Here is a 51,092-nt window from a genome sequence, read left to right on the forward strand (position 1 = left end):
GACAAAATGCGCGGCGTTCAAAAGCTCCTGAGCCAGCAATTTCTCAAACATTTCGAATTCGAACCAGCAACGATTCGCATTTTTATAAAAGGGATTCAATAAAATAGAAAACTGCCTTTCCACTTTAGGGGAGGCAGTTTTTAAATTTACGTATTATTTCTTGTTCCCGATAGCAACAACTTTTTTCCCGACGGATACATACAACATTCCCGATTCTCCAATTGTGATGTCTCCAATTCGGTCTTTTAAATTCATTTTCCAATTCTGTTTTCCGTATGGGTCATAAGAATAGAGAAGTCCATCCTCTGTTCCAACAAAAACGGTTCCATTTTGACCAACCACAATGGTATTTACCCATGAACCTGTTTCACGAACCCAATTTTGTTTATTATTCAAACTTACTAAATCGTCCATATGATAATAATGATAGTCTAGTACCCAATCAAGAACATCCGCTTCTTCGTCATAAGTTTGGCGCATTTTTTCATTAATAGGTGCATTAGTAAGATCCGTTAAACGAATAGAGTATAATCGTCCATTTTCATCGCCTGTATAGATCTGTTGATTACGAGTAAGAGCTGCAGTAGTCGAAACGCGTGCCCCGTAAGTATAAGTAGTACCATCAGACTTATTATCAGTTCGGTCTAATCGTATCTCCCATTTTGCTGTGCCATCTGGGTTCATAGCGACAAAACCACCTGTATATGAGCCGAAATATAAGGTTTCATCAGGGCCCACAACAGGAGAAGAAAATTCGGTCATCAGCTCGCCCATATAGTCCTTTATAAATTCACGATGCTTAAAATAATTGTTTTGTGCAAACAGATAGCCGCTTTTCGTGATAGCTGGAGCTGTTTGAAAACCATACATCTTGTTTTTATGGCTCCAAATGATTTTTCCTTTCGAATTGACAGCATATAGTCCACCATCTAAAGTATAATAATTTCCTGTACCAATATAAATGTTCCCATCTTTATCTAAAATAGGAGTCCCATTCACTATTTCTGAAAAAGTAACTTTCCACTTAAGCTTACCGTTCGGATTAAATGCTAATAAACCACCTAAACATTGATTGAGTTTACAAACTTTATTATCTTTACTAGCGAATTGTGTACTAGCCCCGATATAAATTGTTCCATCTTTTCCGATGACAGGAGTAGATCGAGCTTCAACTCCTTGTCCAAGAGAATATTGCCATTTCACTTTCCCTTTTGAAGAAATAGCATAGATTCCGTCAAGAAAACCGGAATAAATCGTTCCATCTTTGCCAATGACTAGCCCTGTTGTAATCCAATTTTTGGTACTAAACTGCCATTTGATTTCTGGTTTCGTTGGGCCATTAAAACGAGAATGCTTTGACCAGTTCTCGGAAGTTGGCTGGATCGCATTTAAGTCATATGCACCTTTCTCATAACCATCTCCTTGGTTAAATGGAGTTGCTGCATGTGACATTTGTGTGGTGAAGATTGTACCGAATACAGCTAACAATAAGATGACTAAAGTTTTAATATTCTTCAAAAATTCCCCTTCTTTCTATTTAAATATAAATATAAAGTACCATATATTCTATCTATTGGGATATAGTGGGGGAGTAAGAAAAATAAAAAAGGTGACTACAAATTTCTATTTGCGTCACCTTTACGATTTTATTTTCTACTAAATTGTGGTTGTCTCTTTTCAACAAATGCGCGGACACCTTCAGGAAAGTCATTCGGATCAACAAATGGTGTGGAAGATTGCCATAAAACCGGTGCTGAATCTAAACACTCTTTTACAGAACGCTTTACAGCAAGTAATGAAGCAGGGGACATCCCAGCAACTAATTTTCCCATACGAATGGCAAATTTATTTAAATCTTTCTCCGCAACTAAATAATTTAGCATACCTGCTTTAAATGCTTCTTCCGCTTTATATAAACGACCTGTAAAAACAAAGTCCTTTGTTGCAGAAGGACCTACTAAGTCAACAAGGCGTTTTGCAAATTTATTATTTAATGTGATGCCGAGTTTTCCAACAGGTATTCCCATGCGAGCTTTATCAGAACCAATTCGGATATCACAAGCTAAGGCTAACTCAAGACCCGCACCCATTGCTGGACCATTAATCACCCCAATAACAGGTAGTGGCAAGTTTTCGATAGTTGAAATTGTTTTTTCCATATGAACAAATGCTTCTTCTGCTTTTTCTAATGAAACAGAATTAAACTCTTTTATATCAGAGCCGGCCGTGAAATTTTCCCCAGACCCACGTAACAATAACACTTTATTTTTTGGATTATCAAGAGTTTGTAAAGCAATTTTAGCTAATTGATCCCACATATTTGCCGTTAATGCGTTTTTTGCTTGTGGTCGATGAATTGTTATTATTGCTAAGCCAGCAGTTTCTTGATAAATAATTTTTGCATCTTCTTCTTCTAGGCGAGTAGTACGAACTTGCATGCAAAACATCCCCCTTAGTTTGTTTCCCACAGTATATACTACAATAATTTTTACTCCTACTATTTTGTGAATATTCAAGAAAATTATGACAAAGGTTAGACAAATTGGACAACTTTTATAAAACCAACATATTATCCGACACTTAAATTTATTGGGAATAAAATAAAGTCTGGCAATTAACTAAAAATTAGGGAGGTAAATTTTTGCACATTATCCGACACTTTTATATAATGGAATTAATTACTAACACGAACAACAACAACGAGAAAACAAGAAAATTCACGCCATTCTAATAAGGAAGTGAGGAATTGACCTTGATCAATTTTTACCAAGCTTATCTTGAATCACTAAACAAATCACCACATACAATCAAACAGTATTGTATTGATAGTGAGCAATTTTTAAAATTCTTGGAAGAAAATAAAGTATCGTTGGATTCGGACATAACAAAGGTAGTCAAAAATTATATCACTTATTTACTTGATAAATATGACTCAATCACATCGGTCAATCGCAAAATCTCTTCATTAAAAAACTTCCTAAATTTTTTGCACATGCGTAATCTGATACAACTTGTACCAGTTGATGAGCTTAAACCACTGAGGGATCATGAAAAGAAAATTAACATGCTACCATCGAATGAGTTGAAAAAAGTATTGCGCGTATGGTTTGATGTTTACTCAGGCACTGAAGATGAGGAATTCAAATGGATTGCATTAAGGAATTTTTGTATTGTAAGGTTAATGGCAGAACTTAGTTTAAAGCCAGCAGAAGTTGTGAAAATGAAATGGACGCATATCCAAAACAATACCATCTCCATACGAACACGGAAGAGAGCTAGAAAATTGGATGTTTCAAGGAGTATGTTAAATTGGTTAGCAATTTTTAAGAAAGAAAAAGAAAACTTATTCCCCGAAAGTATTAGTGTAGACTATATTTGGTTAGGCGTTGGAAATAGAAGAAATCACCCGATCACTGAAAAAACAATTGAACGGATTTTTCATTTCATTTCAAAACAACTAGAATTGAAAGTGACCGCGATGACGATACGTTATTCAACTATTCGCGAAGAAGTTTTAAAAACAACTGATTCAGAAGTTTACAAACAGTTTGGATACGCAAGAAATAGTGTATTACAGGAACGATTAAGAAGATTTTCGTAAAAAATTTAACAGGGGAGATTATGAGTAACTTGAGTCCAAATAATTGTAGTTTAATATTAGAAGGCGGCACTTTCCGTACAATTTATACAGCCGGAATTTTAGATTCTTTTTTAGACCATAAGCTAATGATGCCTTATATAGTCGGGATTTCTGCTGGCGCGATTAATGCTTGTTCTTATGTTTCGAGACAAAAAGAACGTACATTTCGCGTGCTAGCGGATTATCGCCATGATAAACGTTATATGGGGTTTCGTAATTTCCTGAAAGAAAAAAGTTTATTTGGCTTAGACTTTGCCTATGATGTCGTACCTAACCAACTCGATTTGTTTGATTGGGATACGTATAAAAAACATGATGGCACCGTGTTATTTGGTGTGACAAACGCATTAACCGGCAACATTGAATATATGAATGCATTGGAAATGGATAAAAAATGTACGATGTTAAGAGCAACATGTGCAATCCCAATGCTATTTCCAGAAATAAAAATTAATGAAACTCCTTACTTCGATGGGGGACTAGCTGATCCCATTCCAATTCGAAAAGCGTTGGAGGATGGCTATGATAAGCATGTCATTATTTTAACGAGACCTCAAGGATATCGAAAGCAAATGGACCGCCAAAGTAAATGGGTGATGCGTCTATTACGTAAAAAATACCCGAAACTTGTTGAACAGATGGCCGTTAGAGTGGATAAGTACAATCAAACGGTAGAATTTTGTGAGAAGTTAGAGCAAGAGGGGAAAGCCATAATTTTCAGACCTGAATTCGCATTAAACAGTATGGAAAAAAATGTGTTAAACATGCGTCAAGGATATGAAATGGGCTATAAACTCGGCAACGAACGACTTTCCCAATTACAACAGTTTTTTAACAAATAACATACAGAAGGAGCAGCGAATGATGCTAAAAGAAACAGTTTTTGAACAATTAAAGAAAGCAATGAAAGAAAAGGATGCACTAGCGAAAGGAGTGCTTACTTTATTAAAATCAGCTTTAGATAAAGAAGAGAAAGAAAAGGGAGCACAACTAACTTCAGAAGAGGAAATTGCGATCGTAAACCGTGAAATCAAACAAACAAACCAAGCATTAGACGGTGCAAAACAAGCAAATCGTGAAGACCTAATTGAAAAAGAAGAAAGCAAACTGACAATTTTAAAAAGTTTCCTTCCAAAACAATTAACAGAAGAAGAGATAGTTTCGGTTTTAACAGAAGCTGGTGTAGCAAAAGGCATGAACATGGGAGAAGCCATGAAAATAGCAAAACCACTATTAACGGGTAAGGCAGATGGTGCTACAATCTCCAAAGTAGTGAAGTCTTTAATTTCATAATAAAGCTTTTGGCGAGTAGATGAGACAAATTGTCATGCATCTACTCGTATTTTTTTGCACAACTGATTAAAGCAGACTTCATGGCAGTGGTGAACGAAAATATCCCGAGTTGAAAAAATAATTGTAGTGACGTTCATTTCCCCCGGATAAACGACAAATCACCATGGAAAAGTGAACAATAGAGGGATCTTTCCCAATGCATGACCACGCAAAACGATAAAAACTGCTCAAGGCCATGTATCCAATGAAATAGAAAAATTTTAATCTTTCTTTTTTTCAGAAAAGTCATTGACAAGAAAAAAAGTCTGTACTATATTAAAAACATAAAACAACAACTGTTATAGTACAACTAACTAAAGGAGAGATGATTTATGTCAATGTATCGAGAAGGTTATGAATATTATGTTTCTAAATGTGAGGATTTCGGTCTTGAACCAATCAATTTTTATTATTACGTACAACAATTATCCCAAGAGCAACTTGACGCGTACAATCAGCAAGCACAAGAAATGAAAGGAAGTATGTAAGATGGTTGATTATAGAATCGGTTATGAATATTACAAACAAGCTTGCCAACAACACGGCTTAGAACCAGTAAATTTTAATTACTTTATTCTTAATTTATCCCAAGAACAGCTAGATGCATATAATGAGCGAGCCGAACAGAAAAGAGGTCGAGAATTTGAAAAGTAATCTTAAAAAATGTCAATCTTAGCAACCTAACTTGTCTCGTAAACAAGTAGGTTGTTTTTTTTTTAACAAAACATTAATAATTTAATCACAACATGCTTCTGATTTAGTGATACAATAGCAATAACGATAAAATTCGACAAACGATAGACATTTTTCAACAATAAACTACTATTTTTTATTCGTTATTAGTATTATAATAGCAAAATAAACTCTAGATATTTTGAGATATTGTAATCGATGAGTGGAGGTAAAATATGAATAATGGCATTCATTCAACAAAGACAGCACTAATGGAACATTCATATGATGAATTAAAGGATATAAAGGCAGCGCTAGATAAATCATCCATTTTAGCTGTTACCGATCCACAAGGAAATATTACTGCAGTAAATGACTTATTTTGTGATGTCTCAAAATATTCTAGAGAAGAGCTAATTGGTCAAAATCACCGTATTTTAAATTCTGGTTTCCATCCTCCATCCTTTTTTAAAGAAATGTGGAAAACAATTGGAAGCGGAAAAACGTGGCATGGTGAAATTTGTAATAAAGCAAAAGATGGAACTCTCTATTGGGTACAGACTACGATTGTGCCTTTTTTAAATGAAAAGGGAAAACCTTATCAATATATTTCAATTCGTTCAGATATAACTGCACAAAAAAATATTAACATTTTGAGTCATTTTGCAAACCATGATGACTTAACAGGGTTGCCTAACCGACGAAATCTTTCGAGAAGGTTAAATCAACAGATTGACAAAAGTGTTCGCAACGATTCAAAATTCGCTCTGTTTTTCATCGATGTTAACAGATTCCGCAACATTAATGATGCACTTGGCCATAATGTAGGCGATATGTTTTTAGTGGAAGTGGCAGAGCGCTTAAAATCTCTAGATACAACAGGTAACTCTTTTTATCGATTAAATGGAGACGAATTTGTTTTTTTATTAGAGGACACAAACCAGGTTCATTATATTGCAGAAAAATTTATGCAAAAGTTTAATAAACCGTTTAACTTCAACAATTATGAATTTTACTCAAGTATTTGTATTGGCATTAGCATATATCCCGAGCATGGGAAAACGGTGGATGATTTATTAGTTAGTGCAGATATGGCTATGTATGCAGCAAAAAATAAACGTGGAAACCAATACCAGGTATTTAAAGAAAATATGAATGGTATGAATGACCGCGCATTAATGTTCGAATCTAAGCTTCATCATGCCATTAAAAACGATATTTTAGAATTATATTATCAGCCAAAAATAGATGTAAAAACAGAAGAGATGATTGGCATGGAGGCGCTTCTTAGATGGAAGGACTCCGAATTGGGGAATATTCCGCCAAATCAATTTATTCCTTTTGCAGAAGATTGTGGTTTAATTTGCGACATTGGTGAATGGGTTCTACGAAAAGCTTCTTTGCAAATTAACCAGTGGAAAGAACAATACAATTCGGACTTAAAAGTAGCAGTAAATATTTCTCCAATTCATTTCCAAGAAGCAAATTTCACAGCACGACTTATGGAAATACTTGAAGAAACCAAAGTAGATCCACATAACTTAGAATTAGAAATTACTGAAATGAGTATGATGGATTATAATAATGATTTAATCGAAAAAATAAAAGAGATTAAAGAATTAGGATTAACTGTTGCCATTGACGACTTTGGTACAGGGTATAGTTCTTTAGGCTATCTAAAGGAATTTCCAATCGATGTATTAAAAATTGACCGCTCGTTCATCGTAAAAATGAATGAAGGGGAGTCAGGAATTGCAATGGTTGCCGCAATTATTTCTCTTGCCCATGCGTTGAATTTAGCCGTAGTAGCTGAAGGCGTTGAAACAGCTACAGAACTTGAAATTTTAAGAAAATACAATTGTGAATATGTACAAGGCTATTACTTCAGCAAGCCATTAAGCGTAGAAGACTTTAATGCAAAATTAATAAATTAAGACAAAACAGGAACATTTGTGAAAAGTGTTCCTGTTTTTTTGATTTTAGGAAGTGGTATTTACAAGTAAACGATAAGATAGAACAGGGGAATTGGTTTATGGAAAACGGTTGGAAATCCGAAAAACCTGTCTTCATCCCACCCCTGAATCCAAAAGAGTCTGCGTGATTTTGGAAAAAACTGTATTAATCATTTTTATGAAGACAAAAATCAGCAGGGATATTAGTGAAATCTATCTTCATAGCGCCAATGAATCCAAAAAGAGCAGAAAAACCTCCTTCATCCCAGAGTTCATCTAATTTAGACAAACAAAAAACCGGACGTAGGTTGTCCGGCTTTCAGGTATACTATTCACTTAATAAATTTTGCAGTTTCTCATATTCTTCATTTCCGATAGCGTCATAATATTGATAAAGTAAGTCGGAATCTACTTTAATCGTATCTTTATGATTCAAATACAGTTGCTCCGTTAGATGGCGAATGATGATCGGGACGGGTTTGTTGTGGTTGAACTGATTCATATGCTTTTCAATAAACGTTTCTGATAGCTCGCACCACAAATTGTTACCTAGTGACTCAAAATCAACATATTGTAAATGAGCATTTAAAAAATCCTCAGTTAAATGTTCGTTATATTGACAGACGATGTTCCAATCCAGTTGATCACGGTAACGGTGTAGCCAGTGGGGTTCAAAGATTGCACTAATCAGTTGTACTTGCTTATCCGAATAGCCTTTGAAAATCGCATCCATCTCTTTATTGGAATGCTTTTTATAACCCATTTCGTCATAAATTTGGCTAGCTAAAGAGGGTATCCCTTTCACCATATGTTCACTGCCAGGCCACTTGTATTGACCACGATCATACTCGAAAAATTGGTATTCTAAAATTTCTTCTTCTTCCTCAATTTCGTCATCATCTAATAAATGGATGGTGCTATACTCACTAAAATACGTATCGTCTTCAATAAACAAATCAATTTCATCTTCAAAATGTTTATTCATTTTCACTTTTTGTCTGCGTAATTCATCGATAATATATTTTTTAAAGGATGCTGAAAGTCGAGATAAAACTGGATAATTGTATTGCAATGAAGAAACATCTAATTGATCTAAATGATCGATTAAATAGTTTTCAGTCAGCAAATCACAAGCGTAACAAACATAAGAAAAATCTACATAATCCAAATATGCCTCGAATTCATTTGGATGCAATTTGACTAAGTTGTAACGCCAAAAACAATAATCATGAATAAATTTTTTCGAAAAATTTGGGTTTGCCTCAAGTAATTGATTCATATCAAGGTCGTCAATAATCGGTCCTACATAGGAAGGAATCGATTTCACATCAAAATCTTTAGGAAAGTTTAATTTCTCAAGGGATTGCTTTGGTTTAAACTTTCTTCTACGATTTGGATGAGTTTTAAAACTATACGTACCGATTGAACCTCTTTCATCCAGTAAAATATAAGCAAGTTCTTGCTTTTGATCACGAGTTAATTTAACGTTTTTCGGAAATTTAACTGAGGCATAATATGTAATATTAGCCATATCATAAAAAAATTTATAATCACCCTCAGCAGTAAATTCGGAGCGAGACGAATTCTTTTTCCAATAAAGAAGCGCTCCGTTTATAGGAGGGTAATTAGAAAATTGGATATTGGCAATTGAAAAAATGTTATGAGATAGCGACTCATCATAAACGGTTTTAATAAATTCGATATTTTTAATTTTCAGCATCGTATACCTCCATTAAATCTATTATAAACGTTCAAATGAAATAGCAAAATAAAAAAGCATTAGAATATTAAGCGAAAAAAGAGAAAGAATGGTCCACTTTAATATATTATTTAAAAATAAAGACTAATAGAACTAGATATAATGAAAAATATTAAATTTAAAGGGAGGTCAAAATTGATCTCCCTTATTCTTCATTATTTTTTTGTTTGTTAGGCTTTTGTTCGTTCTTATTTTGAGGTTGTTTCGAGTTCTCATTTACTTTTTTCTCTTTTTCAACATGCTGCTGCTTTGCTTTTTCTTGCCCAGAAGGTGTTTGTTTTTCTTTAATATTATTATTTTGAGGTTTTTGCTGTTCTTTTGGTGGTACAGTTTTTTTATTTTCAGTGCTTGTTTTTGGTACAGACTTTTCATTATTTGGAGTTATCTCGTTTTTCGGTTGTTTCTCAATCATGTTTGTCTTATTTCGCTCTTGAGCAGGCTTTGTGTTTTGTTGTTTCTTTTCAACTTGTTTTACCGCTTTCTCAATTTTCTCATTTAACTTTGAATCTTTTTGTTTATCATATTTTGTTGTTATTTGAATTTCTCCATTTGGCGATATTTCAGCAATTGCACTTGGAATTACTTCATCTACCGGTTTCCCTTCAAAATGACTTAACTTAATGTCTTCATCATTGAGAGAACGTACTGAAACAACATGCCCCTTCTTATCTACACTTAATTCGATTGATTTTTCACCATCTAATTGAATGGTTGCATAGACATTATTTGATTGAAATAATGACGAGGTTAGGATCAACATAATTAAAGCAGCGACAAGTGCTGGTGCTAAATACTTAAATGTAAAACGGCGAGGGGAGGTAGTCATTAGTCGAAACTCTACTTCATCCCCAATATCAGCGTTTGCACGTAAAGGAATGCCACGAAGAAATTCACCTTGGCCTGTCATGAAAATCATATCATGTTTATTTTTTTCGCAAACAATTCCTTTGTACGTCCGCATTATATGATTTCTCCTTTTACATAATCTTTTAAATAAGTAAGGTCGCTGTTTAACAATAGTACAACCGCAATAATGTATTTTCGATGCCGTTCAATCGTTTTTCGTGATACTTCCACAAGCGACTCAATTTGTTTTATTGGTAATTTTTTAGTTTCTATTAAATAAGTATAAAGTTCATCGCTCTCTGCAATGATTTGTGCGATGTAAAAAGCAGTTTTCCTTGCATCAATATGTTTTGGAGAACTTTTTGTCAGCTCTTCAAAGGATAAGTTGAATTGAGCAAGAGTTTCTTTATAGACCACTAATTCCTGTTTTCTAGCTTCTTTTTGTTGAGTTTCTGTATATGTATAAATTGATTGATGATCTAAAATCGTATGTGATGATTCATCCTCATAAAGTAATTTTTCATTTCGAGCATTTTCTTTTCGAATGTAATCGACTAATCTGCGTTTAATGATTAGATGGGCAAAAGTAAGAAATGAAGCTCCTTTTGATGGTTCGAAAGTGACAATCGCATCGTGAAATGCACTCATGGCAATACTAAATTCTTCATCATGTTCATCAATGGATTTTTTACAAACAAATGATGCTGTTTTTTTCATAAATGAGGTATGGGCAATAAGGAGGTCATGTACAACCTCCTCGTTCCCTGCTTTTGCTAATTGAGCAAGCTCATTCATATTTTGTTTTTTATTAAATAGCCCATGTATTATAGACAAAAGCATACATACCCTCCGTTCAATCAGCGAATGCCTTGATTGTATATGGCTTTCACGGAAATGAAAAGCGGTTTTTATATATTGAAATAATATTTTAATATTATTGGATGATTTTACTCTTTATTTTTACCAGCATGTTTTTCAGCTTTATGCTCAGCTTTTAACGCTTTTGATTCTGCCTTATGTTTTTCTTTCAGTTCTTTTTTCTCTTGTTTGTGTTCTTCTTTAAGAGCTTTTTCTTGAGCTTTTGTTGATTGTTTTGTTGTTTCCTTAACTACTGGTTCTGTAGCAGTAGTAGTAGTAGTTGTTGTTACAGTTTCTTGTTTTTTAGCTTGCTTTGCTTCAAATTTCTCAATTGCTCTTTCTGCATTACGTAAAATGGCAGCTTTTGCTTTTTCGTTACCAGCATTTTCATATGCTTTCTTTAATGCCACTAAGTTGCCAGCAGTGTAACCAGCAGGAATTGCAGGGAACTCTGAAATTTGGTTGTTATCTTCAGTTGTTGTCACATCATCAGTTTGATTAGTTTCTGTATTGCTTTCAATCGTACCATCTTCTGTTGTTCCAGTTACCTCTGATTCGTTGCTTTCATCGGCTTCTTTAATAATTTCGCTTACATCAATTACTTCTGTTTCGTTTTGTTCAGTTGTTACATTTTCTTCAGCTACAACATCAGTAGAAGTGTTTGTTGTTGCATCACTTTCTGTTGTAGTTACTTCAGTAGTTGTTTCCTCATCAGCACTGAATAGGGTTTCGTCTGCTAGTGCAAAGCTTGAACCCGCGATCGTTAATGATGCTACGATAATTGCCACGCCTGTTTTTTTGAATTTCATAATAAGTCACCTCTAGTTTGTATTTGTCCAATTTATCCTCGGACACTTATTTATTCGTAGAGTGATAGAAAGTTTATGGGGGTCGGGTGAAAAAATTTTTTTAAAAATAATTTCAAACTTATGACCGAGGGAAATCAAATAATTAATATGTTATAGTATAAATGTAGTTTTAATACTTTTTATGGTGGTCAAAGGAAAAACACCGCTCTTTTTTATGTACATTAAAGTATTATTCAAAGAAACTATCAGGTTATATCCTGCAAATATACATGATAGGTGGAATAAAAAATGAATTACCAAGTTTTACTTTATTATCATTATACAAATATAGAAGATCCGGCTGCTTTTTCTGCGGAACATTTACAAGAATGTAAAGCATTAAACTTAAAAGGCAGAATTCTAGTCGCTAAAGAAGGAATTAACGGCACAGTGTCAGGTACAATTGATGACACAAATGCTTATATGGAAATGATGAAAACGAACCCATTATTTGAAGGGATTGTTTTTAAAATTGATGAAGCAGAAGGTCATGCGTTTAAGAAAATGCATGTTCGTCCACGTCCAGAGCTAGTTAATTTGAGTCTTGAAGATGAAGTCAATCCTAAAGAAATTACAGGTCGATACCTTTCTCCTGAACAATTCTTTGAAGAAATGCAACGTGAAGATACAGTTGTGCTTGACGTGCGTAACACTTACGAATATGAAGTGGGGCATTTCCGTGGGGCAATTCGTCCAGAAGTCGAAACGTTCCGTGATACACCAGATTGGGTACGTGAAAATCGTGAACTATTTGAAGGAAAACGCGTATTAACATATTGTACTGGTGGCATTCGTTGTGAAAAATTCTCAGGCTGGTTAAAACGTGAAGGCATTGGGGAAGATGTTGGACAACTTCATGGCGGTATTGCAACATACGGGAAAGACCCGGTCGCAAAAGGTCAACTTTGGGATGGTCAAATGTATGTATTTGACGAAAGATTAACTGTTCCGATTAACCAAGTGGAGCATGTTGTCGTTGGGAAAGACCATTTTGACGGAACTCCTTGTGAGCGTTATGTAAATTGTGCCAACCCAGAGTGTAATAAACAAATTTTATGTTCTGAGGAAAATGAGCACAAACATTTAGGCGGCTGTACAATTGAGTGCTCTAAACATGAACGAAATCGTTACATTGTAAAACATAATTTATCGGAAGAATTTGTACAACAACAAATCAAATGGCTAGAGGAAACACTAGTCTAATATGATGGAAGGGACTTATGAAAATAGGTTCCTTCTTTTTTAATTTTTCTTTTAATTTAAAATACTTTCTTTCTACAAAATTTATGTTAATCTAATAATGAGATAGGTTTTATCTAGAAATTAGATTAATTATAATGGTCAAAAAAGGGAGAATCATATTATGGGTGCAACTGAATTTCGTATTGAAAAGGATTTTCTAGGGGAAAAACAACTTCCGATTAATGCTTATTATGGTGTTCAAACAATGAGAGCAGTTGAAAACTTTCCAATTACGGGTTATCGAATTCATCCTGAACTAATTAAGTCTTTAGGGATAGTAAAAAAAGCTGCAGCACTTGCAAATATTGAAGTGGGCATGTTAGATAAAAAAATTGGTCAATTTATTCTACAAGCATGTGATGAAGTCATTGCAGGAAAATGGAATGATCAATTTATAGTGGACCCGATTCAAGGGGGAGCAGGAACTTCCGTCAACATGAACGCAAATGAAGTGATTGCAAACCGCGCTCTTGAACTGATGGGCGAAGAAAAAGGGAACTACAAAATCATTAGTCCAAATACGCATATCAATATGTCTCAATCAACAAACGATGCATTCCCAACAGCAACACATATTGCTATTTTAAGTTTATTGAACGAACTAATTGAATCAACAAAAACAATGCATAGTGCGTTTGTTACAAAATCAAAAGAATTCGCAGGCATTATTAAAATGGGCCGTACTCACTTACAAGATGCTGTGCCAATTTTATTAGGTCAAGAATTTGAAGCATATAGCCGTGTAGTTGGTCGTGACATTGACCGCATTTCGCTATCAAGACAACATTTATATGAAGTAAATATGGGCGCAACTGCAGTTGGTACAGGATTAAATGCAGACCCAACTTATATTGATGCAGTCGTTCGAAACTTAAGTGAATTAAGCGGTTTACCATTAAATCGTGCAGAACATTTAGTCGATGCAACACAAAATACAGATTGCTATACAGAAGTTTCTGCTGCGTTAAAAGTATGCATGATCAATATGTCTAAAATCGCAAATGACCTACGTTTAATGGCATCAGGTCCGCGCGATGGATTATTTGAAATTATTCTTCCTGCACGCCAACCTGGTTCATCGATTATGCCAGGTAAAGTGAACCCTGTTATGGCGGAAGTGGTAAACCAAGTTGCATTCCAAGTGATGGGGAACGATTTAACAATTTCCCAAGCTTCTGAAGCAGGCCAATTTGAACTAAACGTAATGGAACCAGTATTATTCTTTAACTTAATTCAATCCATTTCGATTATGAGCAACGTATTTAAAACATTCACGGAAAAATGTTTAGTCGGCATTGTGGCAAATGAAGAACATTTGAAAGAATATGTTGAAAAAAGTGTTGGGATCATTACAGCAGTAAACCCTCATATTGGTTATGAACTCGCTGCGCAAATTGCCAAAGAAGCCATTGCAACAGGTCAATCTGTTCGTGAACTTTGCTTAAAATCCGGCGCATTAACAGCAGAACAACTGGATCAAATTCTAAATCCATATGAAATGACTCGCCCTGGTATTGCTGGTGGAAGAGGTTTAGTAAAGCAATAATAGATTCAAGAAAGAACTCATGATAAAAATGGGTTCTTTCTTTTTTTATGGTAAAATTGAACTGGTTATAAAGATATAGTTTATGAGGGGGAATATTGTAAAAACATGAAAAGTAAAACATACATCATGATAATCTTTGTGTTAATCGGCATCATTTTTTCTTACATTGGTTACGATTTATATAAAGATTCTAACGAAATTACAGTAAATGATATTGTGTTAGGGATAGAGGAAGAATACCAAGCGGATCTTTTAGTAGAGAAAGAGGCCAAAAAGGAACTAGAAGAGAGACGTACATACTCAAATACGATAGAAAATGTTGAAGATTTAAGAAAAAGAATCGACCAATTTATTCATGAGAAAAAGTTTTCTGTTAGTGGAACTGAATTCATTTTTAATCAAGAATTTTCAAGAGACTCTATGGAAGAACTTTTTGGGTCACCTAAATCTCTTTATGCCGGTTACGATGATACGTATATTTATCATGATTTTTCGTTAAATATTAAAAATGACAGATTAAATGGAGTTGAATACCATTCGTTAAATTTAAGTGAACAAGAATTATTACAGGAATTTGGCGAACCAGATGATACGAGGTTAGGTCCTTCTGGCGTTACTATATACAGCTTTATAGAGTATATTCGTGAAGACATTGCAAATGGCGATAATTTACTCATACTTGATTTCTCTATTAAGAATAATAAAGTAACAGATCTTGCAGTAAATATCGACAATGGTTTCATTTCTAAGGACCAAATCCCATCTTCAAAAAGTGTAAAAAATGAAACGCAAAAGGTACAAACCAGTAAAAAATCTGGTTCTGTCAATGAGATATCTATACAAGAATTAGAAAGTACAATTTCTACCGGTGGAGGTATGTTTGTTTACTTCTATAATCCAACCTCTGTACATAGTCAAAATATGACACAAAATTTAAGTGGAATTGTAAAGGAAATGGATAGTAGCATTTCCCAAATTGATGTGAGTGTTTTTAAAGATGCTTGGGATCAATATGGATTAGAAGCAGTACCAACTTTAATTTATTTCGAAAATAATATGGAAGTAAATCGTTTAGTCGGTGCAGCACAATTGGATGTAACGAAACAATTTATTAAATCAAATCAGTAGTGCCGCAGCCAACTAATATTCAGTAAAGAGGGGTGTTCGATATGTAACAGCTTAATAATCGAAAAGCAGAAAAAATTGAAGCTGTGACCTTTGCCGATTTGCAAATGCAAGAAAGCGATATTGAAATAATTTTAAGAAATAGAAAAAATGACGGAATCTAATTCAATCGAAAAAATGTTGAATAAAATCATAGAATTTAAAGGAGTTCTACATTTTAATAGACAGGGAACACCTGTTAAAATAGAAATAGATGAAATAATCTTTGATGATTAAAGCAATGAGAGGAACAAACCTTTTGTTGCTTTTTTTAAGTTAGGATATAGTTTTTTGTTGACAACATACCTATAGGGGTATATTATTAGAGCTATCAGCAAGAGAAAAACTTAAAAAAGGGAGGGGCAGTACAATTGAATACGTATGATGATAAATTAAAAAACCGAATTAAACGTATTGAAGGTCAGCTTCGTGGAATTTTGAAGATGATGGATGAAGGAAAAGATTGTAAAGATGTGATTACTCAACTATCGGCTGTCCGTTCTGGCGTTGATCGTTCAATTGGCATAATCGTGAGTCAAAACTTACTTGAATGTATTCAAAACGCAAATGGAGATGAAGAAGTGCTAAACAGCTCCATCCAAGAAGCAGTTAATCTTTTTGTAAAGAGTCGTTAATTTCGACTTTTTATTTTAAATCATATAATACCCATACAGGTATTGGTTTTTTAAAAAAGTGAGGTGTAGTAAATGGAAACATGGATAATCTTAGGGATGTTAATTATTTTTCTAATATGGCGATTACGACCAGTTAAAGGTGTAAAAACAATCTCAACATCAGAATTAAGTACTATAGTAAATGATCAAAATAAAATATTTGTCGATGTTCGAACACCTGCTGAGTATAAAGGACGCAACATTCGCCAATTTAAAAATATCCCATTAGGCTCGGACTTCTCAAAGCTTCCAAAAGACAAAGAAATTATTGTGATTTGTCAAAGTGGCATGAGAAGTTCCCAAGCATGTAAGCAACTTAAAAAATTAGGCTATGAACATGTAACAAATGTCCGTGGTGGTATGAGTGCATGGAGAAACTAGGAGGTTATGAAAATGAAAGAAATTAACGCAACAGAAGTGCAACAACGTCTAGAAGCTGGAGAAAAATTAAATATCATTGATGTTCGTGAAGTTAGTGAAGTGCAAGCAGGGCATATTCCAAATATTCTTCACATTCCACTTGGTTTACTTGAATTCCGCCAACATGAACTTGATAAAAATAAACCTTATATTATGGTTTGTCGTTCTGGTGGTAGAAGTGCTCAAGCAACGCAATATTTACAAAGCCAAGGTTTTAACGTGACAAATATGACAGGTGGAATGCTTGCTTTTGAAGGTAAGATACAATAAATTTTTTTAAGCAAAATAATACCCTTTGAGGTATAGGAGGTTCTGAACAATGTCATTAAAAGCAGATGTTCAATTAGATGCAAAAGGTCTCGCATGTCCAATGCCTATTGTGAAAACAAAAAAAGCAATGGATGACCTAATTGATGGACAAATTTTAGAAGTAGTCGCAACAGATAAAGGTTCAAAAGCAGATTTAGCTGCATGGGCAGATTCAGTGGGGCATCAATTCATTGGAACGATTGAAGAAGAGGACATTTTAAAGCATTATATTCGAAAATGTTCAAACGAAATAATAGAAGAACAACCGTTTGAACATACCATTTCAATCAGCGAACTTCAAACCCTTAAAAGTGGTGTCCTTTTAGATGTTCGTGAAGAAGTGGAATATGCATTTGGTCATATTGAAGGGGCAAAATCGATTCCTCTGGGAGAACTAGAAGATCGATTAAACGAGCTAGACAAAGAACAAGAAATTTATATCGTTTGTCGTACTGGCAAGCGTAGTGATTTGGCTGCAAGTAAGCTTGCTGCAAACGGATTTACAAAAGTGTTTAATGTCGTACCAGGAATGACTTCTTGGAAAGGCAACTTATCCAAAAACATATAAAAGTAGGAGGAATTTATAATGTCTAACAAAGTAGCGATTATTGCAAGTAATGGTGGGGTTTTTGACGCGTATAAAGTATTTAATATTGCCACAGCAGCAGCTGCAACAGAAAAAGAGGTAGCAATTTTCTTCACTTTTGAAGGGTTAAACTTAATTCACAAACAAGCTATGCATGCTGTACCATTACCAGAAGGAAAAGAACATTTTGCAGAAGGATTTGCTAAAGCGAACGTTCCATCCATTCCTCAATTAGTTGAAATGGCACAAGAACTTGGTGTGAAATTTATTGGTTGCCAAATGACAATGGATGTAATGGGTTTAACAAAAGATGATTTTATTGATGGTATTGAAGTGGGTGGAGCAGTAACGTTCCTTGAATTTGCGAAAGATGCATCACCAACTTTAACGTTCTAAAACGAGTGGAAGGGTCACACCTTCCACTATAAAAATACTTTAAATAATACCTATGGGGGTAATTTGACATGACAGTATACAAAATGACCGCGGCACAAGTTGCTCGTAAAGTAATCGAAAATAAAAAAATGTTTATTTTAGATGTTCGAAATCACAATGCATTTGAAGATTGGAAAATTGAAGGTCATCAATTCCAACATTTAAATATCCCATATTTTGAATTGTTAGATGGGGTAGATGAGATACTACCAAAAATCCCAACAGATCAAGAATTGTTAGTCGTTTGTGCGAAAGAAGGCTCTTCCGTTATGATTGCAGACATGATATCACAAACTGGTCGAGATGTTTATTATCTTGAAGGTGGTATGAAGTCTTGGAGTATGTATTTGGAGCCAATCAAGGTAGGCGATTTAACAGGCGGTGGGGAGCTTTATCAATTCGTCCGACTAGGGAAAGGTTGCCTATCCTACATGGTCATTTCTGAAGGGGAAGCTGCCATAATCGATGCAGTTCGTTTTACAGATGTATTTATTAATTTTGCTAAAGAAAAAAATGTAACAATTAAACATGTTTTTGATACACACTTACATGCTGACCATATTTCAGGTGGACGTCAAATTGCCGAAATCACAGGTGCGACTTATTATTTACCACCAAAAGATGCTGAAGATGTAGTATTTGGCTATACAGCTCTTGAGGACGAATTAACGGTGCAAATTGGTGCATCACAATTAGAAGTCGGTGCTCTTTATTCACCAGGGCATACAATTGGTTCGACATCATTCATTGTAGACGGGAAGTATTTATTAACGGGCGATATTTTATTTATCGATTCAATTGGCCGACCTGATTTAGCCGGAAAAGCAGAGGATTGGGTAGGAGATCTTCGTGAAACACTTTATCGACGCTATCGTGAACTAGCAGAAGACTTAATCGTTCTTCCCGCGCATTTTATGATTATCGATGAAATAAACGAAGATGGTACAGTAGCAAAACGACTTGGTGATTTGTTCAATGAAAACCATGGATTAAATATTGCAGATGAAAAAGAATTTCGTCAAACCGTGACAGAGCACCTTCCACCACAACCTAATGCGTATCAACAAATTCGTCAAGTCAATATGGGAAGAGTGACACCAGATGATGAGGAACAAACTGAAATGGAAATTGGTCCAAATCGCTGTGCAGTAAGATAGGAGAGTGAAAACATGAAAGTAGAAAAAGTACTAGATGCAAAAGGGTTATCATGCCCGATGCCGATTGTTCGGACAAAAAAAGAAATGGACACTTTAAATTCGGGTGAAGTCTTGGAAGTACATGTTACAGATAAAGGTGCATTAGCAGATATACCAGCTTGGGCGAATGCTGGGGGACATACAGTGTTGGAACATCGTGAAGAGTCAGATGCTATTAAGTTTTTCATTCAAAAAGGCTAACTCATGGATATCAATTATATTGCCCTGCTTTTCACGATTGGGTTCATAGGCTCGTTGCTGTCCGGCATGCTTGGAATCGGTGGGGCGATTGTAAAATATCCGATGCTTTTAATGATTCCTCCACTGTTCGGTTTTTCAGCATTAAGTGCCCATGAGGTATCTGGAATAAGTGCGTTAGATGTTTTGTTTGTGTCACTGGCTGGAGTGTTAGGTTTCCGAAAAGGTGGCTTGTTAAATAGTTCATTAATTATCGTAATGGGGGTTGCAGTGTTATTCGGTACAATGATTGGAAGTTTCGGTTCTAGTTTTTTACCCGATAGCGCTGTGAACCTTGTCTACGGGATTTTATCTTTACTAGCAGCAATTATGATGTTTATTCCTAAACAAGAAGAAATCCAGGTAGAAGAAGTGACGTTCAATAAACTACTTGCAGCCCTATTAGCATTTATAGTTGGTATCGGCTCAGGAATCGTTGGTGCAGGTGGAGGATTTTTATTAATACCAATCTTGTTATTAATCTTACGCATTCCAACACATATGGCGATTGCCTCAAGCCTTGCCATAACGCTCATATCTTCCATTGCGGGGTCCGCAGGCAAAATGATAACAGGACAAGTCAATTATTCTGTAGCAGCCATCATCATCATCGCTGGTATTATAGCCGCGCCAATTGGGGCAAAAATAAGTCAGAAGATGAACACTAGAGTTTTACAAAGTATTTTAGCTGTACTAATTTTAGCGACGACGATTAAGATTTGGTTTGACCTTTTATGAGTTGACCCATACTAATGAAAAAAAGGTTGAGAACTATGACGTTTCATTACACAGTAACTACACAAAAAACAATTGATGAAGCCATTGCGTCAATCGAAAAAAATCTAAAAGAAAATGCATTTGGAATTCTTTGGCACCTTGATTTGACCGCAACATTACAGAAAAAAGGGGTCAATTCCTACACACATCCCTATCACATATTAGAAGTGTGCAATCCAGTTGAAGCTGCGAAAGTTCTTGGACATAACCCACTCATTGGCTATTTTTTACCGTGTAAAATGGCGGTTTATGAAGTGGAAGGCGAGGCAAGAATCGGCCTTACGAAACCAACTGTTATGCTTGGCTTGGTGAATGATGCTGAATTACAAATGATTGCAAAAACCATAGAAGAAGTACTAATAGATGTAATTGAAAAAAGTAAATAATATTGTACATTCCCGAAACCATTTGCATAGTATATTTTTATCATGTGTGAAGGGATTGAAAAAATGTACTATCCTAATGGTTGGCCATACCAAAATGCATATTATGCGCCAATGGTTCAATACGGTATGCCACGATATCAATGGAATCCTGGGTACGCTCCCGGATATGAACAATCATCGAATGTTGCGGGTATGATGAGGGACTATGGCGGAAATCCGTACGTAGTGGATATGAATGAGGTTACAGTTCAAAATAACAACTTTCGTACCGCTTTATGGACAGGGAAAAATTTACAACTCACTTTAATGAGCTTAATGCCTGGTGAAAGTATTGGATTAGAAATGCATCCCGATGTTGATCAATTTTTACGGGTTGAACAAGGGTTAGGCATTACGCAAATGGGCCGAAATAGAGAGCAATTAACCTTCCAACAATATGTAGAGGATGATTCAGCTATTTTTATCCCAGCTGGTACTTGGCATAACTTAACAAACATCGGCAATATTCCACTTAAACTCTATTCTATTTATGCACCACCAAACCATCCAAAAGGCACTGTCCATCCAACAAAAGCAGATGCAATGGCTGCAGAACAAGAAAATCATTATTAATTTTTGAAGAGCTTTGGTTGATACTAAAGCTCTTTTTATATTAACTTCCATAATCATCCAACAATTGTTAAAATAATTCTGAGGGGCTATATTTTACGATTGGGGGTTAATAATGAAAAAACTATTTGTCTATATCTTCTGTGCAATTTTACTACTTTTTAACTTTTCTCCTGCAACAGGACAGGCCAAAAGTACTTCTTTAACACTATCAACGAAGGATTTAACGTTTTTAGATGTCACACCAAATGAAGCAGTAACAAAGTCGATGAACAGAATGGTGAAACGTTACCCAAAATTAGAATTTTCCGAGTCTGAGGGAGATTATTACACCGGCGATCCAACGCAAAATATGAATTATTTCCTAAAATTTTATACGGACAATAAAAAACGGACAGTGGGAGTCCTTTATGAGCAGTTCAATGAGAAGAGACCCGGCATGAAATTTGGGACAAGTAAAGGCATTAAAATTGGTAGCACGATGCAAACTGTCCGCGAAAAGTATGGGAAAAATAACTATACTGAAAAAACAAGTAGTGACCCTAGATACAATTATGTTGACTTTACGTATCCAATAGTATTAAAAGAAACAAAGCAAAAGGGAACGCTAACTTTTACAATGAGATACCTAGTGGGCAGTAAAAAATCTTCTGCCACTGTGTATGGTGTTGAGTACAAAGTCGAAACTTTAAAGGAACAAGCATCTCCTCGTTTACTTTCAGAAATGACGCTAGCGCAATTAAAAGTGGAGTTAAATAAAGCACTTAAAAAAGTAGGCGAGCCTGCTAGAATTAAAGATTTCAAAAAGGTCAATATGGAGGACTACGGTTTATCAGGAACTGTTTATGAGTACAATTTCACTTCTTCCATCTCCATAATCGTAGGGATTGAAAATAATAAGGTGGCTTCACTTGGTATAATGGAAGGTGGCAACAAACTATATCCATCAACAAAAGTGAAGAACATTCAAGCTGCAGCCATCATCGCAACTAATAAAATAACGGATTACCAAAAAATTCAACAAGAACTCGCACGATCAATGCAATTAATTAAAACGGGGCAAAAAGGGATGATCATCGCAGACGGATTGAGTTACAACTTACTCATTCAAACGATCCCAGAACTTCCGCTATTAAGTTATACATTTATGATTGCAAAATAATATTTTGGGAGAGATTAGAATGGACAAAACTACTTTAGAAGAACTAATCCGCAACTTTAACGAAGAAACGGGGAAAAGTGAATTTTACACAGTGGAACTTATCCGATTTTATAAAGGAAAATATGAAACTGATCCAGATACTGGCTCGAACATTACCTTTGCTCAAATCTTAAGTAGAAATGCAACGGAGTTAGGTGTTACCAAAGTGATGGACAATTGTAGTGTTACTATTGATGGGGAGAACACTACTTCTGCAAAATGGCGTATTAATTTAGTTTAATAGGAAAACAGCTACCAAAATCAATTTACTGGTGGCTGTTTTTTTGTTATCACCTCATAATCACTCTAAATTGTGACAATATCAGTCTAATCCGATTTATAATAAAGGGTACGAAACTTCACAAAAGGAGGTCTGCCACATGACATACCCTTGTCCAAAATGTTCGAAAGCAATGGAACCAATCCATGAAAAACTATTATGTTACGATTGCAATTTGTTCATGTCGAAACAAGATTATGAAGAATTAAATATCGAATGGTATGAAAAGATCTCGAAAAATGATGCTCTCCGTATTCAAGAGCTTGAACTGTTTCCTAGTCTAATTGCTCATGAATACCAGCGCATTTTTGATTTATTAGATAAAGGCCAAACATATGGTGCGTTCCTTCAATTAAAAGACATGCTTGAAGTGATGATTAAATTCCCAACTTGTCTAGCACTTGCAGAAATTTTTAAAGACAATCCAAATAATGACTACAACCAGTTGCTCATTGAAAAACCACTTGCTCTAGGGGACTGGGAAACGATTGCTCAAAAATTATCAAAAGAGCCGAATCTCAAACCTGATTTGAAAAATGTTCTTGCCCATATCGTCAAACAATTTAGGGACGAAAAGAATTTAATTGTCTATTGGCGAAACGAGAAAATTGGCCATGGTGCATTAGCTTTTGATTCCGATTCCGAATTTATTGAGGACTTCCAAAATAAATTAACGATGATTAAAGACCATTATGAAACCTATCAATCTTATTATTGTAAACTACATTTATTTTTCGAACATAATGGTAAACAAATGAGCTTAAAAGGGACCGGCATTTTTGAAGGCTTGCCGGATGAGTACATACCTGTAAAAAGTGACGCACTCAATTTATTTCCCTTTATGTTGATTGATGCAAAAGGAATCTATTTGTTTGACGCTTATTATTCTCGTAAACAATATAGTGCGATCTTAAATTACCCAAATGGGAAGAAAAATAAATATCAAAATGAGGTCAATCATTGGTTTTCTCGTGTCTACCATCAGATGAACTCCCACGAAGAATCTTTTGATGAAATCGCAACCTTGTATGATGAAACCTATTCTGCGCTTGAGGCAAAAATCTTAGATCAAATGCAGGAAGTGGAAGACTTTGTCAAACCAACGTATGCTTTTAAATGGCTGAATAAGGCGATTACTGAGAAGGATCGGGGAGTTTTTCTCATGCAGTTAGAGCGGGGAATGGGGAAAACCGTATTTGCTCGTAGTTTGGATGAGCATTCCTTAAATGAATGGAAGAACGATGAATTTTCAGTTAGAGCCTACTATATTAATGATTCATTTCGCCATTCACCAAAGAACTTTATGCTGCACGTGAATAGAATACTCCGACAAAACAAGCAAGAAGAGTTTGTGATTGAAGGAATCCACTATATGAGTGACGAGGTGGAAAATCCAAAACAAGCTTTTGCTAGTATGTTAAACACTTTGAAAAAGGAACATGAACGTTATTTTCATAAACAAAAATTATTATTCGTCATTGATGGGTTAGATGAATTAATCATTTCAGCAGAAAGTTCAATTTTTGACTTTATCCCTGAACCAGAAAGTTTAGATGAAGGGGTTTACGTTTTATTAACATCAAGATCAGATAAAGAACTGTCACCACTAAACTTAGCATACCTACAACAATTGACGCTTACGAAAAATGAATCTTGGGAAAAGACAAGTTCGGATTATAGGGAAATCCTCCAAAGATATATAAAGAAACATATCTTTAAAAAGCCGGACCAAAAGCTCTCCGCCATTGAATTGGACAAACTAAATGAAAACATCCAACTTTCGGAAGGGCGCTTTTTATACATTAAAGCATTAAAGGAATTGTTGTCAGATAACCTCGATAATTTGAATGAAATGGCACTGGATGAGAAGTTATTTGATCTGTATCTGTCAAAATTACAATATTTATATGGCGATAAATATTTCCAAAATATTAGCCGTTTGTTATATGTACTTGCCATTTGCCGTGAACCCGTCACATTGCAGGAATTAACGATTTTAATAGGGGAAGACAAGCCTACTTTCAAGTTACTAGCCTACTTAATGGATTTGCGAGGATTTATCAAAGTAGAGAGAAGCTACCGTGGCAATCTATTTTCTATCTCTCATACAGAATGGCGCAATGAAATTAAGTCTCGCAATCAAAAAGAAATTGCATTGCTCATCAAAGATTGGTTGATGATTCTTGAAACTACAACCGTTGAACAAATTGATTTCCACCATGATGCCGATGATGCGTTTATGTATTTGTGTTGTCATATTGGTGAAGATGCGAAATTGTATAGTACAGAGGAAGATGTAAAGCGTAGCCAAGGGGAGAACGTGCTGCAATTAATGATAGAATTGCTGCGCATCTCTAATACATTCAACCCTCTTGAACATGTATTGAACCGAATGATTGCATTATGTGAAGTATTGATACCGCAAATCGAATCTCCTGAAATTCAATACTATTACATTACAAAATTAATCGAAACGAACCAATTAGACGAGGCCTTTCTGAAATGCCAAAGCATCCTTGAAGGACAGGTACAATTAGAGGACAATGAAGCTTACCACTTTTACCAGGCCCGCAGCTATCTCTATTCATTGAAAGGGGAAAGTGAGAAAGCTTTTGCCGATAATGAGATAACGATTCAAAAAGTAAAAGGTGTTATCGAATCTTTAAAGGATATGGAAGCCATTGAACCACTACAAAGTATGTTAACAATGCTTTATTCAAATAGTATTGAATATTATTTTGAAAATAAAAATTATGCAAAAGCAAAAGAGCTGCTTGATGAACGCCTATCGTTTTATCAAAATAATAATAATGCAAATGTAAATGACTATATTTATTTACTAGAAAAACAAATGCGCCATGCCTTTTTTACAAACTCCGAACATGTGAATGAAGCACTCGAAACATTGAAAGAGGCCATTTTGCAAATAGACGAAAATCATTATAATTATGAAAATATATTATTGAGTATCCATCATATGGAAGCAGAGTTGAGTAGGAAAAAAGATCCCCATTCTGAACTTGAAGCCTATGATCAAGCATTACAATACATCCATTTCCAACAAAGTATAGGAATGTCTCAAACCAGTTTAACAATCCATAAAGCAAGAACGTTATTTGCAAAATGTCTTCATCTATCAAGACAAAAGAAAACGACTACGGACATTTTTGATTTAATCAATGAGGCTATCGAAAGTACAGAACCATTGAAAAACCAATTTGTATTCGCACTGAATTTAATGGAGCTTTATGCGATGAAATTAGGTAGTTTCACGAGTCAAGGAAGATATGAAGACGCAAATGAAGCATTCCAAAACCTAATGGAAACAAAACTTCATCTTCAACACCAATTAAGTAATGTAAGTGACAACTCATATAATGATTACTTAGGTAGATGCCGTAATATTTGGAGAAATTTATATAAAAATGCTACCTCTTTTAGTGAAAGGGGCAATCAAAAAGAAGCAATCCAATATTATCGAATGTTTTTAGAGTTTATCGATGATTTACATGGAGAAGTGGGCAAAAAAGATGCTGAGAAAGGCTGCAATGCATATATTAATTTATTCACCTTGTTGAATCTAATTGGAGAAACTGAAGAAAGCTATCACGTCATTGAACGAGCGCTTTTATTCTGTGATTATGTGGAAGAAAATGAAGAAACGATGGAGAAACTAGCTGATATTTACTTAGCAAGTGGACTTAAGGCTTGTGATGAGGAAAATGTTGATATGGCATTAGAACGGTTACAAAAAGCGTTGAAATGTTATATGAACACATCAAAAACACAAAAGCCAATCGCTGCTTACTACATTTCTTGTTTTAATATCCATTTATATTTAGGAATGTGTTATATAGAGTTAGACGATGAAACTTCCGCAATGGATCATTGCATCGCAGCTACGTATTTATTTGATCAATTAGTTTCAAGAAAGCATGAAATTTTACAAGAACACTTTGCGATATATGAAGAAAATAATCGATTGCTATTAGAATTTCTTTCTGAAGAGTAAGAGAATATACAAGCTCGCAAGCTAAAAAAGAGAGCACCCTTTCCAATAAAGTTCGGAAAGAGTGCTCTCTTCTATTTCGCCGATTTTTCTAGTACTTCATTCGGTATTCTTCCTAAGAAGTAGTCTTCAATATACTCCCAAAACTCCTCTGTTTCCACTTGTCGTTCAAATAAGAAGGTTAACATGGCTACAGAAATTTGATGGCGATTATAAACGTTGGATAAAATCGTGTTGTGATATTTTTCGGCATTGAGAATTGCTTTTTCAATCTGTAATTTTGAGTTCACACGGATGAAAATTTCCGGATTGTCTCCACCTCTTACCTCATAAAGAAGAAGATCCAGCGACTCAAGTAAACCTAAAGCAATGAAAGTTTTTTCGACTTCTAGTTTACTAGATTTTGTTAAGAATAGTTCATACTTTCCTTCAAGGTTGGTTTCTGAAATTTTAATCAGTTTATCTATATGATTGGTCATGAAGTTAATAAAATCATTTGCGCCTATGAATAGTTTATATTTTGCAACATCACCTTTTTCACGAACCGTAATGATATTAACGCGTTGGGTTCTTGTTTTCTTCAAGGCATCTTGATAACTGAATAGACTTTGTAAAATTTGGTTTGCAAGCGATTCTGCTTCGTACTTCGATTTGCTAACTACTTTTTGCAATTCCACAGCAAATTGTTCTTGTGTAAAAAACGTTTCCATACGAACAAATTTACTTAAAATACTTTGAAGTTGTTCCACAAACTTATGAACATCATTTAAAAACGTAAATTCCTTTTTGTTTAATAAATCAAGATTTAGAATGAAAACCGATTCAATAAACTCAATGTATCTTAGCTTTAAACTGTCATCTTTTTGGTGGAACTGATATTTGAATTGTGGGAACGAAATGTCTTTAAATTTATCTTCCCACAGTAGTTTTAAATCAAGTTTATAAATACCACCAAAATAATTTTCATCTACGGACTTTACTTTTTTTACATATTTACTGTATGTTTTAGCAAAATCATTTTCAATATCTCTTTTTACTTTCACAAATTCACTTGAAAAAATACTTCTTGGTCTTGCAATGATTGGGGAATACCCAAGCTTATTAATAAAATCTTTTTCTATTATCAGGAGGGCTGTTTTTAACTTGTTATCAAGATCATCATTTTCAAAATCAGATTTGTTGCTGCGCTCAAAAATATAGCGGAAATCTTCTGAGCTAATTAATAGATTACGCGCATACTTTTTGTTTTTTCCCTTTGAATAAATCGACAAAATTTTATCCATCACTTGGATGAGTTGTGTCTTTTTAATTGTACTAATCCCATGTAGACGTTTTACATGGTTAAAGTCCTTACTTAAAAAGTCAAAATACGCTTTCCCTTGAAGGTCTTCCGCCCGTGCAGCACGTCCGATTTCTTGAATATAATCGCAGACGTTTCCAGTTGGGGCAAAGTGAATAACATGATCGATGTCTGGTATATCGATTCCCATACCAAATGCTTTTGTTGCAAGCATTACTAAGGAATCGCCGTTTTTAAATAGTAAGAAACTTTGGTTTTTTTCTTCCTTTTTCATTGAACCATAATATTTAGAGGTAGAAGAAAGCAAAGTCTCGGTTGCATGTAATTCTAAATATTCATAAAATTCATTAATAAATTTCACAAAAGGGAAGTAAACAAGTACTTTTTTGCCTTTTTTATTGAAACGTTTTAAACGTTCATGTAGCAATTCATACTTTGTTGCAAGATATTCTCGGTCACGACTAATATGGTCAGAGTCGATTTTTTTCAGAGAAACGCTTAAGTCATCTCTTTTCACATACCCAAAATAATTAATCGGGTTAACCATATGTAAGCTATCGCGAGTTTCTTTGTACATATCTTCCACACCACCATAAATCGCAGTGGCAGTGAACGTTGCAATAGGGAACTTCATTTCTTTTCTTAGCTTTTGTATATAGTTTCCTAAATACCAATAGTCGGAACGGAATGCTTTCCCCCAAGTTGTAACGATGTGGGCTTCGTCGATTATGAATAAGCCAACTTTTCGCTCACCAATTAGCATTTTTATATCAGAACGGCTCAATAGTGTTTCTGGTGAAATATATAAAATTGAAATTTCGCCACTTTGAACACGATTGACGATATTCATTTTTTCTACAGGGGAAATCTCTGAGTTAATCGTTGCAGAGAAATTCACCTTTTTATCCTGTAAGCTATAAACTTGGTCTTTCATTAAACCAATAAGTGGCGAAATCACAATTGTAAGCAAATCATGTTGTTCTGCAAGATATACTGCAGGTACTTGGAACATGATGGATTTACCGGCACCTGTAGAGGAAGTAACAAAAATATCACGATACTTCTGCCCAGATGTGGCTAACTCTGCTTGTGTTACAAGATCATTAATAATTTGGGATTGTGGAATATTTGTAATTTCTTTCGGATTTTCAAAATTATCAACATTTTTATACATCTTTAATGGTCTAAAGCTGTTATAGCCCCAGTAACGTTGTAAAATGTCGATGTATTCGCCTTCTTTTTCAATTTGAGTAATTTCAATACTTTGTTGAATTTGTTGTATTTTTAAAGAAGGGATGATGGTTTGCAAAACAGCCATTCGCTCAATATAACGGTGAGAAAACTGGCCCAAGTCACCTTTCCACGTAATGTTTATTTCATTCTTTGTTTTATCCTCTAGAAGTTCCTCGGTTTGATGTATAAACTCCTCTTCATCCTCAGAAATTTCAATAAAAGTTTCATAGCTTGTTGTAATCGGGAATTTCGTTGTTAATGTATCATAGCTATAAAACTCAAGCTCATCGTCCTCTTTTTGTACATATGAAACATAAAAGTTATGTTGGTCAACCTTCATAATATTTCCATAGAATTTCGTAATCAATTCAACTTCTTCTGGAATATTGTAGTGATCTTCAATATTTTCAAAGTATTGATCGTAAATTGATGGTAGGTTATCAATGTGATAGCTTAATGGGAAGTAATTACAGAATAAGTTATTGTAATATATTTTAATGTTGTAGAAATTTTCAATGGAGGCTTTCGAAACAGTTAGTAATTCCTCATACGTACACCAGAAGACAGTTTCTGGGAGAGATAGCTTCGTAATCGCTGCAAGTATCAAATTTTGTTTGTTTTTTTCAAGGTCAACTAAGTTTGATCCGATTTCATTATCAAATAATTTGGGAACATCAATTGTACGTAGTGATTTTGTAGAAAATCCTTTTAGTACAAGTAATGTTTTAATAGTAAAGTTTTCTTGTTTAAGAATTCTATTTAGATGTTCATTTTCGTACATTCTGACAGTTCCTTCCGAGTGGTTTTCAATTAATATATTTAAGTTTAGAATAGATATACATATATTTCAAATGGGAAGTGAAACCAATGAGCCAAAGTAGAGATTTAGCGTTGTTAAATAACTACTTATCCAATTTTAATAAATACAAACCTGTTTACTTGGGCTTTGTGAAAAAGGAAATAAAAAAATTATTCCATAAAGATGTTCCGATAAATATATTAGAAGCTTATTTTAAAGAAAAGGGTTTTCATGATATTCAAATAAACGAACCACTAAAAAGTAGTTTGCAAGAAGAAATTGTAAAGAATGCACCCGTTAAACTTAAAAGCACACCAATCGATGATGATGACGATTTCGATCCGAATGCATTTATTAAGCAAAACCAGGAAAGAATCCAACAAACAGCTCTAAAATCAAGTAACTATAAAGAGAATAGTTGGATTATCGAAAAGTATCAAAGTGGATCAGAAATCGAAGTACTAAACGACTTACTGAAGAACAATCGAGGGTTAGTCGAAAAAATAGCAAGTAAATATATGAAGCATACAAGTAACGGATTAGATTACGATGATTTGGTGGCGGAAGGGTTTATTGGATTAATGGAAGCCATTAAACGTTTTGACACGTCGATGGGATTCCAATTTTCGACCTATGCCACTTACTGGATACGTCAAAAAATTACGAGAGCAATCATGGATAAAGGATATACTATTAGAGTACCAGTACATATGCATGAAACAATAAACAAAGTACTGAAGTTTGAAAGAGAATCCATCTTAACGAACAATGGCATTGATGTCGATTGGGTCGTTGAACAAGCGGAGATAACAGTGGAAAAATACCAGGATTTGAAAAAAGTAGATTTTATGTTTTTACATCTAGCTTCCTTAGATACAGTAGTTTCAGAAGATGATAGTGACACGTCCTTGCTCGAGTTCCAAGAATATAAACCTTATACTGGGCTAAGTCCGGATATAGAATTGTTTTTAGACCCCCAGGAACTAGCACTAAAAGAGGAATTAAAATGGATCCTTGAAGATTGTTTAGAAGAATTAAAGGAAAGAGAACGTGAAGTGCTAAAATATCGATTCGGCTGGTATAACAATGAAGTGAAAACCTTAGAGGAAGTTGGAAAAATATACAATGTAACACGGGAAAGAATCCGTCAAATCGAGGCAAAAGCCATTAGAAAGATTCGTAATAGTGCAACAAAAAGAAATCTATCAGAATTTATGGTTAATTAAGGAATTAAATGCATGCTCACCTAATATGTGAATATGCATTTTTTGTTGTGCTAAATATACATATATTACCTATTTTGTATTACAATTATAATAGAAAATTCAATTTTGAACACTTTTTAGGGGAGGGGATAGCTGTGCCAAAATATGAAAAGCTAGTGCGTGATGAAATAATCAACATCATTGAGGAGAATGGCAAACGATGCAACTTCCGGATTTTAGAAGAAAATGAGTATTTGCATGAAATAAAGCAAAAACTGCATGAGGAAGTGGCTGAGTACGAACAAACGTCAAATACCACAGACGCACTGGAGGAACTAGCAGATATTTTGGAACTCATCCATGCAGCCCTCACCGTACATAACAAAACTTTTGACGAGCTCGAAACGGTCAGATCAACTAAAGCTGAACAACGCGGTGGATTTAAGAAACGCCTATTCTTAATCGATGTGGAAGATGTGTAAATGGAGAAGAAACAATATTGGAAACTAACAAATGGTGAAATGAAGGACATCTATCTTACAGATGCAGATATTTGGAAATCCATACACTACTTTTTTTATCATTCTAAAAATTCAACAACGTATAAATTTGGGTTCTTTAAGGCATTGCTTGAAAATCTCTCAGAAACGAATGAAGAGTTAGAAATTAGTTTTGAGGATCTTTTTAAATCTTTTACAAAAATTTATTGGAATCTTGTCGTCCACCATCAACTATGGCAAGCCAATACGTCAACAAAAAAATCAAAAGTACAATCCGTCATTGAAGATTTTCAAACGAGATATAGCATTCCAGACGAGTGGAATTTCGATAAAATTGCAGGTATTCAACAATCAGAATTAATCAAACAAGTAAAAACAAATGGAAAACGGAATGTAATCGGGGCAACTTATGGGGACTTTAATGAAGAAATCTATTCTTTTGATTTGAAAAATGAGTCTATTAAATTACATTCAGCTTACTACGAATTCCTTCAAAAATATAAACGGGTCCTAACTGATGTAAACAACTATCAACTTTCCTTGTTTTTAGAAAAATTTAACGAAGCTGAAAAACTAAATAAACTTTTATCCAAAGTGGAGTTCGTCACACAACGTCAATCATTAAAAGAATTCGAACTATTACTGAAACATGCAGGATTTGACACATGCTTCTACTGCAAAAAATCCGTAACAAAAAGAAGCCAAGTAGACCACTTCATCCCATGGAGCTACATTCAAAACGATCATCTGTGGAATTTTGTCCTTGCATGCCCTTCCTGCAATGCCAAGAAAAGCAACAAACTCGCTTCCGAAAGCCATATGAATCAACTAATCAAACGAAACGAAATCCTTGTCCATGAAACTCCGTATAAAGGCTACTTCACCCACTATTCGGAGGAGAAGCTGAGAAGTTATTATCATTATTCACAGGAGAATGGGTTTAGGAAGGTGTGAGTAAGTCTAAGGGAAAGTAGCATGTTAAAGAAATTAATATTAGTCGAAGGCAGGCAATTATTAGCTTTATTGTCCGGGACATTAGAATTTGTATTTAAGTTTTTCTATTGATTTTCACTTACCAGATAGCTTTAATAAATATTGCAAAAGAATATTATTTTACTTCTACAAGAGACTTAGAAGTTGTTTTTAAGCAGGGGTTTAACTCCCGCCGTCTCCATAATTTAATTTCATATGATTTCAATGAGTGTCAAAATCCTTGATAGATAAGGGTTTTGGCACTTTTTGATTTTCAAATAGTTTCATTTAATTTCAATCGAACGTAGTTGAAAACGTAGTTAAATTTGCAAGTAACTTTCGAACTTTTGAATGGCTTCAGCTTTTGCTTTTTGTGTAATATGGGCGTATACATTCATAGTTGTTTGTACATCTGTATGACCTAATCGGTCCTGTACCTCTTTCAAACTCGCACCAGCTTCAAACAACAATGAGCAATGTGTGTGGCGTAACCCATGTGTCGTGATTGTAGACAGGTTATATTTCTTTTGCACATGCAAAATCCATTTACGTGTTTTTGTAGGTTGTAAAAACTCATTCAGCTCATTGCTAAAGACAAATGGCAGAATTCCTAAGTACTTTCGTATTTACTTTACCGGGCATTATGGCTTACTTTTGGTTACAAGTTTTTGGACTAAACCCTTCAGTAAAGCACACTGCTTCTGAGCTATCAGCGATAGCAGCTCTACTTTGGCTACCAGTAAGCTTTGGGACTTTATTAGTTTTAAATACCTGGGGAGTAATAGTATCTAAAGGTCCTTTTTCAGTTAAAACCGCCTGGACCCTTGATGACGTAAATTTAGCTACTTCAGATATTAAATATTTATTTTTATTTTTAATGGTGAGTTTTTTGGTGAGTTTTATTGTTAGTTGGTTCTGGAGCAAGATTGGCAATGAACTAATAAGAGCATTAATAAACAAGGTTAGGAAGTCAAGGGGAATTGCAAAGATGTCCTCAAGTACTTCGGTATGGTCAGAATTTTTTATTAGGATAGATAATTCTGTCGATGATAGTGAGGAAAATGAAAGTGGTAATGAGGATGTCAGTAAGGATCATGAAAACAATAAGAAAAATAAAGAAAAAATTGCTGTTTACATTGTCCACAAAGTTGATAACCCTAAAAATTTTGTGATTGGCTCAATGACAAAGGCTTCAAGTCCATTAGAAATTGACAAAGGGCTAGTTTTAGAAAATGTACAAGAATGGACAGACAGCTTGGAAGATTATGATTATAAAGTCAAAAAAGCTTATATTGATGTTAAATCAGGAATGGTTGTAAAAGAACTAGATTACAATAATCCAATTGAAAAAACCACTCCTGAAGGTATCGAATAAATTATCTTTTCTTAGGCGGAGGAGAAACTTTTTGCCCATCTACTGAGCCTTGAACTTTTCCACCAGGATTTTTAGAGGATGGAGCTCCGCTTATTTTAATTGAAGGGATAGATTGAGATTGTTTTTCTTTCAAAATAAAATGTTCCTTTCTTATATTGATTTTTAGATTTCGGCTAAGGATATAAATTATCTCCGTGGTCTAGGTGGGGGAGGCGGTAATATTTTAATTCCGTCAACTGACCTAGTTTCTTCAGATGATTGTTTTGAAAATAGTATAGTATTGTAAATGAACATTATTAAGTCCACCTTTGAACAAGATTATATATGTATCTTTCTGATGATTAGACAATGTGCGTTTGGTTCTCAAATGTGTTCAGGTTTGATTGTAAATCTAACAATTGTTTTGCTCTTCTTTTAATTTTAGGTGTGACCTTAGGATGAGAAGAGCTTATTATCTCTGCTAATGCATCTTTTTCCCATCCATTCTTAAAAATTTGAAAGCACAATTAATTCTTACAAATTGAGCATCTAGTGAATTAGCATCTGGATTGAATTCTAACAATTTTTGTGCCAATGGTTTTTTATCATCTCGGGATAGTTGCTTCCGATGGGCTATCTTAAAAAAATCTTCATAATATTATACAAAAATTCCTTTTCAACACTATTTAACTGTCTTTTAAATTTATCCAGATTGTACACCCCTTATATTTTTTCTTTCATTATATCAAATTTGCAGTCTCGATTTATCATAATAAAAAATCTAATTGAGACTCTATATTAATAGAAAAGCTTCGTTTTACCAAGAATTAGACAGACTTACTGTGTTTTTGATTTTATATGATGGTTTTTTACCTTTTTCTGAGTTTCTTTAATAAAAATAATTTGGCTTTTTAAAATAGTATCTTTGCTTAAATTTAGTATGTTTTTCAAAGCCTTCAAAATCTCTTTGAAATCAGCTGATGAGTAGTCATATTTATGTTTCTTACATTCATCAATCCATTCCGTAATAAACGATTTAAACGCACTGGATTTTAGCCAAAAACTTAGGATTTCTTTAGCATTTTCTTTCCCTGCAACAGAACTCAAATAATCGCACAAATCATGTTCTTTAATCATTAATTCTCCAGTTGTTTTGTTAATTATGATTTGAAAATCAGTATAACCGTTGTTTCTCCCGTATTCATTACTAAGAATGTAATTTGCTCTTACCTCTATCTGAAGATTAGTCCCATCAAATTCTAAACTTTCGTCACAACAATTTGAGAAATAAAAAGTATCATCGTTAGAAAATATTATTGTGTTTTCATTGTTTTTTACAATCTTTGCATCTATTAAAATCTCCATTGTAATCCCCCAAAATATAAAAATTCACGCGTAAGCACACAGGTGTTATACTTCAAATATTTCTCAACATCTATGGATTATCCTACAAGCCAATTTTTTTACAAAACAGGACTTTCTTAAATAACTCTTTCAAGCATGGTAAAACACTTTAATCGTTCTTATTTGGTTCTTGAATTTGAGACTAAAATCCAAAATTATAAAGGCGAAAGCAGCTATTAGATAACTAAACAAAGCAAAATAATACTGTGTAATGAGTTTGTACTATGTGATTAACTGGGCTAAAATTAATAGTAAATATTTAGTAATGGGAGGGGAAATATGGATACATATAAATTGTTTATGCATATTCCTGAAAACTTCTTTTCAATATTATCTGGAAAGTTAAAAGAACTACATACGGATTTACTTTTCCTAATATATGAGCAGTATAAAAAATCAATTTTTGTGATTGATAGAGATGTTATTGTTGATTTATTTATTGAGTATTTTGAAACTCACGATATGGAATATGCAGATGAAGAGGATAATAACCTGCGAGATGCTAAAGAAAGGGCATTTCATTATATTTCAAAATTTAATCATCATGGCTGGATAACCCAAGAGCACTATTTAGACTATTCAGTAAAAATATCCATCCCAGATTACTCAATAAAAATGCTGGAAACCTTTCACAAAATCAGTACAGGATACCAAATGGAATTTTCCGGGCATGTTCTATCTATTTATCAAAATTTAATGGGAGAAGAAGGACAAACATATGTAGCGATACATCAAGCTTATCAAACAACAAAAGAATTAACAGATGGACTCAAGGGGCTCAATCATAATATAAAAAAGTATACAGAAAAATTATTGGATGTAGATGATATAAAAGAAATTTTAAAACAAATCTTTGATGAGTATGAGTTAAAAGTATTAGGTTCACATTACTACCGATTAAAGTCATCAGACCATATTTCAAAATATCGAACTAAAATAATAAAAAAAGTAAGAGATTTTTCTTTTAATCATGTTTTGGTTGCAGAACAAGCCCGATTAATGGCAAAAGATAAATTTTCTCCAGATATTTCTACTGCTGAAAGTGAGATTTTTGAGTGGTTGGATGCCATTGAAAGGTCGTTTGGAATGATGGATGAAATATTAGGAGAAATTGATTCCAGAAATCAGAAATATCACAGAGTAGCTACACAAAGAGTGAAAATGAAAGTTGGGCAAACCCAAAACTTTTCTTCTAAAATAAACAAAATTTTACTTTACCTTTCAGAACAAATTAAAGAAAACGGTGATAGAAAATTAATAGACGAGGAGTTTTCTTCACAAATTCAGTTATTTAAACAAGAGTCACTGGAAGAAAGTAGCTATAAATATCCATCTCAAGCTAGACCAAAAATAAATCCAACCGCTGTCCAAATGCCAATAATTAATACTGATATTAAACAAAAAAAGATGGATAAATTCAAGGAACGATTAAAAGAAGAAAAAACGATAAAGGATATTAATTCTTATGTGAATAAGGTCATGCAAGACAAACGTGAACTAACATTATCAGAGTTTCCAATGGATAACAAGGAAGAATGGGTAAATCTAATTTATTCAATATTATATAGTAAATCAAAAAAAGCAAATTATAGTCTCTCCAAACCAGATAAGCTTAATCGAGTGACAGAGACAGAACAGGGAATTGTTCCAAATCAAAAGATTATAAGAAAATAGGTGATTGCATGAAATGGATAAGTGACTATGATAATCTGCTAGAAAAGGATAGGCTTGTTTTTAAAAACTGTGTCAATCGGTTAATGTCTCAATCGTTTTTGGTTTATAAAAAAGAAAGCGACAAATTGTATTATCGGTTTAGTGAGCGGCATTTTGACATCATAAGAGAATATTTGTTGATGTCTGGATGGGAATTATATCAAAACGTCGATGATGGGTTAATTTATGTGAAAAATCAATTAGGTAAAAACAAAAGAAATTTAACACTTGGTGAGACTCTTTTTTTACTCATTTTACGGTTGTTATATGACGAAAAGCAAAAAGAACTACTACTTTCTAGAGAAACTACAATTTCAAATCAAGAAATCCAAGAAAAGTATATTGCATTGAAAATTAAAGATAGATTACCTGCCCAAGATGAATACCAAAAGACTCTTAAAATGTTTGAAAAGCATTCTATAATCGAATTGAAAAAAGGGGCATGGAATCATCCTGATGCCGTAATAGCTATCTTTCCATCTATTAAAGTGGCACTTAATGTACAGGCTATTGAATATTATTCAGAATGGTTAGAAAAGGAGACCAGGGGGGACGGGCAAGTTGAGATTACTGACGAAATTGAAGTTAATTAACTGGCATTATTTCTTTGATGAAACACTTGATTTTATGGGAGAAAGCACAGTTATTACAGGTGATAATGGTGCTGGAAAATCTACAATTGTTGATGCACTTCAGGTGATATTACTTGCTAATATGAATAGAATTAAGTTTAATTCATCTGCACATGAGCAAAATACCCAAAGGTCTTTGATTTCCTATTTAAGAGGGAAGACAGGAACGGATGACCGCGAATTTCTACGAAACTATGATTTTACAACATATCTTGTCGCTGAAATTGAGCATACTAATACAGGCAAAAAATATTTAATCGGTGCTGTTTTTGATTATCATCATGGTACATCTAATGAGTATCATACATTCTTCAAAATTGACGAACAGGAATTAGTGGACAGTCTTTTTTACTCTGACGAAGACACTCCTAAAACTCAGGAAGAGTTTTTCCGATTTTTAAAGAAGAATTCCTTTAAGTATAAACCTTATCGAAATGATTTGATTGGTTATAGCGCAGATATTCAACAATTACTCGGCGGGATAAAAGAGTCTTTTTTTTCATTGTTTCCAAAAGGAATATCTTTTTCACCCATAACAAATCTTCGAAAGTTTGTCTATGAATACATATTGGATGACCAAGAAGAAATTGATATAAGTAAGATGCAGGATTATGTTGAACAAGTCCAGGAACTAAAAAATGTTCTTAGTAGAACCAAAAGTGAAATAGAATACTTAGAGTTAATTCAGAATAAGTACAAAGAAATTGAAACGATTAATAACAATATCCATACTGGTCAATATATGGAACGGAAAGCAACAGTTGAAGTTGAAAGGAATAGCATAGAAATTCTCTCCAATAATAGGATGATTTCTCAAGAAAAACTTGAGTCTTTGGAAAAAGAAAAAATAGTATGGGAACAGAAAAGGGACCTGGAAAATGAAAATATCAAGAATATCCGTAAAGAAATTCACACACATAGCATTTCTAAAAAAGAAACTGATTTATTAGATAAACAGAAAGAACTTTGTGAACAGGCTGAAAAAATTAGTAAACAAAAACAAAACAATGAGAGTAAATTAAGGCAAGAAATTAAGGAAAGAAAAGAAGTGTCTTCTCTGGTAGACTATTTCAAATCGCCAAGTATTTTGAATATAGAGTTACAAAAAGGTACTGAGGCTTGGGAAGGATTACTAAAAGGGGAACAAAATTTCCCACAAGATTACATTACTATTAATCGGCATTGGCATAAGGCGCACCAATGGTTACAGGATAAAAATTATGAATTGGACCTAGAAAAGAAAAGACTCGTAAGCGAGAAGGAACAATTAGAGAATACAATTAGCAAACTTGAAAGAAATGAAATCCTTTCCGAAGACTCACCAACGAAAAAGTTAAAGAATTTGTTAAAGGAACATTTAATTTCTAATAATGGCGAAGTACCTGTCCATGTTTTGTGTGAGGTCATCGAGGTTTCTAACGAGAAATGGAAAAACGCAATTGAGGGATACTTACATACACAAAAATTTGATATATTGGTGCCGCTAGGATATTTTGATGAGGCATTAGCTATATATGAAAGGTTCAAGTTTTCCCACAAAATTGAAAGAGTAGGTTTGGTGAATACTGACCAGATACAAATAGAGAAAAGAAAAATACTAAGTAATAGTCTTGCCGAAGAAGTAGTAAGTAAGGTGGATTATGCAAAATCTTATGTTGATTGGCTGCTCGGAAGTATTATTAAGTGTGAATCGGAAAAAGAGTTAAAAAACCATAAAAGAAGTATTACATCAACATGTATGGTTTATCAAAATTTTACAGCTAGACAAATACCTGTTGAAAGATACAAACAACCATACATTGGTAGGAATGCAATTGAAATACAATTAAAGTACCGCAAAAAGGAATTAGAAGAAGTAAATGACCGCTTAGCTTTAGTAGATGAAGAACTGACTATGATTAGTCCCATCCTTAAAATTACAGCAGATAAGCTAGACCGTTATGAGTCTTGGCGGAAAGATTGGGAAAGTATTATTTTACTTCCATCTATTTATGAACAAATTGCTACAACAGAACAAGAGCTTATGTATTTAGATAAATCGGAGATTGAAAAACTAAAAGAAAAAGAGAGGGAACTAGAAGAATTCATTAGTTCCATTCAAAAACAGATAAATAAAAAATCTGAGGATATTGGTGAAACTAGGAAGGATATTGAAACGACTGAAGGTAATATTACCCTAAAGTTTAGGCAGTTAGAAGAAAATGAAATTGAATTGGAACAATATCTAAGTTCTATTTCTAAGGGATTAGTAGAAATTTGTAAAGAAAAATGGGAACAGGAAAGTAAATCAAAGTCAGCCATTGAATTGAAGAAAAACTATGAAAATAATACCAAAGGTTTAATTACGAGGAAAAACAATCTCTGGGAGCCTTTTATTGCAGAAAGACAAAAGTTCAACCAATTGTATGAATTTAGTGAATTCCCAGCAAGTCCAACAAATGAGTCTTATGATAACCGATTATCCTTCCTTCACCAAACGGGATTGGTAGATTATGAACAGAAAGTGGAAGAGGCTGAAAAAAAAGCTGAGCAGGCATTTAGAGAAGACTTTATAGCAAAATTGAAAGAGCAGATTGAAAAGGCTGAAGATGATTTCAAAATGTTAAAAAGAGCATTAAAGGGAATGACTTTCGGTACTGACCAGTACGAGTTTAAGGTGATGGGTAGGAAGGGGATGGAAGACTTCTACAATCTGCTGAAAGACCCTAACCTCGATAGTGGGATGTCTATTTTCAGCGATTATTTTGATGAAAAGTATGGTCACGTTCTGAAAGAATTATTCGAAGAACTATCAAACGCTCAAAAAACAGGAGAACGTACGGACTATATAGATTATAGAACTTACTTGGATTTCGAGCTTGAAGTAAAAGATGAGCAAGGAAATATCATGCGTTATTCGAAGGTTGCTTTGGAAAAATCAGGTGGGGAAACGCAGGTTCCTTTCTACGTATCAATTCTTGCATCTTTTTATTATACGTATCAAATGATGCGAAAGGAAGATACGTTTAGATTAGTTATTTTTGATGAAGCATTTAATAGAATGGATTCTGATAGGGTAGAGGAAGCAATTAAATTTATTAGACTGTGCGGTTTCCAAGCTATTATTGTTGCTCCAACAGGTAGAGTACAACAGATTGCTCCTCATTTTAATAACACAATGGTTGTTCTCAAAGATGAATTTACTAGTTATGTAGCACCGTTTTCTAGAAAAATGCTGCTTGAATTAGAAGAGGAGGTGGTACACCTTGACGAAAATCAGAACATTAACGAAGCAACAGAGGTCCATTTTAAATAGACTAATTGATAAATATGAAGCAAAAAATGGTTATGGGATAGAAAAAAAAGATAGTCGGAGGACAATGCTCACAGTAAATAAAAAGGAATATCCAGATTATTTTCATGTGAGCGACAGTGCTCCAAGAAGAGAATTGAATATGGATGCCATTGAGTTAAATTGTTTGGGCATGGTTGATTTACAATGGGAAGAATTTAGTAAAGGGGAAATATTGGATAAAATTATATTAATTGAAGAAAACCTTTATAATATATATGCCATATTAAAAAGGACACCTAAAATTGAAAAATATAATAAAATCAAGTATTACATTGAAGAATATCGGACAAAATTTCCAGATATTATGCAGGGATTTTTGGATTTAATTATAGAAAAGACAAATCATTATCAAACCTTGCCTGGAATCATTGATATTGATGATGAAAAAGAAACGATTGACGCTCTCTATGGGTTAGCTAGGTTATTGGAGAATGGGAGTGAAATATCTAAAAGAAGCTGGAGTATTTTTTTATATAAAGACTCTAAGCGCTGGGAAGTTATTGAAAAAAAGATATTGCATGCCTTAAAAAAATATATTTTTCCTGAATTTCAAGATTGGGAAGATAAAGATGTATTGGCTGAGTTCGGAGTGATAAATAACCCTCAATTAGTCACGATTTCCGGTCCGATTACTATAAAAAAGAATGATAGAATATTAGATTTTTCAATTGATAAATTTGGCGTGGGTATTCATCCCATAACCTTTGAGAAGAGTGATATCGTTCAAATTGATGTTAACTCAATTGTCACAATAGAAAATAAAACGAGTTATTATGATTACTTGAATTACCTGGAAAACGAAAATAGAAAAGAATTAGTGATATATTTGGGTGGCTATCATAATAATGACAGACGTATCATTTTAAAGAAAATATATGACTATATTCTAGGAAAACATTTAGATGTTACGTTCTTTCACTGGGGCGATATTGATTATGGTGGCTTCAGAATTTGGAGCCATCTATGTAACAAGACTAATATACAGTTTGTCCCGCTTTTTATGGATAAGAACACATTTCTTAAGTATTTGCCTGATGGGAAAGAGCTCGAAGGTAAATCTTATCGTTCAAAACTAGAAGCCTTAAAGGATAAAAGTGAATTCAGTCCTTTTTATGAACTAATTGATTTAATGCTAACCCACAACAAGAAGATTGAACAGGAGAGTATTATTTTAAATGGTGGTATGGCTATATCATTTGAATAATAGCTCTATCAGCGATGGGAAACGTAAGCGTAGGTCTTTTGTTGTGTTGAGGTCGCAAAGCTTCAATACTCCTAAGAGTAGAAGAATTAAGTGAAATAGTAGATATAAATAAGAAGCAAAAAGTTTCATTGGAACAGCACAGTATTAAACTGCATCTTGAATAAAAAATGGAAGAAGGATTTGAATATCAATGGAACTTTTAGATTTTATTAAGGAGTTTGACCCTGAGTATTATGATAAAAATAAACTTTCTATTTTAATAAACGCGGGAGAACATATTGAGGAACAAATTGTACCTGATAAAATTGCAAAAGCACTTTGTAATATTAAAAGTACATTGCCATTAAAACCTAAGCATCTTATCGAGTTTTTAGTAGAGGTTGATTTTAAAGAATATAGTCAATTCAAAATAGATGCTATAACATATCTTATTGAAGAATTTAAACCTGAAATAGATGATGAAAGGTTTTTTGCAGTAAGTTTTTTAGCAATGATTCAATCTGCCATTCATTCTAGAATAAAAAGCCATGAGGAACATAAAGAGGACCTAATAAACCATTTTAATACTGGATTAAGAATTTATTTTGAAAATCATGGAATTTATGAACCCTTTGATAAAATATATAAAGAAAACTACACTATTTTTCTTGGAGCTATTGAAAGTGTCAAGCATGAGGATTGCGATATGGAAATATCCTTTATACCTAATCCAGTTAGGAAAGACTTTGAAAAACAAATAGTAAAATTTATGAAGAAGTATTATGAGTCTTATGAAGATATTGAAATATATAAAGATTTTATTATTGAACAATTGATTTAGGTCATGCTGTCTTGAATTGATTTAGATGAGATGCTCGCTTAATTTTAAAAAGCCAATAATCTTGCTCCTTAAGATTTTTAAAACCATAGTCAAATACATGGTTAAAGGTTTTCAATGGTAGCTAAAAATTCTTGAGAACATAGGTGTTACAGTATTTCTCGAAAGTAGTGGTTCCACTCCCATCAAACGGAAATTTATCTTTTTATCTTGCTCCCGCCGTTTTTTCTAGTACGTAGTAAAAAACGTAGTAAAAAATATTAAAAATTAAACTAAGCTTGATATATCAATACATTTTGTAGTAAATGCTCGACTCCCGCCGTCTCCATTATTAAAATTCACTAGATATCAAGCGTGGCGAAACCTTGATAAGCAATGATTTTTTTTAATGTTTCAGGAAATCGTAGTTAATTTCAACAGTCTAATGTAAATAAATCGATACAAGAACGCTTCCACTTGACATGGAAATCAATCTCCTTTTAATAACAAAAATCTATCATTTCAAAATTATGAAATGATAGATTTTCAACTCGCTGATAGTCACTTTTAATAGATCTGAAGTGAAATTCCTAGAGTTTATTATATTTAGGAGTGGGTTTTGGTGAACATAGTTAGTACAAAGTGATAGAAATTAGTTATTTCAGAATATCAATTTAATTAGTCCCAAAACAACTTTTTAAGTTTTAGGACTTAATTTTTTCTTTTTATAGATAAGGCTCCATTGTCTTTATAATCTGATCCCTAAAATCAACTAAATCAATAGGCTGTTGAAATGCAAGAGTTGTTCGTTCTTTATCATTCGGGGCATCATTTAAAACAATAAAATTTTTACTTCGTTCAAAATATACCCTAATAATCCATTTTCGAATAGAGTTGTCAATTATGATGTTAAAGTAGCTTTTATTATCTCTATAAAAAATACGATCCGGGGATATTATATTTTTTAGTAATACTTTAACTACAGAGTATGCTTCAAGTTCTTCGGGTGTTGTTAAAATCCCATCATCTTCTTTCAACTCCACAATATCTTCAGCTGGTTCTGGGAGATTTACGGATACATTTGCATCCCCTGTTGATTTTAAGGCTGCATTTAATTTGTCATTTACTTTTTCATTAAACATTTGTTTAATGCCCTTATTTATAATAGGTGTAAACTTTTCAATTATATTTTTTGTTTTAGCTCCGTCATATATCTGATTAACAAGGAATTTTATAAATTCCTCGTCTGGTGTTTCAAATTGAACTGAAAGATAAGACTTCAATGCATTTAAATATTTTAACTCTGATGCAGTGCTTGTTATATTATCAACATCAAAGCTTTCTTTACGGAATTTAGCTATTTCATTAATTTGACTATCTCTTAGATCTAAAATGTTAAATGAGAAAAATGGTGTTGTATCCATTTTATTTGTTTCTTCTAAATCAGTATAGAATCTGTACTCAAGACCGTTTGTAAGAATACTGAATTTGGAAGCTGTTGTCCCAAAATAGCGAAATAATTGTGAATCATGTTTTTGTAATTTCTCAGTTATACTCTTACATTCAATTAATATCATTGGATTCCCATCCGTTAAAATTGCATAATCCACTTTTTCACCTTTCTTTATTCCTACATCTGCTGTAAATTCAGGACAAAATTCAAGTGGATTAAAAACATCGTAACCAAGTGTTTGGAAAAATGGCATAACAATTGCAGTTTTAGTAGCTTCTTCAGTTGTAATTGAATCTTTCATGGTTCCAATCCGATTTACGAAATTTTTTAACTGCTCAGTAAATTTCTCCATTTTATAACCTCCATTTATAATCAATTAAAAGATGAAAAATTATTATTAATGATGTCTCCTGTTAAAACTTATTAATAACAGCATAATTTTGCTGCTTTTACATAATAATTTTATCTGGTAATATTATGTAATTTTCGGTTAACATAGAATATGTATAGTTCTTAGTATTTTATTCTTAAAATTAACTGATAAGATTAGTAAATATCTTAGAGTTCAAAATTACTAAGTAGGAATGGGGTGATTTCATGATTATATACGAGTCAACAAAAGTTGGTTTTATCGATGACGTAGTAAATGAAAAAATTGTCGATCGGTTATATGAGGTGTATCAAAATAAGATAGGGAAGACATCTCGCAGTGAAATTCGTTCGTGGGATAGTTCGTTACAACGGATGGCAAATGTGATGCAAGATCGTGAAATTCCGAAAGATTCTAAAGTTGCAATAGAGTTTAAAATTCCAAATACAGGCAAGCGTGTGGATTTTATTGTGACAGGGAATGATGGCAAACATGATCATGCAGTGATTATTGAACTAAAGCAGTGGGAGTCTGTTAAAAAGATCGAAACCATGGATGCTGTTGTAGTCGAAACAGCGCTTGGGGGTGGGTTGCGCCAAACAACGCATCCATCCTATCAAGCATGGAGTTACGCTGCTTTGATTGAGGACTTTAATGAAGATGTTCGAACTGTACCCATTCATTTGAAACCATGTGCTTATTTACATAACTATATTTTACAGGAAAACGATCCGTTGACAGATACACATTACCAAGAGCACCTCGAGAAAGCACCTGTATTCACAAAGGGTCAACTAAATAAGCTAAGAGAATTTATTAAAAAATATATTAAATACGGTGATACAAACGATATAATTTTGCGTATTGATCAGGGGAAGATTAAACCGTCAAAGTCTCTTCAAGATGCACTATCTAATATGCTTGCTGGTAATGAGGAGTTTGTCATGATTGATGATCAAAAGGTTGTATTTGAACAAGCTCTTACCTTTGCAAGGGAATGTATTCAACAAAAAGAAAAGGGAGTATTCATAATTCAAGGTGGACCAGGTACAGGTAAATCGGTACTGGCTATCAACTTACTTGTAAAATATATAGAAGAAGATTATTTGGCAATGTATGTGACCAAAAACTCAGCACCTCGTGAAGTGTATGCTGCAAAATTAAAAAAATCGATGAAGAAAACAGCAATTGATAATTTATTTAAAGGTTCAGGTAGTTTTCATGCAGCCGAGGAAAATGAATTTGATATTTTGATTGTAGATGAAGCTCATCGATTAAACGAAAAATCTGGCCTATTTTCCAATTTAGGTGAAAACCAAGTGAAAGAACTAATACACAGTGCGAAGTTTTCAATTTTCTTTATTGACGAAGCACAAAGAGTGACTTTAAAAGACATTGGCAGTGTGGAAATGATTAAGCATTTTGCTGAACAGCTCGGTGTTAAAGTCTTTGAGGGGGAACTAGCTTCACAATTCCGATGTTCCGGTTCTGATGGATATATCGCTTGGTTAGATGATGTATTAGGGATTCGTGAAACTGCAAATACCAATGATTTAGGAATGGATTATGACTTCCAAGTATTTGATGACCCGAACGAGTTATTAAAGAGAATTGAAGAAAAAAATACCGTAAACAACAAGTCTCGAATGATGGCTGGCTATTGTTGGGATTGGTCAAAAGAAGGTCGCTCCAATCAAGAATTCTTTGATATTCAAATTCCTGAACATAATTTTGGCATTAGTTGGAACCTTGACAACTCTATTTGGGCAATTGGTGAAAACTCAGTGAGGGAAGCAGGTTGTATTCATACGACACAAGGGCTCGAATTTGAATATGCAGGAGTGATTATTGGGGATGACCTCCAATTTAATGGTGGACAAGTAATTACCGACTATACGAAACGTGCGAAAACAGATCAATCGTTAAAAGGGATCAAAACCTTAGCCAAAGAAAATCCAGAAAAAGCACAAAAAATAGCAGACGAAATTATACGCAACACCTATCGAACCCTCATGACACGCGGACAAAAAGGATGTTACGTCTATTGTACAAATCCAGAATTGAATGAATATCTAAAATCCCGAATTAACAAAACTTATGAGGAGAAAGAACGTGTGAAAGAGTTTTTATTGATTGATAAAAAAATGGGTTATGGGGAAGAAGTATAGCTCGATTATTTGTACCAAAAAGCGCAATGTACAAGATTAAATTAAACTTGTATATTGCGCTTCCTTTTTGCTTAATGTGAAATACTTTGGTGAAAATTGTCCTATTACACGTACTCCAAATCGCCTCCTTGATGTTAAAATGGTAATAAGAAATTTTAACTAGAAATACCACAATTAATATGTATATGAAAATTGTATAAGCGAGGATGATTCAATGACGACATGTCCAAAGTGTCATAGTAATTTAGAAGAGTTTAAAGGGAAATTGATTTGTAGCAATGGATCGTGTGATTATATTTCGCTTGTTTCCGAAGTTCAACTAATGGAAGACATCATCGAAGAAACATGGTATGAAGCGATATGTAACAATGAAACGTATTGGTATCAACAAGGATTTGAAACATACCCTTCCGTCATTAGTCATGAGTATTGGCGCCTCTATGACATGTTAAAGCAAGGTCAAATTTATGGGGCCATTTTACAATTAAAAGATGTTTTTGAAGTGTTGATTAAGTTTCCGACGTTATACGCAGCCAGTGCCATTTACAATCGAATCCAGCGAAGTGATGTTGAAAATAAAATCATTTTAAGTTTACTTGATAAACAATTATCTTTAGGGCATTGGAAACAGATTGCTCAAACCATTGTGAAAAAAGTGAATATTCCTTATAGCCTGAAAAGTATCTTAACGAACATTGTGAAAATTTATGAGGATATCCCTTCCTGGCGAAATGAAAATATCGGACATGGTGCTTTAACTCTCGATGAAGAAAAGTTGAAGATGGACATCTCCGAAAAATTATTGGTTATCAAAGCGTATTTAGAGGAAAATCAACAATCTTATGATGGTATTCATTTCATCGTCCAACACAATCAAGATCAACGAGTGTTAAACGGGAAAGATCACGCTAGAAAACTCCCAGAAACTTCAGGGGAATTATTCGCAGGCTATAATGGAATGCAACATAAATTATATCCTTATATATTACTAGAAGATGGAAATATTTATTTCTTTGATTCTTTTAATAAGTATGACTATAAAACATCCTTAATTAACTACCCTGAAGGAGTTAAACAAAATTTTAATAAGCAATTAAATAAAGAGATGCAACAAATTTATCTGGCCATGTCAACAAATACGACAAGAAGCGAGCTACAAGAAGAGCATTCGTTGGAAGATGAATCCTACTCTTTAATGGAAGAGGAAATCATTCATAAAATCCAAGAAGTAGATGATTTTCAAAAACCTGCATATTTAGAGGATTGGATAAAGCAACTACTTAACGAGCATGAAAAAGGTGTGTTTCTCCTTCAAATGGAGAGAGGTACAGGGAAGACAACTTTTTCTAAATCCCTAGACGAGCATTCTATCCATGCGATCAAAATTTCTGGCGCCTCGGTTCGTTGTCATTACATAAATGATAGCTATTCCTATAAAATAAATCATTTCTTAATGAATGTTACCGATCGACTTCGAATGAGTTCAGCTGGACGTACGGTCATTTCTTCCTATCACCATGTACCAAGTGGGGCGGAAGATAAGAAACGTGCCTTTGCGAAAAGTTTAAATGAATATCAAAAAGAACATCAAAAATATTTAAAAAAGGAAAAGCTCTTATTTATTATTGATGGACTAGATGAAATACCTTCCACTTCAAATGAGTCGATCTTTGATTATATACCAACAGGCGATATGTTGGGTGAAAATGTATTTATTTTACTTACGTCGAGAACAAAGAATGAAGTTTCAATGTTTGTCAAGAATCGAATGAATGGCTTACAAGTTGATAGAGAAAAAACCGTTTCAAAAGACCAAGATGAAAACGTCAAAATGTTAAGGGAATATGTAAAGAAACATATCTTCAAAGAAAACAATTCTGTAACTTCAACACAGCAAGAAGAAATGATTCGTTGGATGTTAACTTATTCAGAACACCGCTTTATTTATTTGAAGCTATTAAAGGAACTCTATTCAATCAATCAATCTATGAATCGAATGATGATACCCCAGGGAGCAGATTTATTCGATTATTATTTTGATACGTTAAAAACGATGTACGGTGAAAAGTTCTTTAAAAATATCGTGCGATTAATCGCCATTCTTTCCACAAGCTATGAATCGCTAACGTACAGGGAAATTTCATTATTAATGGGGGAAGAAAAGCCCACGTTTAAATTACTAGCATTTCTTACGGATATTCGCGGGTTTATTCATACGGAACGAAACCATCGAGGAAATTTGCTAACTATTTCCCATCAAGATTGGAAAAAAAGGGCGATTACAAAATTTGAAGATGAAATGAAAGTAATGATAAACAATTGGGCAAAACTAGTGGATGATTCAGATGATATGATTAAACATTTTGATTGGCTAGATGAGAAAAATGATGGATGGACGTATCTATCAACCTATTTGGAAGATTATCTAGATGACTTCAAATTAACTAAACATAACTTTAATGCAAAAAAGCATTATGATAACATTCTCGTGAATCGAACTTTAGCCAGCATCACCAAAGTTTATCAAAAACAACGAAGACATCATATCCAAACAAACGAAATTCGACACTTACGTCAACTGATTGAAAATGGAGAACGTCAATATGAACGGGAATTAGCTGACTCTTTATATCATCGAAGTATTTTGCTGCGTTATTTTAATCAAGACGAAAAAGCACACAAAGATTTGAATGAAGCAATTTCAATCTATCAAAATAATTCAATTACAACGAAAGATAAAGTAGCTTTAGCATGTCTACTTACAAGTCGTGGCACTCTAGCAGATTGTATTCAGGCAGAATCTATATTTGAAAGCCTAACAGAAGAAGAACTGTCAAAATATGAAGAGGAATATGCAGATGTATTAAGTGGAAAAGGGAATACAGTGGATAATCCCCATGAAGCACTAATAATGATGGACCAGGCATTGGAAATCTATACAAGACTAAAAGAGAATGATCATTTATACAATCAAGATTCTGTTCCTCGGCTTTTATATGAACAAGCAATCATCTTAAGTGAGAAACTAGATTTTAACAATGTAGCTCTCTCTAAGATAGATGAAGCGATTTCAATGATTGAGGAGATGGAGCGTAATGGAAAACGCATAAATGCGAACCTTTTAGCAGCGGCGTTTTCAATTAGAGGAGATATATTATTTAAAGAAAACTTGCATGAGGCAATGAATGATTTTGAAAAAGGAAATGTAATTATGCAAAATCTAGGTGAACAAGGCTCCTTACCGGAAGATTTAATGAATATTCCATATGAAAATCAGGCTTACCTTTATCTCATGAGTGATGAACTAAACGAAGATGAAATTGATGAAGAAAAAAATCGTAATTTCTTCCAAGGTGTAGAAATGTTGCGAGAACTATCTAAAGAAAATGAAAAGCTTTTAGAACAATTTCAAGGTGCCTTATATTTAAGAGCTTCGAAATATAGTGATCAAGAAAAATATGAAGAAGCAATAGCAGATTATACTGAACTGATCCAACTACTCCAACAAAGAGTTAACAGTGGGTATAATGATAGTGAGAGTAACTTAGCTGATGCATTTATCAATCGTGGATTATGTTATTTACTCAAACTTCGCAGACTGAAATCGACAAATAAGCCTTGATATAGTTAGGCAGACCGTTAATCCACTGCTGTAGTTGACTTTTGATTAATTTTTG

General features: G+C 33.8%; 44 protein-coding genes and 1 pseudogene (1 of these 45 only partly in view). 34 read left to right on the top strand and 11 right to left on the bottom strand.

Features of this window, described 5'->3' with window-relative positions; translation table 11 throughout:
• Positions 1–102: the end of an ATP-binding protein gene (locus CRO00_RS17610; RefSeq protein ID WP_097074989.1), read on the top strand. Its footprint begins 702 nt before the window's first position; only the last 102 of its 804 coding nucleotides appear in the window; its start codon lies off the left edge, out of view; its stop codon occupies positions 100–102.
• A gap of 51 nt (positions 103–153) precedes the next feature.
• On the opposite strand, the gene CRO00_RS17615 is transcribed toward CRO00_RS17610, so the two are convergent.
• Complete coding sequence (locus CRO00_RS17615) at positions 154–1,518, bottom strand: outer membrane protein assembly factor BamB family protein (RefSeq protein WP_097074990.1); 1,365 nt, start codon at positions 1,516–1,518, stop codon at positions 154–156.
• A 128-nt stretch (positions 1,519–1,646) separates the two neighbouring features.
• Positions 1,647–2,438, bottom strand: coding sequence for an enoyl-CoA hydratase/isomerase family protein (locus CRO00_RS17620; protein WP_097074991.1), 792 nt, complete (start codon positions 2,436–2,438; stop codon positions 1,647–1,649).
• 308 nt (positions 2,439–2,746) lie between these two features.
• Between CRO00_RS17620 and CRO00_RS17625 the strand changes: the two genes are divergently transcribed.
• The 6 genes from CRO00_RS17625 to CRO00_RS17650 all read left to right on the top strand — a co-directional run bounded on the left by CRO00_RS17625 (position 2,747) and on the right by CRO00_RS17650 (position 7,578).
• Entirely contained in the window at positions 2,747–3,601 is an 855-nt protein-coding gene (locus tag CRO00_RS17625) for a tyrosine-type recombinase/integrase (RefSeq protein ID WP_097074992.1), read from the top strand.
• 20 nt (positions 3,602–3,621) lie between these two features.
• On the top strand, positions 3,622–4,482 hold the full coding sequence (locus CRO00_RS17630) for a patatin-like phospholipase family protein (RefSeq protein WP_097074993.1): 861 nt from the start codon (positions 3,622–3,624) through the stop codon (positions 4,480–4,482).
• A 22-nt stretch (positions 4,483–4,504) separates the two neighbouring features.
• Positions 4,505–4,933 carry a GatB/YqeY domain-containing protein gene (locus CRO00_RS17635; protein WP_097074994.1) on the top strand — a complete coding sequence of 143 codons (429 nt, stop codon included), beginning with the start codon at positions 4,505–4,507 and terminating at the stop codon, positions 4,931–4,933.
• A gap of 371 nt (positions 4,934–5,304) precedes the next feature.
• Complete coding sequence (locus tag CRO00_RS17640; protein ID WP_097074995.1) at positions 5,305–5,460, top strand: transcriptional regulator; 156 nt, start codon at positions 5,305–5,307, stop codon at positions 5,458–5,460.
• A gap of 1 nt (position 5,461) precedes the next feature.
• Entirely contained in the window at positions 5,462–5,626 is a 165-nt protein-coding gene (locus CRO00_RS17645) for a transcriptional regulator (RefSeq protein ID WP_097074996.1), read from the top strand.
• Between the two features lie 254 nt (positions 5,627–5,880).
• A complete protein-coding gene (locus tag CRO00_RS17650) occupies positions 5,881–7,578 on the top strand; it encodes a sensor domain-containing protein (protein WP_097074997.1) in 1,698 nt (565 codons plus the stop codon).
• 346 nt (positions 7,579–7,924) lie between these two features.
• Here the strand turns inward: CRO00_RS17650 and CRO00_RS17655 are convergent, their stop codons facing one another.
• From CRO00_RS17655 to CRO00_RS17670, 4 genes are all read right to left on the bottom strand, one after another.
• Positions 7,925–9,316: a nucleoside-diphosphate sugar epimerase gene (locus CRO00_RS17655; protein WP_097074998.1), complete on the bottom strand. Its 1,392-nt coding sequence runs from the start codon at positions 9,314–9,316 to the stop codon at positions 7,925–7,927.
• 184 nt (positions 9,317–9,500) lie between these two features.
• Positions 9,501–10,316 (bottom strand): anti-sigma factor domain-containing protein, encoded by an 816-nt coding sequence (locus tag CRO00_RS17660; protein ID WP_097074999.1) that lies wholly within the window; start codon positions 10,314–10,316, stop codon positions 9,501–9,503.
• Positions 10,316–11,041 (bottom strand): RNA polymerase sigma-I factor, encoded by a 726-nt coding sequence (gene sigI, locus CRO00_RS17665; protein WP_097075000.1) that lies wholly within the window; start codon positions 11,039–11,041, stop codon positions 10,316–10,318. Before sigI ends, CRO00_RS17660 begins: the two co-directional genes overlap by 1 nt.
• A 107-nt stretch (positions 11,042–11,148) precedes the next feature.
• Entirely contained in the window at positions 11,149–11,868 is a 720-nt protein-coding gene (locus CRO00_RS17670; protein ID WP_097075001.1) for a hypothetical protein, read from the bottom strand.
• Between the two features lie 288 nt (positions 11,869–12,156).
• Between CRO00_RS17670 and trhO the strand changes: the two genes are divergently transcribed.
• From trhO to CRO00_RS17750, 16 genes are all read left to right on the top strand, one after another.
• Complete coding sequence (gene trhO / locus CRO00_RS17675) at positions 12,157–13,110, top strand: oxygen-dependent tRNA uridine(34) hydroxylase TrhO (protein WP_097075002.1); 954 nt, start codon at positions 12,157–12,159, stop codon at positions 13,108–13,110.
• A 160-nt stretch (positions 13,111–13,270) separates the two neighbouring features.
• On the top strand, positions 13,271–14,695 hold the full coding sequence (gene aspA, locus CRO00_RS17680) for an aspartate ammonia-lyase (RefSeq protein WP_097075003.1): 1,425 nt from the start codon (positions 13,271–13,273) through the stop codon (positions 14,693–14,695).
• Positions 14,696–14,800: 105 nt separating this feature from the next.
• Entirely contained in the window at positions 14,801–15,823 is a 1,023-nt protein-coding gene (locus CRO00_RS17685) for a thioredoxin family protein (RefSeq protein ID WP_097075004.1), read from the top strand.
• Between the two features lie 407 nt (positions 15,824–16,230).
• Positions 16,231–16,494, top strand: coding sequence for a metal-sensitive transcriptional regulator (locus CRO00_RS17690; RefSeq protein WP_097075005.1), 264 nt, complete (start codon positions 16,231–16,233; stop codon positions 16,492–16,494).
• A 72-nt stretch (positions 16,495–16,566) separates the two neighbouring features.
• On the top strand, positions 16,567–16,914 hold the full coding sequence (locus CRO00_RS17695; protein WP_097075006.1) for a rhodanese-like domain-containing protein: 348 nt from the start codon (positions 16,567–16,569) through the stop codon (positions 16,912–16,914).
• A gap of 12 nt (positions 16,915–16,926) precedes the next feature.
• Positions 16,927–17,223: a rhodanese-like domain-containing protein gene (locus CRO00_RS17700; protein WP_097075007.1), complete on the top strand. Its 297-nt coding sequence runs from the start codon at positions 16,927–16,929 to the stop codon at positions 17,221–17,223.
• 49 nt (positions 17,224–17,272) lie between these two features.
• Complete coding sequence (locus CRO00_RS17705) at positions 17,273–17,830, top strand: sulfurtransferase TusA family protein (RefSeq protein WP_097075008.1); 558 nt, start codon at positions 17,273–17,275, stop codon at positions 17,828–17,830.
• An 18-nt stretch (positions 17,831–17,848) separates the two neighbouring features.
• The gene (locus tag CRO00_RS17710; protein ID WP_097075009.1) at positions 17,849–18,244 is read left to right on the top strand and encodes a DsrE/DsrF/DrsH-like family protein; all 396 of its coding nucleotides are present in this window, start codon (positions 17,849–17,851) and stop codon (positions 18,242–18,244) included.
• A 68-nt stretch (positions 18,245–18,312) separates the two neighbouring features.
• On the top strand, positions 18,313–19,440 hold the full coding sequence (locus tag CRO00_RS17715; protein WP_097075010.1) for an MBL fold metallo-hydrolase: 1,128 nt from the start codon (positions 18,313–18,315) through the stop codon (positions 19,438–19,440).
• 12 nt (positions 19,441–19,452) lie between these two features.
• Entirely contained in the window at positions 19,453–19,680 is a 228-nt protein-coding gene (locus tag CRO00_RS17720; RefSeq protein WP_097075011.1) for a sulfurtransferase TusA family protein, read from the top strand.
• A 3-nt stretch (positions 19,681–19,683) separates the two neighbouring features.
• Complete coding sequence (locus tag CRO00_RS17725) at positions 19,684–20,454, top strand: sulfite exporter TauE/SafE family protein (RefSeq protein WP_097075012.1); 771 nt, start codon at positions 19,684–19,686, stop codon at positions 20,452–20,454.
• A gap of 35 nt (positions 20,455–20,489) precedes the next feature.
• Positions 20,490–20,879 carry a DUF302 domain-containing protein gene (locus CRO00_RS17730; protein ID WP_097075013.1) on the top strand — a complete coding sequence of 130 codons (390 nt, stop codon included), beginning with the start codon at positions 20,490–20,492 and terminating at the stop codon, positions 20,877–20,879.
• Positions 20,880–20,942: 63 nt separating this feature from the next.
• Positions 20,943–21,491, top strand: a complete 549-nt coding sequence (locus CRO00_RS17735) for a cupin domain-containing protein (protein ID WP_097075014.1) — start codon at positions 20,943–20,945, stop codon at positions 21,489–21,491.
• A gap of 112 nt (positions 21,492–21,603) precedes the next feature.
• On the top strand, positions 21,604–22,650 hold the full coding sequence (locus CRO00_RS17740) for a hypothetical protein (RefSeq protein ID WP_097075015.1): 1,047 nt from the start codon (positions 21,604–21,606) through the stop codon (positions 22,648–22,650).
• Between the two features lie 19 nt (positions 22,651–22,669).
• Positions 22,670–22,930, top strand: a complete 261-nt coding sequence (locus CRO00_RS17745; protein ID WP_097075016.1) for a hypothetical protein — start codon at positions 22,670–22,672, stop codon at positions 22,928–22,930.
• Positions 22,931–23,069: 139 nt separating this feature from the next.
• Positions 23,070–26,981 carry a P-loop domain-containing protein gene (locus CRO00_RS17750; RefSeq protein ID WP_097075017.1) on the top strand — a complete coding sequence of 1,304 codons (3,912 nt, stop codon included), beginning with the start codon at positions 23,070–23,072 and terminating at the stop codon, positions 26,979–26,981.
• 71 nt (positions 26,982–27,052) lie between these two features.
• Here CRO00_RS17750 and CRO00_RS17755 read toward each other — a convergent pair whose 3' ends face one another.
• Positions 27,053–30,292, bottom strand: a complete 3,240-nt coding sequence (locus tag CRO00_RS17755) for a helicase-related protein (protein ID WP_097075018.1) — start codon at positions 30,290–30,292, stop codon at positions 27,053–27,055.
• A gap of 86 nt (positions 30,293–30,378) precedes the next feature.
• Between CRO00_RS17755 and CRO00_RS17760 the strand changes: the two genes are divergently transcribed.
• From CRO00_RS17760 to CRO00_RS17770, 3 genes are all read left to right on the top strand, one after another.
• On the top strand, positions 30,379–31,536 hold the full coding sequence (locus CRO00_RS17760; RefSeq protein ID WP_097075019.1) for a sigma-70 family RNA polymerase sigma factor: 1,158 nt from the start codon (positions 30,379–30,381) through the stop codon (positions 31,534–31,536).
• Between the two features lie 134 nt (positions 31,537–31,670).
• The gene (locus CRO00_RS17765) at positions 31,671–31,997 is read left to right on the top strand and encodes a nucleoside triphosphate pyrophosphohydrolase (protein WP_097075020.1); all 327 of its coding nucleotides are present in this window, start codon (positions 31,671–31,673) and stop codon (positions 31,995–31,997) included.
• Positions 31,998–32,969, top strand: coding sequence for an HNH endonuclease (locus CRO00_RS17770; RefSeq protein WP_097075021.1), 972 nt, complete (start codon positions 31,998–32,000; stop codon positions 32,967–32,969).
• 338 nt (positions 32,970–33,307) lie between these two features.
• Here CRO00_RS17770 and CRO00_RS17775 read toward each other — a convergent pair.
• A pseudogene (locus CRO00_RS17775) lies at positions 33,308–33,583 on the bottom strand (tyrosine-type recombinase/integrase); the annotation flags it as partial.
• A gap of 2 nt (positions 33,584–33,585) precedes the next feature.
• Between CRO00_RS17775 and CRO00_RS17780 the strand changes: the two are divergent.
• A complete protein-coding gene (locus tag CRO00_RS17780; RefSeq protein WP_097075022.1) occupies positions 33,586–34,362 on the top strand; it encodes a hypothetical protein in 777 nt (258 codons plus the stop codon).
• Position 34,363: 1 nt separating this feature from the next.
• Here CRO00_RS17780 and CRO00_RS20590 read toward each other — a convergent pair whose 3' ends face one another.
• Both CRO00_RS20590 and CRO00_RS17785 read right to left on the bottom strand, forming a co-directional pair.
• Positions 34,364–34,495: a hypothetical protein gene (locus CRO00_RS20590; protein ID WP_272914326.1), complete on the bottom strand. Its 132-nt coding sequence runs from the start codon at positions 34,493–34,495 to the stop codon at positions 34,364–34,366.
• A gap of 683 nt (positions 34,496–35,178) precedes the next feature.
• Positions 35,179–35,706, bottom strand: a complete 528-nt coding sequence (locus CRO00_RS17785) for a hypothetical protein (RefSeq protein WP_097075023.1) — start codon at positions 35,704–35,706, stop codon at positions 35,179–35,181.
• Between the two features lie 318 nt (positions 35,707–36,024).
• Between CRO00_RS17785 and CRO00_RS17790 the strand changes: the two genes are divergently transcribed.
• The 5 genes from CRO00_RS17790 (at position 36,025) to CRO00_RS17810 (ending at position 43,448) form a co-directional block, all read left to right on the top strand.
• Positions 36,025–37,419, top strand: coding sequence for a Wadjet anti-phage system protein JetA family protein (locus CRO00_RS17790; RefSeq protein ID WP_097075024.1), 1,395 nt, complete (start codon positions 36,025–36,027; stop codon positions 37,417–37,419).
• Positions 37,420–37,502: 83 nt separating this feature from the next.
• Complete coding sequence (locus CRO00_RS17795; protein WP_161946729.1) at positions 37,503–38,051, top strand: DUF4194 domain-containing protein; 549 nt, start codon at positions 37,503–37,505, stop codon at positions 38,049–38,051.
• A complete protein-coding gene (locus CRO00_RS17800; RefSeq protein ID WP_161946730.1) occupies positions 38,038–41,385 on the top strand; it encodes an ATP-binding protein in 3,348 nt (1,115 codons plus the stop codon). Before CRO00_RS17795 ends, CRO00_RS17800 begins: the two co-directional genes overlap by 14 nt.
• On the top strand, positions 41,336–42,628 hold the full coding sequence (locus CRO00_RS17805; RefSeq protein ID WP_097075027.1) for a Wadjet anti-phage system protein JetD domain-containing protein: 1,293 nt from the start codon (positions 41,336–41,338) through the stop codon (positions 42,626–42,628). The genes CRO00_RS17800 and CRO00_RS17805 overlap by 50 nt, the downstream gene beginning before the upstream one ends.
• Before the next feature lie 190 nt (positions 42,629–42,818).
• The gene (locus tag CRO00_RS17810) at positions 42,819–43,448 is read left to right on the top strand and encodes a hypothetical protein (protein WP_097075028.1); all 630 of its coding nucleotides are present in this window, start codon (positions 42,819–42,821) and stop codon (positions 43,446–43,448) included.
• Between the two features lie 701 nt (positions 43,449–44,149).
• Here CRO00_RS17810 and CRO00_RS17815 read toward each other — a convergent pair.
• The gene (locus CRO00_RS17815; RefSeq protein ID WP_097075029.1) at positions 44,150–45,229 is read right to left on the bottom strand and encodes a type I restriction endonuclease; all 1,080 of its coding nucleotides are present in this window, start codon (positions 45,227–45,229) and stop codon (positions 44,150–44,152) included.
• A 245-nt stretch (positions 45,230–45,474) separates the two neighbouring features.
• Between CRO00_RS17815 and CRO00_RS17820 the strand changes: the two genes are divergently transcribed.
• Both CRO00_RS17820 and CRO00_RS17825 read left to right on the top strand, forming a co-directional pair.
• On the top strand, positions 45,475–47,415 hold the full coding sequence (locus CRO00_RS17820) for a DUF2075 domain-containing protein (protein ID WP_097075030.1): 1,941 nt from the start codon (positions 45,475–45,477) through the stop codon (positions 47,413–47,415).
• Between the two features lie 214 nt (positions 47,416–47,629).
• Positions 47,630–51,037, top strand: a complete 3,408-nt coding sequence (locus CRO00_RS17825) for a P-loop domain-containing protein (protein ID WP_097075031.1) — start codon at positions 47,630–47,632, stop codon at positions 51,035–51,037.
• The last annotated feature ends 55 nt before the right edge of the window (positions 51,038–51,092 follow it).

It is taken from the genome of Ureibacillus xyleni (assembly GCF_900217795.1).
In the GTDB taxonomy this organism is placed as follows: domain Bacteria; phylum Bacillota; class Bacilli; order Bacillales_A; family Planococcaceae; genus Ureibacillus; species Ureibacillus xyleni.

What these genes read in the sequence shown, in the direction of transcription:
- CRO00_RS17700 (WP_097075007.1), top strand. Translation starts at nt 16,927, where the DNA reads ATGAAAGAAATTAACGCAACAGAAGTGCAACAACGTCTAGAAGCTGGA.
- CRO00_RS17740 (WP_097075015.1), top strand. Translation starts at nt 21,604, where the DNA reads ATGAAAAAACTATTTGTCTATATCTTCTGTGCAATTTTACTACTTTTT.
- CRO00_RS17715 (WP_097075010.1), top strand. Translation starts at nt 18,313, where the DNA reads ATGACAGTATACAAAATGACCGCGGCACAAGTTGCTCGTAAAGTAATC.
- aspA (WP_097075003.1), top strand. Translation starts at nt 13,271, where the DNA reads ATGGGTGCAACTGAATTTCGTATTGAAAAGGATTTTCTAGGGGAAAAA.
- CRO00_RS17760 (WP_097075019.1), top strand. Translation starts at nt 30,379, where the DNA reads ATGAGCCAAAGTAGAGATTTAGCGTTGTTAAATAACTACTTATCCAAT.
- CRO00_RS17815 (WP_097075029.1), bottom strand. Translation starts at nt 45,229, where the DNA reads ATGGAGAAATTTACTGAGCAGTTAAAAAATTTCGTAAATCGGATTGGA.
- CRO00_RS17750 (WP_097075017.1), top strand. Translation starts at nt 23,070, where the DNA reads ATGACATACCCTTGTCCAAAATGTTCGAAAGCAATGGAACCAATCCAT.
- CRO00_RS17660 (WP_097074999.1), bottom strand. Translation starts at nt 10,316, where the DNA reads ATGCGGACGTACAAAGGAATTGTTTGCGAAAAAAATAAACATGATATG.
- CRO00_RS17720 (WP_097075011.1), top strand. Translation starts at nt 19,453, where the DNA reads ATGAAAGTAGAAAAAGTACTAGATGCAAAAGGGTTATCATGCCCGATG.
- CRO00_RS17730 (WP_097075013.1), top strand. Translation starts at nt 20,490, where the DNA reads ATGACGTTTCATTACACAGTAACTACACAAAAAACAATTGATGAAGCC.
- CRO00_RS17820 (WP_097075030.1), top strand. Translation starts at nt 45,475, where the DNA reads ATGATTATATACGAGTCAACAAAAGTTGGTTTTATCGATGACGTAGTA.
- CRO00_RS17650 (WP_097074997.1), top strand. Translation starts at nt 5,881, where the DNA reads ATGAATAATGGCATTCATTCAACAAAGACAGCACTAATGGAACATTCA.
- CRO00_RS17825 (WP_097075031.1), top strand. Translation starts at nt 47,630, where the DNA reads ATGACGACATGTCCAAAGTGTCATAGTAATTTAGAAGAGTTTAAAGGG.
- CRO00_RS17770 (WP_097075021.1), top strand. Translation starts at nt 31,998, where the DNA reads ATGGAGAAGAAACAATATTGGAAACTAACAAATGGTGAAATGAAGGAC.
- CRO00_RS17620 (WP_097074991.1), bottom strand. Translation starts at nt 2,438, where the DNA reads ATGCAAGTTCGTACTACTCGCCTAGAAGAAGAAGATGCAAAAATTATT.
- CRO00_RS17755 (WP_097075018.1), bottom strand. Translation starts at nt 30,292, where the DNA reads ATGTACGAAAATGAACATCTAAATAGAATTCTTAAACAAGAAAACTTT.
- trhO (WP_097075002.1), top strand. Translation starts at nt 12,157, where the DNA reads ATGAATTACCAAGTTTTACTTTATTATCATTATACAAATATAGAAGAT.
- CRO00_RS17640 (WP_097074995.1), top strand. Translation starts at nt 5,305, where the DNA reads ATGTCAATGTATCGAGAAGGTTATGAATATTATGTTTCTAAATGTGAG.
- CRO00_RS17810 (WP_097075028.1), top strand. Translation starts at nt 42,819, where the DNA reads ATGGAACTTTTAGATTTTATTAAGGAGTTTGACCCTGAGTATTATGAT.
- CRO00_RS17725 (WP_097075012.1), top strand. Translation starts at nt 19,684, where the DNA reads ATGGATATCAATTATATTGCCCTGCTTTTCACGATTGGGTTCATAGGC.
- CRO00_RS17655 (WP_097074998.1), bottom strand. Translation starts at nt 9,316, where the DNA reads ATGCTGAAAATTAAAAATATCGAATTTATTAAAACCGTTTATGATGAG.
- CRO00_RS17735 (WP_097075014.1), top strand. Translation starts at nt 20,943, where the DNA reads ATGTACTATCCTAATGGTTGGCCATACCAAAATGCATATTATGCGCCA.
- CRO00_RS17710 (WP_097075009.1), top strand. Translation starts at nt 17,849, where the DNA reads ATGTCTAACAAAGTAGCGATTATTGCAAGTAATGGTGGGGTTTTTGAC.
- CRO00_RS17695 (WP_097075006.1), top strand. Translation starts at nt 16,567, where the DNA reads ATGGAAACATGGATAATCTTAGGGATGTTAATTATTTTTCTAATATGG.
- CRO00_RS17705 (WP_097075008.1), top strand. Translation starts at nt 17,273, where the DNA reads ATGTCATTAAAAGCAGATGTTCAATTAGATGCAAAAGGTCTCGCATGT.
- CRO00_RS17630 (WP_097074993.1), top strand. Translation starts at nt 3,622, where the DNA reads ATGAGTAACTTGAGTCCAAATAATTGTAGTTTAATATTAGAAGGCGGC.
- CRO00_RS17780 (WP_097075022.1), top strand. Translation starts at nt 33,586, where the DNA reads ATGGCAGAATTCCTAAGTACTTTCGTATTTACTTTACCGGGCATTATG.
- CRO00_RS17670 (WP_097075001.1), bottom strand. Translation starts at nt 11,868, where the DNA reads ATGAAATTCAAAAAAACAGGCGTGGCAATTATCGTAGCATCATTAACG.
- CRO00_RS17645 (WP_097074996.1), top strand. Translation starts at nt 5,462, where the DNA reads ATGGTTGATTATAGAATCGGTTATGAATATTACAAACAAGCTTGCCAA.
- CRO00_RS17790 (WP_097075024.1), top strand. Translation starts at nt 36,025, where the DNA reads ATGGATACATATAAATTGTTTATGCATATTCCTGAAAACTTCTTTTCA.
- CRO00_RS17785 (WP_097075023.1), bottom strand. Translation starts at nt 35,706, where the DNA reads ATGGAGATTTTAATAGATGCAAAGATTGTAAAAAACAATGAAAACACA.
- CRO00_RS17685 (WP_097075004.1), top strand. Translation starts at nt 14,801, where the DNA reads ATGAAAAGTAAAACATACATCATGATAATCTTTGTGTTAATCGGCATC.
- CRO00_RS17635 (WP_097074994.1), top strand. Translation starts at nt 4,505, where the DNA reads ATGCTAAAAGAAACAGTTTTTGAACAATTAAAGAAAGCAATGAAAGAA.
- CRO00_RS17745 (WP_097075016.1), top strand. Translation starts at nt 22,670, where the DNA reads ATGGACAAAACTACTTTAGAAGAACTAATCCGCAACTTTAACGAAGAA.
- CRO00_RS17795 (WP_161946729.1), top strand. Translation starts at nt 37,503, where the DNA reads ATGTCTCAATCGTTTTTGGTTTATAAAAAAGAAAGCGACAAATTGTAT.
- sigI (WP_097075000.1), bottom strand. Translation starts at nt 11,041, where the DNA reads ATGCTTTTGTCTATAATACATGGGCTATTTAATAAAAAACAAAATATG.